Raw genomic sequence first — 57,671 nt, 5'->3', positions numbered from 1 at the left:
AAAAACTTTGGTGTTATTTCAATTATTATACCCTCTCCACTTTTAGAGCGTTCACTAATAGCCTTTGACATTGGATTATCGAGCGTACCCAAATATTTTATGATCATTTTATTAGATAATGATACAACTGTTTGAAGATTATCGTAAATAGTAACTATACCTTTACCTTTTACCCCTTTATATGGACTGTTACCATCTTCTATACAAAAATAGATGATCGGGCTTTCTCGGACATTTTGACTCTTTTTAGTATTTTTGCCTGTCATGATAAACAGTTTTTCCTTATTTTTATCGTAGTAGAACCATACAGGTTGAATATTAGGATCTCCTTTACTATCAATGGTAGCAAGCTGTAAATTCAATTTACTTTCAAGGAATCGCTCAGCCTCTTCCATAGTCATGCTAGGAATCTCCGGATTTGCTTTAAGGATCTTCATATTCTTTGAAATCTCTTGTCAAATAAAAATATAGATCATTTGAGCAATAATTGCATCCTGAATTTTACACTATAGACTAGTTGACCTATTTGGTGAGCAAGGTTGTATTATCAGGTCAGTTTCTTTTATGCTGATTTTTAATAGAAAACCGATCTAAAATTAGTCTTGGCGCATGAAATATGATTTAAGATAGATATAATCCAGTTTGAGAATATTGATAATTCAGGTGATAAAATGGTTATATAACAGTCACCTCATTGATTCTATTATTCAATCATGGTAATGTATTTTGTCCGCAAAAATGCGCATAGGTCCTATGTGATTACAAATAGAAATGTCAGTGTTAGAAAAACAAGAGATAATAGAGATATAAGTAATATCATAATTTTTTCATGGGATTATGCAAAATTAGTATGTGACTTTAAGTCAATTTTAAGTTATGACTATAATAGCGTGAGGTAATAGAAATGAATCGAAAAGTTGCGTCCAGTTTTACTATAGTTTTGATATTAGCCATGATGTTATCTGCTAATCCCGCCATGACAATGCCATCCAATAGCTTTGCTAGTACATCAGATGAGGGAGGTAGTTCCGATGAGGGAGGTAGTTCCGATGAGGGCAATGGTTTATCAGAAAATGAGCAGCCGGAGGTAGAGCCAGAATCAGATGCGCCAGTAGAAGAAACAGAGCCACAGGCAGAGTCAAAACTTGTGAATTGTCCTGACGGTACACAGGCAGCTACAACCGAAGAATGTACTCCAGGGACAGATACAACCACAACGCCATCACAATCAGAATTACAAAATTTTCTCTGGGGAGATTATTTTTATGTTAACCCATCTTGCCAGTCCAATCCCACCGATCCTGCTTGCAAATCATCAACAACAACTGATACAAATACAGGAACACCATCTGGTTCTCCTTCTACAAATATCGGATCGACCAAGAATGATATTTGTAAAGTGTCTCCCAACGCCCAATTTTGTAAATCACAAACAACTACAGGGACTACTACAACGCCAGATAAAACTACAAATCCAAGTACAACTACTGATGTACCACCTGCATCATTACTTTTACCATATTTTGAAACGGATGTAGGAAAAGGGGAAACAACACCACCCTCAGTGAATAATCCTGTTTGCCAGTCCAATCCCACCGATCCAGCTTGCAAGTCGACTTCGACGCCGGGTACAGGTACAACAGGAGTAACATCGGGTTCCCTTCCTGCAGATTCCGGGTCGGAGAAGAATCCCATTTGTACAACATCTCCCGAAGCTCCATTCTGTAAATCAAAATCAATCATCGGAACAATTAATGATGCCTCATCTGAAACTTTACTTTTACCATATTTTGAGGAAGATTTAGATAAAGGGGAAACAACACTTTTCCAAGCTAATAATCCTGTTTGCCAGTCCAATCCCACCGATCCAGCTTGCAAGTCGACTTCGACGCCGGGTACAGGTACAACAGAACCGACATCCACTAGTTCCGGTTGGCTTTATCTATGCGTAAATACTCCCGTCCCTCCTGAATGCAATAAAACACCTACAAAGCAGACGACTATACCAGAAACAACTGAGCCACCAGTAGATCAAAAACCAACGACACCAACAGACATGACATATTATTGCAAATACAATCCATCAAGTCCGGAATGCAATAAAACACCTACAAAGCAGACGACTATACCAGAAACAACTGAGCCACCAGTAGATCAAAAACCAACGACACCAACAGACATGACATATTATTGCAAATACAATCCATCAAGTCCGGAATGCAATAAAACACCTACTACAACGACGCCTTCAACAGAAAAAATGGGCGGAATTACATCTACAGAAGGAACACAAACTTTTCCTAAGGGACTTGACGGAAAATGCCCCGTTGGAACTGTTGAAACAAGTGCAGGTGCATGTGTTGGCCCCTCTACTAAGTCTACAACATTGCCAGCAGGGGAATCTACATTACCTTCTGATCCCGGTACGATTAATCTTTGTGAAGTTTTTTCCACCAATTCCGATTGTAACAAAACATCAACTACTACAAAACAAGTAGAAGTACCTAAAAATGCAGATGGAACATGTCCATCAGGATCTCATGTCGTAGCGTTTGGTGGAAAGAATGGGGCTCCAAGCGGATCCAAATGTGTATCAGATAATCCATCTAGCAAGACAACTACAACGCCAGCAGAAGGAGAAGTACCTAAAAATGCAGATGGAACATGTCCACCCTTTTACTCTAGATATGTAGGAGGAAGCAATGGTAACGCCGGTCAACTAGGTACTGGCTCTTCTACTTGTGTTTCAAATAATACACCTGATACTACAACTTCAACAACTACAACTACTGAAGGTGAAGTACCTAAAAATGCAGATGGAACATGTCCATCAGGATCTCATGTCGTAGCGTTTGGTGGAAAGAATGGGGCTCCAAGCGGATCCAAATGTGTATCAGATAATCCCCCAGCAAAAACCACTACAACACCATCAAACCTACCAGACATATTACCTAGAGGCGCAGATGGAACATGTCCGCCAGGATCATTTCAAGCCAATCCATTTGAAGATAATGATTGCTATGTAGGAACTGCACAAAAAGTAGGCGCAGATGGAACATGTCCGCCAGGATCGACACAATTCAATCCCTCCCTCTGTTTGGTAAAATCTACTCCTGATCAAACTACAACCCCAGCTCAAAGTACAATACCTTCCACATCTACAATACCTTCCACATCTACAATACCTTCCACATCTGCAACACCTTCCACATCTACAATACCTTCCACATCTACAACACCAGCTCAAACTACAAAGACAGTTATAGTTACTAAAACAAATATTAACAATGATCAAGTCACCGTGAAAAATGATGGAGGATTGACAGTCAAAACACTTGATGGAGCAGTAACACCAACTGCAGATTGTCCCCTACAGTCTGCAACTATTGTCTTGGGTCCATCGCCGATGGAAAATGGGAAAGCACGAATCCTTGCAGCATTTGATCCGTGTATTCTTACTGGTGGAAAAGTCTTGCTCAATTTACCGGATGAAAAAGGAATTCAACTTGTAGGAGCTAAAATGCAAGGCGGACAAACGACCCAATCCACTATAGTCCCAATGCAGAGAATAGCTTCTACTACTCCAGGTCAAGCACAATATTTTATAGATTTGACCGCGCAACCTACGGGTTTAGATCTTGCGAGCGGAAATCCGGTGAATTTAGCAGGCAACGTCAATTCATTACTTTTAATGAATCTAGGCGGGGAGAATGTTCAACTAGGCTCAGATAATACTGTAAAAGTAGAAGCCGCCCTTAGTCAAGGTGCTGGAACAGCAACACAAACGACGCTAGCATCACAACCATCTGCACCTGTAGGTGGAAGGTAGATATCTACTCTTGAAGTAGATGGCTAGATTTAATTTTTCAATCGTGATGGTAATAAACAAGATAAGCAATCTAATATCAATTATTTCTTAAATCAAATCCCATTATTTTAGGAAATCTCGAGGTAGACGCATACGCTTTGTTTGCACCATAATATTAGCAAATATAGTTATCAAATATAGTATCATTTAGTTCGGGACCGTGGGGATACAGTTCAAGGTTGAATCGAATCTTTTTCACAGATCTTTCTACAATGCAAGTATTAATTTTGTCATAGAAGTTGTATGACCAAAATTGAAAAAATAATGTAAGCAAGAAAAAGTAAGAGTTGTGAGTAAATTTGAATGGTTATTTTCTTTTCAATCAAAGAAATTGATGTTTGCTTCAACAAAATTATTGTCGGCAAATTCTATTGACTCGTCTTCGTCATCGTTCCACAATACTATTCCATTGACATTGTTTAGAGTTTTTGTTTCACCTGTGTCTAAGTCTTGACCTTGCTGATTATCAGTTATTGTGGCTTCATATAAAATATGGGAATCAGATCCTGATTGCGCTATTTGGTGCAGGTCCACCTCAACCGCATCAGATAATCCGTCGTCCAAGTTGGCTGCAACCAATTTCAGATCACTGTTTTGAACAAGATTTAACTGCAATGATGCAGTATCTAATTCACAATTACCAAAGTATGCAATAGTTCTTGTTTCTTGTGGATCTATTTGTTCAGACGATAAATCTATGGTATCAGAAATATCGCTACATGTATCTGAGGGCATAATAATGTATTTGTTACTATCGCTATCATCATTATCATTATCATTATCATTGCTGTTGTCGTCACCATGGTGGTCATCATTGTGATTACCATTATGACCATTTCCCCCTCTACCATTGTTTTCACATCCTATACCATCTTTATCTTTGTCTAATCCATTGGGATCAGCAGAAGTCACTCTAACGCTACCTTGTATATCCTCGCAATCAATATCTATAAAATCAAATCCTTTTTTTCCTTCATCTTTCTCACATCCAATGCCGTTTTTATCTTTGTCAAAGTGATGCGGATCAGACGAACCTACTGGAAAGTTTTTGTCTGCGATCTGGTCTTCCTGAATATTGCCATCCCAGTTACAATCTAAGTCAGTCTCGCTAGGTTTAATACAATGATTTGGATACGAAGGATCGCATTTCTCTGGTGTTTCAGGACAACCTTCAAGACCAGTGTTTCCTTGGCACAATTGTTCTTCATCACCACAAGTTTTTCCATCTGATCTAAAGATCATTCCATCGGGACATCCCTCTGAATCTGGAATACATCTACCAGTTTCATCATCATCTACGGTATGGTAACCGTCTGGACATCCACCTTCAGGAACACACTGATCGTCATCATTATTGAAGAATCCATCTGGACAGTCTCCATCAACAGAAGCACATTTTGGTAAGTCAGGATTCAACTTACAATCGTTGTCTGGACCTTCATTAGTAAGGCTAATTGGAGCAATGTCACTATTTTTATCGCTGCTATCATCGTCGCCATCTTCACATCCTATACCATCATTATCGCTATCGAATCCATTTGGATCACTTGAGGAGACTTTGAAGTTCCTATCTGATACATCTTCACAGTCTAGATCTTCATCTTCGGTCTCATAAGTCAGAGAAGGAGAAGCATTTTCTGTGCTAAAGATTAATCCTAAAGGACTTTGGTCTAAGGCTGGGTCAGTAGTAGTTGATGATGATGATGCTAAGGCTGGGTCAGTAGTAGTTGATGATGATGATGATGATGCTAAGGCTGGGTCAGTAGTAGTTGATGATGATGATGATGATGATGCTAAGGCTGGGTCAGTAGTAGTTGATGATGATGATGATGCTAAGGCTGGGTCAGTAGTAGTTGATGATGAAATAGATTGATCTCCGTTATTGGAATCTCCACCACCGCTGCTATCGGAATCTCCACCACCGCTGCTATCGGAATCTCCACCACCGCTGCTATCGGAATCTCCACCACCGCTGCTATCGGAATCTCCACCACCGCTGCTATCACCCTCGTCTTCTGCATAGGCAAGTTGATTTACTTGTATACTAGAAGGAGAAAAAAGAACATTAGATGAGACCGGAGCAGTGACCATTGGAATCGATATTGCCAGTATTAACACAAATACCGGAATTTGATAAAAAATCTTGTTTCTAAAACTGTTATTGCGCATTGAAAAGTTATAATTGATGGTGTGAATCCAAGTAATATTTATTTAATAATTTTCTTATAGATAAATCGTATATAACATTGAATTGTATCACATCTCCAAAGAGAAACAATTGCTTTAGTAATGTTGGAAATTGTGAAGGTAATTAAAATCTTTAATAAAATGGGATTTAAAGACAATGCAGTGGATAAAATAACGCTCAAGCAGTTAAAAGAGTCCAATTATTATTATCCAGTAATAACTGACGTTATTCAAGATTACAAGATTATGCTTGAAATTACTATGGATGGATTGAATTCTACCGAATTAGGCTATAACACAGTATGGGATGCAGAGATGTGTAAATGGGCATCCAAGTATTTTGTAGAAGGATTAGAACTTGTGAGACAAAGAGTAAAAGAAAAGAGCATAAAATGTAGATTAATTACTGATGTGAATTTTGAGAATAAAGGATTTCTTGACACGTTACCCTTCTTAGAAATCAGACATCTGGAAGGATTGAGAGGAAATTTTGGAATACGTGACGAGATGGGATATATGGCATTTATACTAAACAAACAGAATGATGAATCTGTGCAGACTTTAGCAATTCTAGAACTCTCGCAGACCAACAGATGAAAATATTTGAAGAATTGTGGAACATGGCCATACCATTTGCCATAAGAAAGAAGGAATTAGAATATGAAAACAAGAAAGACACTAAAAGAATTACAGGAGATTCTGAAAATATTCAAAGAGAAATAGAAGTCTTGACTCTCACCTGTAAAAAGGATTTGACAATGCTTTCATCGAACAATTTCCTATGTCTTCTTTTAAATAAATTTAGTTTTATAAAGTCCTTATCTTCCATTTTACAAAGAGGTATCTCAATTAAAATTCTTGCCATAAACGTAGACGAGTATTTGGTAAAGCAAATTGCTTCTATAAATGAATCATTACAATCGATCAGGCCGATTCAATTAGGATTTTCAAATAAGATAGGAGACCTAAATGAAATGATCATGATATTTAATGATAAAAATTTACTTCGTGTTAACTACAACCAGGATAATTTACTGATTGCAGTCTTTTCAAATCAAGAACACGCAGTCTTAGTTCAACAATTAATGTTTGAGAAATATTGGAATGAAGCAGAGTCTTGAAGTAATGAATAACAATTATCGCATCATTATATCATCTACCGCGTTTATGTTACTATATATGGTATCATTTAGTTTGGCCGCGTTGGGACACGGTTCAAGGTTGAATCTAATCCATTCTTCCGGCAATGTTCTATATAATCCAGTCTAGAACTATATTATTGGGGCACTTTATGAGATATGGTTATTCAATAACTTATTGATTATATCATTAATGCGTCAATTCAAATCTATACAACTGATATGTTTGAAACCATGTTAAATTTTCAAAGAATTAATAATTATCACCTTTTTAAGGATCTCTAAAGTTAAGAAGTATTTGAAAGGCGAATATCCGTAGATTGTTATAGACCATGTCAAACCCAATCCACTAAGATTAAATCTTTGAATTGCTAAATAAATGATATTGATTGAAAGTAATTCCAAAATACAAACTAGGAATAATAATTTTGACATTAATCATGAAAACTTTTTTCCAAAATTTGATTTAGATGGGATTACATTCAAGACTATAATATCGGGAGACAAAACCGGGAATGAATATTCAATAATAGAAATTCTATTCCCCGAAGGCGATAATGAGAAAGAAATCCCCCTCCATATACAGAGCCAGGAAATTGTAATAGTTTGTGTGGTTCACGGTGATTTCGAAATTCTTTATGGTAAACAAAACATTCGTGGAACTGAAGGAATAGTTTTAAAATTAGAATAAGATATTCCGAGGTCTTTTAAAAAGAAGGATAATTCACATGGAAAATTGCTGGTGACTTATTTACCCGCAGGATTCGAAAATTTCTTTAGAGAAATAGCATCATGTAATATTGAGGATCTCAAGAAGAACGGAATTGAGGATCCTATTTTGATTCAATTGCTAGAAAAAAATTACGGAGCCAAGGTTCTATTTGAATAACCCTAAGCAATTCGACTATAACTTTGATATCGATTATTTTGATTTAAAAAATTAGTTAAAAGTATATTATAGGATCCAACCGGGCTTGCAATAGCCATATTTCTCAGTAGATTATCTACGTTACGCAAATTTGGAAAGGTTAAAGATCTCACTCTTTCGACATTTTCAGGTGTGGTTTTAACTATTAGGTCTAATCGAATTTCCTTGTTCTCAATTTGTTTTTCAACTATTCTAAATCCATCTTGAAAGTATTTGTAAGCAGAATCAAATATTGCAGGGTTCCATACTGTCTGATGACCCTTTTTAATGTGTGGTAAACCTCTACGGACGATTTTATCCATTAGATAAGGATCAGTATTATATCAGTTATTACAGGATATCGCATTTTAGATGCAATCAATTGATTGGCCGTTGAGTCCTCCACAAAACTATAAACTAATTTCATTTGCTATAAACATCGTAATTGCAATGATAATTGCTGATTCAAGAAATTTGCATATATTCTATTTGTGATTGAACATACTCCAATGATTAGATTCAATAAATTGGAGATATATAATTTCGAAATCAAAATAAAACTTTGTTTACAGAGCACAAATCTTGGTCGATAAAATCGTACAAGAATATAAGCAAATGTATACAAAACAAAATCTGATAATTCGGAATAGACTATGAAACTTTTTAATAAAATGTATTGACAAAGCAATATAGTGGACGAATTAACCTTTCGTCAATTAAAAGAATCCAAATACCGCCATCCTCAAATCACGGATGTAATTGCTGATCCCAAAATGATGCTTGAAATGGTAGTTGATTCTATCAGCATAACAGAAAAAGGATATGACACAGTCATTGATCCCCTAGTGTATAGTTTCATATTGAAATATTTCAAGGAGGGGATTGATATGATCGACAGAAAAATTGAGGAAAATGGGATTAAAGCAAGAATGATAGTAGATGTAAATAAGGAAAATATCGACTTCATAAACACAATAAAATTCCATGAAATCAAACATATAGATGAAATAAAGGGCAACTTTGGAATTTTTGATGAGAGAGCATATATGGTTTTTATTTTTCACAAAGAGAGCGAACAACCAGATCAAACATTATGGAGCAATTCCAAAGCACTAGTAGATCGACAGCAAGATCTATTTAATAAGATGTGGGATATAGCAATACCCTTATCCACCCGGACTAAAGAGTTAGAATATCAAAGTATTCCTGACTATCAAAACTCATTAACAAACGCTAAGGAAATCAAGAAACAAATAGACTTACTAATACAACAAAGTAGAAATGAATTGTTACTGATTTCCTCCTCAAAACTACTAAATCTAATAATCTTGACCACTGATTTTCTAAGTCAAATTTCGGTTTTATTAAAACGAGGAGTAAGAATTAGAATCCTATCCAACAATGTTGATCGGGATATCAAAAGTAAATTCAATTTTATTAATGGCTTAGGTTTGGATCAGCAAATAGAGTATGAATTTTCGCATCTATTGAATAAGTATAGCGAATTCACTGTAATAAGCGATGGGAAATCGATGCTGCGATGTAGTATTAAACCATCTAATCAAATGATGGGGTATTTTACTACTGAGGAATCCATCATTTTCGTGCAAGAAATAGTTTTTGAAAAATATTGGAATGAAGTGATGAGTTTAAAGGTTGCTACCAGTGATTAAATTGAAGTTTCATGATCTATATGTATGCAAACTCTCCCGCATCATCGAAATTAAATTGAATCTTTTTATGGATTAATCTTTGATTACTCAATATCTTTGAAAACTTCTGACACCCTACCTGAAGAAAAAAGAAATTATTTAGGGTCCAGAGAATATCGCAAAAATCGATAATAAAATCAGGTCGGGACTAAAAGAATACGAGATATTTGTATCGATAAATTCTCATTACTATATTAGGTATCTTCAGGTTTGGTGCATGGGTATTAAGTTCCCAGTGGTAGAACTCTAGGGTAAAATATATGAAACAATGGGTAACTTGAATGTATTAGCAAATTTCATAGAATACAAAGATATCCGTCTGGCATTCCTCCCATACGATCCTGATATTTTTTTAACCCTAAAAGTGAAATTTATCTTATAATTCAATAATAATTATAGGTCTTCCATCTTGAAAGATCAAATAGTGAAATATCTCATAATATTTTTATAGTAGACTACTATATCAAAGGCAATGGATACTAAAATAAGGTTATTATTTATTGCTATAGCAGTCGCATCGATGGCATTAACTCCATTGATAATGATTCAAAATGCAGATGCTGCATCATTTTCTTGTTCCGCCCAGACAGGAAAATCTAGTGATTGGATTGAGGGTTGTAAAGGCGGTTGGTTTGATCATGATAAATGCTTACCAAAATCAAAGTATGCAGGCGACTTCGGTAAAGGATATGAAGTAGGCTGGACCCACGGCAGCTGCAAATAAGTGGTTGGTATAGATTTTTTTATTCATATTTCCCTTCTTTGTTAAGTTAATACGATAAATCTAGATCATTTACAATAGATTGAATCGATTCTTCCCCTACTTTCTTTTTAAAATCTTAAATTTATGAAATCTCTTTCAATCAATGTTGTTATGACTTCATCATCCTGGATTCTTCCGTTTTATGATGTATTATAATGACAACACCGAATACATTGACATCTGGCACAATATTTCATTTTTTATTCTAGTAGCTTTAGAATATGTATGAAAATTGATTCAGACCGAGTTTTATATCATTAAACAAATTTTGAGTAAAGAAATCGCTAAGATTACATCAAAATAGACTTCCATTACCATATTTAGTATCATTTAGTTTGGGCGCGTGGGGATTAAGTTCCTACTGATTATAAGGTTCTAATACATTTAGGGATTTTATTATATAAACTCAGAAAGATATACGGGGCTTTGATTGAATTTGAAATTTTTTTATCAAGCATAGTTAACATATGTATTCAACACTATTAACACCAAAAATCTACTTTTGAACACTATTATCTACATATAGCTCATAGGTATTTCCAGTAGCGTTATTTACATAATTCCAATCAATGTTTCTAATATTTAGTTTTTTAAACTTGCTTTTGGTTTGGATGTCAAGGTTTCCATAAACTTCCTCTCCTATGATTATTTGATTTGGCTTTGCAAAATTTGTCATTTTCGAAGCGATATTTATTGTATACCCTATAATGTCTAAGTGTGGTTTTTTATGAACTGTAATGTCGTTTTTCTTTCTAATATTATTATCTTGATTCACTTTATTGTCGCCTTTCTCTCTATTTTGAATTGTATTGATACCAGTAACGTTTTCAGTAATAGTTACTGTCTCCGGTCTCAAACCATATTGGACTATTGCGTTTTCTCCTATATCAATGCCTATTCTTACACCCAGTTCTGTATAACCATTTGATTCTAAAATAGTGTTCATCCCTTCTTGAATTATGGTTATCATTGAATAGGCACAAGCAACAGCATTTGTACAGGGAAGATATAGATCATCTTTTTCTGTAAAAAAGAAGCACATAATTGCATCTCCAACATACTTTAAAACATATCCACCGTAAGCCTCTATTACCAGAGACATTTCTTGAGTAAATGCCTGTATTATTGGAACAAGCCTCTTAAGAGGCAAATTCATTGAAAGGTCGGTAGAACCTACAAGATCTATATGCAATATCACTAATATAACATTTGTACCGATAAAGCTCTCCAATAGTTCTTGTGTCTTTTCCTGGGAAATATTGAATTCAGATTTCACCTTAATATTATACCATGTTCTTTTTTGAGCATCTTTGATCGCAGATTCGATATCAAAAACAGTATCTAGTAACAACATGCCTAATTTAGGTACTTTTGATGCCTGCAGAACTGATTCTTCCTTAGCTTTGTTTATATCTCGATATGTCACTATCGCGGCTTTAATCTCTTCTATACTCAAGTCTAGCTGCAATGCAATCGTTTCAACTGGAATATTAGACTCATATAATGAAATGATTGTTTTGTTTGGATGAATTTCGATATCCGGGCTATTTATCGAATTCACATATATTAGAAAACAATTCACTTTTATATGTATTCAATGAGAATTATGGTTCTGTTCATTTAACGACAAGTCTATAGCTTGAAGATGTTCTATCTCTTTTGTGTGAAGACTAGAAACACAACACCTTCAGAATATGTATGCTATGGTCTGTATTTGTATTTTTCAGGGCTATCATTATGGTGTGTTTTAAAAAGGCAGTCATGTTTTGTCAACCGGAATTACGCCTCAATCTGGAATTGAGTTCAAAAGTACCATCCAAAGAAGTATCTTCAAGGAAAAAGAAGATCGTAGAATCCATTGTATAGAAGAGACGCTAATCAAGGTGGGGTCAGAGTACATATTGGCTCTGGATCTATAGAACCAAAAAAAAAAACAGGGAAATTCTCGCACTTATTTTGCCAATATATCCAAGGAAAGATACATGTTTGTTGCCAAACGATATCTTTTGGATTTGGTCAAGATACACAGAAAACATCCAGTACCCACAGATGGCGGTACATGGTACCCGATGGCTTGCAAGTTTTTGAAACTGAAACACCATTTGCATTCTTTTTTTACAAAGAAGAGAAAAGCATTATCGAAAGAACTGTGCAGTACATCAAAGACAGAACCAAATGCATTGACGACTACTTTCCATGCAAAAGAAAGAACTGCAAACTAAAACATGCGAGGAACTGGCTGAATCTATTTGTCAACTATCACAATAAGGAGATGATAAACGCTAAGTTAACAGCACCTTAAAGGTAAATAAGATCATTTAATATCAACAAGACAATAAAATTGAATTTAAGAAATAAATTCATTATATTATCATCGATTTAATTATTGACTGTAGGCATCTTTTATTTTTTTTATATCAATTTTTTCCATTTGAAGCATTGCCTCCATCACTTTTTGAGATTTTTTAGGATTAGGATCACTTAGCATTTCCATCAAAACTACTGGCGTAATTTGCCACGATATACCATATTTATCCTTCAACCAGCCGCATTGTATCTTTTGACCTCCAGTCGATAGTTTGTCCCAATATTCACCTACTTCCTGTTGGGTATCACAACTTACCATAAAAGATATTGATTCTGTGAATTTTGATGGAGTCCCGCCATTTAGTGCTACAAATCTTTGACCATCAAGCTCAAAAGATATGGCCATAACACTGCCTTTTGGTCCAGGGCCTGCATCTCCATAATAACTAACTTTATCAACTTTGGAATTTTTAAAAATCGATATATAAAAATTGGCTGCTTCCTCAGCTTGATTTTCAAACCACAGAAACGGGCTTATTCTTTGTACGTTCTGCAATTAAATGGTTTCCTCCATTTTAATTTTATATAGATTAATCATAGAATGCTTATAAATTCCATAATATAAAAATCAGCAAGAGTGTAAATGTATACTGCAATAATTCATAAATATAGTAAATTTTCAAATTAAACACAAACTTTTCAGATACAAACCTGTTCCATAGAGCAAAGATCCAAAAATTTAGAACACATGTCTCATCCGTGAGGGTTTGTGCCGTACTAGCCTTGCCTGATAATTCAGGAGTTAGTTTGGGCATATTAGGATAAGATTCAAACCCGTAGGATAGTGAATATCATTACCACATATGGTATCATTTAGTTTGGGCGCGTGGGGATTAAGTTCCCTGTAGTAGTATGATTCTAATGTATTAATTAATTTTGTTAATCGAGACGTAATAAAATAATATATGAATTTACTGGGACAACCATCAAAGAAAAAACGAAAAAACTTGGATATTTTAATCCAAATAATCTGGAGGGTATAATTTCTGTCCATACATTTCTGCAATACTCTGAACCCGTTTTTGTTCTTCGGAAGTCATGTGTAAAGGGGGTAAGAATGTGTTTGCAGGAACTGGTTTTCCTATTTCTCTAAACATTTTTTCCATACCAGATGGCGTAATAAAGCATAACATATGGGTTATCTTTTTTGTTTTGTTAGTAAATTTATGCACTGGTCCATAAAACGGAATATTTACATATGAACCCTTTGAAGCAGTATATTTTCTATTCTTCGTAATTACCTCAATCTCTCCATCCATTACATAAAATGCCTCTTGGAATTTGGCATGAGAATGAGGTGGTGGACCACCATTTGGTGGAATCAACATATCTACAAGAGAATAAGCACCACCTGTTTGCTCACCTCCGATTATAATTCGATAAGTATCTCCTACTATTGATACGCTGTCCCCTTCCAGATCAGCTATGGCAATAATGGAATTGTTTGTGCTTTCCATATTTTAACCTGATAGCACATGAATTTAAAATTATAGGTATTTTCTAGAATCAAAGGTGTTTTAAGCAGTATTTCCTTATTACAAGTATTTCATAATCGCTATTAATAATATCATGTGGACATGTGGTCAAAGTTTGATACAAAATATCTGAGAAATTACAAACAGTTTTCAGCCGTTTGGAAGTGATTCAAGGTTGAAGAGAGTCTGCTTTCAACAAAGGTCACAAATGTGCAGGGAATCAACCAGTAGTTGATTATAAATCTCTGATAGCATTGAAAAACAATTATCTTCTATTAATAGTAACAAGGATCATTTTTCCTTTATTCCCATGACCGTTGATATTGGAAGATGATGATGAACATGGTCATCTACTGCCTGACTTTTTCTGCCTATGTTATTAATATCTAAATCCGGTTTAAGTGGGATATTTTTATTTAACCTTTCAGGTTTGATATTAGATGATGATAAACTCATTTTCAGGTTCCTTTTTGAATCAAATTGTTCTGATCGTATATTGATCGCCCATAAACTCTTCTTCTTTTCTCGTATGTCTTCAAGTGTTAACGCCTTAGTATATGAAAACACTTTCACTTTGTCGATACTATTGAAATCGTACTGTTTGTTCTCATCAACTGTAATATCTGTGACTAAGATTTTTCCACCTGGTTGGCATACCCGATACATTTCCTCAATAACTTTATTTGAATCAATTAAGTGATGCAAACTTCCTCTAGTAACAACTATTGAAAAAAAATTATCCTTAAAGGGCAACGTAGAGATATCTCTAATCTTCCAATCCATGTTGTCTAAGTGCCTTTCATTTTGGATAATCCTTGCACGTTCGATCATCGAAGGGGTTATATCTATTCCAGTTACATGCTTTGCAAGCTTCGCGTATTCAAATGCAACAGTTCCATTTCCACATGTAACATCTAAAACAGTATCGTAAGGAGTGGGTTCACTAAATCTAATCATAAGGTTTAAACTATAATCATTAGAATGTGAAAAAATATTATGAGAAGTAGATGCTTGTTTTGTAAACTCTGAAATCACATCTTCATTGTGCGAATCCATTTTATCTCTTCATTAAAGATGAGTTGTGCCTTTATTTAAGAAGACCAAATCAACATTTGGATGTTATTAGACAATAATAAGATATGATGACAGATGAAGTTCAAAAGTGAATAGAATTTTGATCCAATTTGACATGGAAGTTTGATGAAGGCTTCAATGACGATGAATCATATGTTTTTACCATAATATAGTATCATCTAGTTTGGCCGCGTGGGGATAAAGTTCCCTCTGGTAATAGGGTTCTAATACAAGTATCAATCATTCTCATGATAACATATTGACAGATCTAGTGTTAATTTGAGCTAGAAAACAACAAAGAATATTATGAGAGAAGCATTATATCTTACCATATAAGGAGGACATAAATATCTATTAGCCTATAGATGGGCTAGGCTTTATTAATATATTTACTTTAAGTACGGACATGTTAAATGCAAAGGATATTGTAAGGATACTTGATAACTGAATATTCATATTAAAAAAAGATCATGGTTTTGAACTTAGCTCTGTGCTGCTGCGTTACTACTAGATTTTTCTTGGTTTTGGACGTTGATGTTGTTACGGTCCGCCTACTAGGTGTAAGTGATTACTCAGCGATATGTGGAGATACGGTTCAAGGTCGAATCCGATTCTAACAAATAAAACTGTAAAATTAAATGGGATCTTATCTTCTTCTCAATTTTTCTTTACTTCATAGTGGAGCAAAACTAGACCGCAATCAAACACCTTTGATTCGATTAATGAAAGCTTTTGGATCTCTGCAGTATCTTTGAATATAGTTTTTCCACTTCCCAATACAATAGGATTAATAAATAAGTAAAACTCATCAATTAGTTTTTCTTTAATTAGAGAGGAATCAAAAGATATCCCACCGTATACTATGATATCTCCTCGAGTATCTTGATTCTTTAATTTTGCAATTTCATCTCTAAGGTCACCTGTTGCAATATCTGTATTTTGCCAATCGGATTTCTTTAATGTTTTAGTGAATACAACTTTAGGAATTTCAACCATCTTTTTAGCGATTTTATACATGGGGTTATCTGGTTTGCTTGCTACTTCCGTCCAAAATGGAATAAACCCATCAACCATTTTTCGTCCCATGATTATGGTATCAACTGATTCGGTTATATTGTCGATGTATTTTAAATAGCCATTATCCCAAATTAACCAATCCATCTCGTTGTTTGGTCCTGCGATACAACCATCAATAGACATGTGTACCTGCAGCCGCAATTTTCTCACTGGTGTTTTGTTATCGTTCATCTATATTCTCGTCCCTTTACTTCTCAATTTGAAGAAACTGCTTTCTCATTCTTACTTAATACCATTGATTCAAAAAAATATACTTGTAAGAAAAGATAAGGATTAGTCATAAGGAATAGAACATATGAATGCCTAATAAGTATACACCGGATCAAAAGTATATTAGAATTAAGTTTTAGATTACACGATATCTTTTGTATGTTTTGAAACAATTCACAAAAAAAATTTCCCTCTTTATGCATTCTATAAACTAAAAATGTAAGTTACAAGACTAAATAAATATCTCATTTATTCTCAACTATTTCTTTTCATACAAGTTTACCAGAAGTTCATTTAAAGGGGGCGGAGGTCCTCTAGTGCCAAGTCAATTCCAAAGGCTTTGTTAGCAAATTTGCGAAATTTTATTGCCAATGAATGTTCAAAAGTGCTAGTTTTTTTTAAGGTCTGGGACGGATCTTCGATTGCTAAACACAATTTCAAGATCAGAAGCACCATTATCTGCCGGGACTGCGGTGAATCCAAACCTGTTTACAAGTATTCCAGCAATTGTAAAATTCGTCCTATTCTATGTTATTGCCCCACCATTTTCTTCTTCAATCTTCTTTACTGGTTCTATATTACATATGACCAAGAATGCAATCAATCAAAATTTAACATTTTATCTGACATAGAAGGTTCTTATCTAAATATATTCAATAGTGTCAAAGAATTTAACATGTGCATTCGAATTCAAATAGCACGATTTATACTTGATTCCATACACGATTAATTCATTCAAATTCGTTTTGCAGGTGCTCTTTGATATTATTAATTTATAATATTGATACTTCTTCTCATTTGAATTGAGTGTTTGGAGGGAAGGTTAAAGCGATACTAAGTATATTATCTTTATGATATTAGATATCATTTACTTTGTGCATGTGGGGACACAATCCAAGGTTCAATAGAAATTTGGACCCTAGTTTCTCTGCAGGTAGATTAATTCCGTAATAAAAATAGGTTTACGAAATTTGGATTGATAGTTCTAATAAAAAGAAAAGAAGGGTTGTGGGTAGATTTAAAGGGCGATTTTCTTTTCTATTATAGAATTGATATTGCTTAAACAAATTTATTGTCTACAAACACTATTGATTCGTCTTCGTCTTCGTTTCATAAATCTATTCCATTGACATTGTTCAAAGTTTTAGTTTATCCAGTAGCCTTAAACTTCTTTATTATCTGAAATAGTGATTTCATATCAAATAGATAAACAATAGTTTTGTAAATTATCCTATCTATTCATGTATGTTTGATGAATACTATCAAAACAGAAAAAAACATGAGTGTATATTAGATCCTGTTAGAGATGTGGTAATAAAATGAGTTACGAGAATGAAATGTGTCAATATATGGAATGTAAAAACCAGGCAACAGGCTCAACGACAATAAGATTGTATGGATTTAAAATTACAATATATAATTGTGATAAACATAAACAAAATTTACTTAAACTGTCTGACAAGTGGTTAAAAGGAAGGATTTAAAATGACAAATTTGTGTAAAACAAAATGATGCCTATTGACTCAGATAACCGACATAAATGATCTGCTCGTGCTATAATATTATGACATAGGTAGGTCATAAATGCTAAATCAAAAGCTTAAAACATCAAAACAGTATGAACCAAACATCAATTATATAAGGCATTGACAATTTTAAATCTCTCCAAATAATAATATTGTTACTATGGGTAATAGGATTTGGTTTTTGTATTTGGGGATAAGTTCCAAGTGGAGATGGGATTCTAATACAAATGAGTTTTCTCAAAAGTAGTTCAACTAAGCATATATTTCTGCTTAACATAATCAAGTTTGTATTTATCTGTTTGGCGTGGCCCAATATTGTTCATAAACTGTAATAATATTTCATTTCAAATTGGAGCCAGTAAAGAACTCCTTTCTTTTATATGTAATAGTTTTGGTTGTATAAATTCATTGAATGAAAACAGCAGACATGATATTAAGATAGGCTCCATAGTAAGAGTAGTGCAAAAGAACGACCAAAAGACCGGCAAGTTGACAGAAGGCACAGTAAAGGAGATACTGACAAAATCTATGACCCATTCCCATGGAATTAAGGTCGTTTTAGAAAATGGGATTGTTGGTAGAGTGAAAGAGTTGCTCCGCTAATAAGTTGGTAAAGTTAAGGCATGGGAGATATCTTACTCTAGCGCTTTAAGAATAATTATAGTGAATGAAAGCAACCGCGCAAAAACACTGTGGTGTTCATACGTGGCGATTAGTGCTGATATTGGTATAAGTGGGATTCTACTAAAGAAAAAGAATTGCAAATCTTAAACTTAAATTTGCTATTCATCATCAAGATTTAGATCACTTCGCAACGGAAGCACATCAATTAAACGGGCCCGGTGTACTTTAGCACGATACCAGACCATTAATATGGATTTTACTGACAGACGACCCTCAAATAAATTCCCATCGACTTAACTAATTTAGTTATCCAAAGTCCTTTCACCGCTATTAGGCAAGTTCATTACACTTCCTTTGTTTGGATTATCTGGCTGTTCCAGTACTCCCTCATCTTGTATCGGTACTGATGGACCTTTAGGTGAGGCTGGTGGATTATTTGGAGGTATATCTAGCATTTGAATTTCTGGTTCATTACAATCTTGATAACTACCATTCCCTTCTGAATTTGAATATACGAACACACATGTTTGACAATAATTAGTTTGAGTTTTATCATCATGCCAACAACAAGTAACTGGGAACATACCGCCCTTTGTTCCTCCGAGTTTACAATCCTGACTTCATAAAAATCCTTCTTTTGGCGGCACTCTGAAAACATATAGCGTACTTGAAACTAGTCCACTCATCAATACTATGGTTATGGCTGTCATAACAACATAATTTTTGATCAACATATCTTAAGCATCTCCTGTTCATTTTTATTTTTGATAATGTTTGGCCAAAAAATAGTTATTTCGTATTTTTGGATATAATTGGTATTATTCATCAACCTCATAATCTAAAAAAAAGTATTTGAGATTGACTAACAAATTCTGAGTCTTGGAAGTTTAGTATTATGTCAGGTACTTCATTTCGCCCGATGGGTTCAGTGATAAGTGTTTTCAAATCCAATGCTGCTAGTGAATTTACTATTCAAATGCTTGAGGTAAATGGGATCTTACATAATAAAATAAATTCACTGGGCTTTGAATCTGTGAAGTGCATGGGAACTATTAAACAATTAACCTTTTTTCAATAGAAAACTAAATTGGGTGTCTATAGGACAAGGTAATATGGTTATACTGGCCTTGAGGAACAACAAGAATATCAATTGTTTTGGATACAGGATGCTTCTCGTGGATTTTTACTAAACCTGAAGGATATCTTTCGAATACAAATATGTTTCTCTCTTTAGATAAAGATAGCGAGAGTATTTGCTTAGTTTCTGGTTCAATAGCCGCCCAGAGCCATACATATTCTGAACCAACCCTAAGCAAAGTCTCGTCGACGATAAATTCTAATCCTTTTTCTCTTCGACGAGATTCTTATAACTTGATACTTTTGAATTTAATTTCAGATGGAAACATGATTTCGTTTAAACAATTTAGATAATCTTTCAGAGGCTTTTCTAAGAGAAAGACCTGAAAACTATGGATGTAGTCCATAGCAGACATATTTTGAAGGTGTTTTATTTCTGGTAATCATAAAGGAGATAAGCATCTTCAAGCTATAAGATTTCGTTAATGAACAGGGCCGCCTCCGTAAATTGAAGATAATATTATAGATATTGATAATTCTTGGTAAGTATTGGCAATAACTAAAAGTTTATTACTATGTATTATAATATATTAAGTAGGTGCGAAACGATGACCCGGTTTTCTGTTCCGTTCACCGAAGGTCATTATTATGGTGGAGTGAGGGAGCCAAACACGGAACTGGCTTATAATAGTCACTCTATCAGCACATGATCGTGTTATAAATAACCGATGAAATGTTTGTAGTTTTTCTAATATGTGGAGAGGTATGACGATTGATTTAATCGTGAATATCTATCCAGAATGTCTGATGGTGATTATTTAATCCAGAAGTACAGTATGTAAGGCCGTAACAAAACAACCCCTCCATATTCATTTTCCTTGAAATTGTTATATCTTGTATATCTCTTTAATTATTCTTTGTTGTTCTTGAACCAACCTCTGGACTTTTTGGTCTATCACCTGTTCTTTCTCCATCGATTTGTAAATTTCCCGTATCAACTTGTTAGCCTCTTAGATTACATATTCATGCAGTTATTCTATTTTAGCATGTACATGCCTATCAGCATGTCGATGTAAAATTAATGCCAAAATTCCTAAAGAAAATCCCATTGTAATATCAACTGCCTTTTCAATGAGAGAGTCACTTACTTCAATCATCAAAATTGTAATTTTATTTTTAAATAAAAAGGTTGTTCAAAAAGGATCTAATCACCCGAATAATTACCTTGATAGTGTACTACTTTGAGTCAATGATTTTTAGATCATGATTGTAAATAATGGCATTAAAATACCTGTCAATACCCTGTCTGGTGAGTTTGGTATAGATATATTATGAGTCCAAATTTCCATATTGAATTTGCATTTAATGTGGATTCTAAAAATAACAAAACTTCTGTTAAAGATTGATCGATACTCATGATCAAGAATCAAATGGGAAAGTACTGTAGATGATTAATTCTGTGACCTTCGAATCTATGAGGTGCATGGGAACTGTCAAAATTTAAGGCTTTAATTTATTGCGAAAATTCGTTTTGCAAAGGGGATTATTCTATTTGTATTTACAAATTTTTTAAATGACAGAAGAATGATTTGCTTATTAATAAAGAATGAATTCATTGAAATCAAGATTGTTTTTTGTACCTCTGTTACAATATATTACATCTTTTTAATAATCTGTGAAAAGCATTGGCATATATTTATACCAACATATTTAATAATAAAATCCTAGTTTAGAAGTATCAAAGGTATCAATATCTTACGGCGCCGTCACCCTTCAGATATAGGGTTTCCAAGTCCCATGCTTTTGTGCCTAAAGCCTTTGGAACAGGTAGTTGCGAATCTACTGTTTTTTTGACGATAGATACTTATCACATGAATGTAGCCTTTAATACTATTTCTCTAGGATACTATTCAAAATATCTTAACTAAAGTTAATAAACAATATGCCAGATTCTCTATGAAATAATAAAATAATCACAGAATTAGTTCTCTAAGATTATATCATCTTTTTTAATAATTATGATAACATGACTCCCACGATGTTTAATAATATGATAACCTATTTTTCTTGGAACAATACTACTAAACTATATTTAGGATTTTACTATCGCGAATTAAAATCTCTGTACTTGTATTTGTACTTGTACTTCTATTTGTATTTATATAAACTACATTCTTATCTATAAATAAAAATGAATTACTAATCATTTATTAACACGTCAATTCAGCAATGATGTCATAGTAATATGATCTTAACCCTGTAAATAATTTGTCTATAAAAAAATAAATATGGTCACCAGAAAAATAACTTGAATAATATAATTGTTATAGCAATATAGTAAAACAACGAATTAAGGGACAATACAAAATATAATATACAAAAAAAGAAAAGGAATTCAGTTAATTAATAGGCTTGAACACTACTATACGTGTGTTTCCAGTGTCAGCAACATACACAGTACCAGACTCTTTATCTACGCCAACACCCTCAGGGTCTAAGAGACTACCTTCGCCAAAAGTGGAGTTGCCAAATTGTGTAATATACTGACCGTTGTTTGTAAATACCTGAACTCGATTGTTGTTTTTGTCAGTTACATAGATGTTGTCATCCTTGTCAATTGACAAGCCCGATGGTCCTTGAAATTCGCCATTAGCAGTGCCTTTTGTGCCCCATTGAGATAGATATGTACCATTGTTACTAAATTTTTGTACTCGATTATTTCCATAATCGGCAATATAGACATCACCTTGTGAATCCACTATTGAACTTTCAGGATTTGAAAGTTGACCATTGCCTTCTCCTTCAGATCCCCACCTATGCAAAAACTCACCGTCTGGAGAAAATACTTGTACACTTGGTTGATCCCGATCAGTAACAAATAGCTTGCCTTCGGCATCATTTGCAGGAACATGTGGATGTAAGAATTGTCCGTCACCAGTACCTTCAGATCCCCACTTGGTAATAAAATTGCCATTTACATCAAATTTTTGAATCCTGTAATTGAATTGATCTGCCACATAGATATTACCTTCAGAATCCATGGATAAAGCAGATGCCTTGTGGAATTGCCCATCACCTTCACCTCCTTCACCAAATTTGGCCAAAAAATTTCCTTCAGGGTCAAAAATCTGAATCCTATGATTGGCATAATCAGGTACATAGACCTTGCCGTTGAAGTAATCAACATCATTTTGTCCATCAAATTGCCCATCCTCTTCACCTGCAGATCCCCAGTTTGTATAGTAAGCAAAAGTTAAATTCTGGTTGGTAGGGGGTGATGAGGTTGTTTGTGCCACTATTTTTGTAGTAAAGAAATCAGACGTCATTAATAATGAATACCCTAATACAAAACTTATGGCTAAGAATTTATGAATCATATTCATTTAGTAATTCTGTAGTAACCATTGCTATAAAATAGCTCCTATCAATGTACCGCAAGTATTGAGAGGTAGGAAAAAATTTCAATTTACTTTAGAAAAAAATATGAATCACATGATTTCAAAATAAATTCCAGAAAGGATAAATTAAGATGAAAAATTTTACCATGAAAAAATTAAGGGTAGTTTGGACTTTTTGCAGTATGAATATCCTTGTGCAATGACAATGCCAATGGGCAGACCCTAACCAAATAATTCTCAATGGATTTTTCAAAAATCAAAAAAATAAATTATTTGACCAATTATAAGATACATGAAGAAGAATGATACCACCATTTTTGATAACGTTGTAACACTTGGACCATACATAGAGGGTTACACAGAATTAAGTTGCCTCATTAGAATAAAAAGTACAAGCTTGTCTTTTTAATTTTTTTAATCAAACTAGTTAAACCAACCTAAGTTAAAGATGATGAACTTTTAGAGTACATTGCAGTATTATGATTCATAAAACACAATTAACTAGAATAAAGAACAGAAATAAAAGACGAAAAATGGTGCTACGCAGACAAAAACAGATTTTACAAATGCTACTCAGGAACTAGTACTCATGACTTGCAATGAATAGTCAAGGATAATTCGTGCACATATATTCAAATCTATTCCTAAATAAAATAATAATAAAGCTTACTATTTGATCATTAATAAGTTACAATACATCACATCATTTTTTTAGGATCGTAATATATCCTCAAAATAGACCGAGTTATGATTGATGATCTTTTTTTGAACTTTTTCTCAATGAAACCAAACAATGGGCTTATGCATTACAAATAAGGATTTATTAAGAAAACAAGTCTTCCATATAGTAATATATATAATGAAATGTAATGTTATTTTAAATAACGCTTCGCGCTTTGCACTACAGATATACTCTAATGCACCTCTTTGACATACAAACCAATTAGTATATCTCGATAGTTAGTTTGACTTTTTCGTATATTTTTGGATTACATTCCATTTTCATAAATTAATTTTAAATTATTATAGTCTCAGTTCAAAATAATTTAATAAAATTAAGAGATTATGGCTCATTTTATTGTTCCATTGATATGTTTAATACAAGGTATTCTTTTATACAGACATGGATTACGATCAGGTTTGTAAGAGCATATTAGCAATTGATTCGAAGGTCCGCTTTGCAGGAATTTGCGATGAGAATGGTGAGACTAAACATGGTGGTATGAGAGAAGGATTGACTAGTCTGCTTTCGCCTCAAGAATCACAAAAATCCAATTTGCAAGCTGTAGGAAGATGGGGTTTAAGGAAATCACTAATAAGCAAGACTGGTAGAGGCATTTATGCAATGACTGAATATGAAAAACTTAAACGTATAACGATTCCAATAGATGATGATCATCTATTAGTGGTTACAACTGAAGTAGATGCCGATCATGGCAACATAATCAGTAGTGCCCTGAAACTAGTCCAAGAGTAGACTAAAGATAAGTCCAGATAAAAAAGATGAGTAGATCCCAATTATAAAGTAAGATCGGACTATTTGTCGGGGTTTTAACTGATTTGAACCTTTTTTAATTAACATTGTTTTTGTTACTCTGTATAGTAATACAGAGATTAGTTAGTATGATCTAATGCTATAATATAATCATATTGGGACGAAGTGTGAAAGATTTTGATGTGCTGATTTATAAAAAACAGATTTGAACTATTTTGAGTTTATTTCTATCCAATCAGCCTTCCAGTTTTTTGGTTTGTGAGGCATCTCATTTTGCTTACTCATTAGGTTCAACATTGAGTAGACACTGACTCTCATTTTGATGTAAGGAATTGATTCAACAGTAGGAGATCCAAATGGAAGCCGTATAAATCTTTTTAAACGATAATTTTAAGAAATAATCTGTGAATGAGAAAAGTAACGATAATGACACAAAGAATAAAAATGAAGTTGATGATGAAGATAGACGAGTCCTTGAAGATATAATATACAAAAAAAGCAACACTTTTTCTAGTGACAACGAAGTATTCGACCTAAAAACCTTGTTTCATTTGAGGCAGGACAGGTTATGGGGAGCTATTAAAGAGAGATACAAATACAATACCTCTATCAAAAGAGGCCAAGATTATTTAATTAAACATGTTGACACTAAAGTCTCTTTTGTAATCATGTATGCAGATTTAGTTGGTTCCACCAAGATGAGTATGACGTTACCTGTAGAAAAACTGGTAACTATTGTGAGAGCATTTTCTCACGAATTATCATCAGTGATAGAGAGTTCAAATGGCTATGTATTAAAATATGCTGGCGATGCAGTCATCGCTTTCTTTCCTTCAGGATTCAATAAATATTTGACCTGTGATAATGCATTTCGATGTGCCAAGTCTATGATTAACATAATTAGAGATGGTATCAATCCTATATTAAGCAAGCATGACTTTCCGAGTCTGGCGGTAAAAATAGGAATAGATGAAGGTGAAAACATTGTCTTTCAATATGGATACGATAAGAGTTCACAAATAGATATCCTAGGATATACTATGAATGTTACTTCAAAAATTACCTCTATCACATCACCAAATGGAATATCAGTGGGAGAAAATGTTTTCAAGCTTTTGCATCCTCAAATTCAATCTAAATTTAAACAAGTTTTATTTGATAATAATGATTGGAAATATATTGATATTAAAACTGGAGAGCCGTACAAGGTTTATGGTTTAAAATAATCAGAAGAGAGATTAGTATTAGATAGATACAAAAAATTTGGTGTTAATTGAATTGATTTGTTCTTGGAACTTGATATAATGGATTCTTTTTTTGGATATGCAGAATAATACAATATAAAAATGACAAATCTTGTTTTCAAATAAAATAAAGTTTACAAATAAAGTTATCTTGAATTGTTTCTAAATTAATTGTCAAAACTAAGGACAAGTCAAAGGTAAAACTATAAGGGTCAGCTTCTATAAATATGTGTTTTAAAAGTAAAAAGAAAGTGATGTATTATCTCGCTTCTACTCTTGTCGGTTCGTGTGGTTTAAATCTGTGCCATAAAAGCCCAAATATTCCCCCCATAACTAAATAGAACATTACCATAGTACTGAATGTAGCTGTTCTAAAGGCATTTACCAAATCCATTGGAGCAGTTATAGAATCGGGATTTGAGGGAAATACCGCATAAATAAAAGCAATTAGCCCTAGGTAAATTATAGGTATCAAATATTTGAGATTGTTTATCGATCTCATCTTTATTAGTAAAACTGATAGTCCAACTGTAATTAATCCCGAGGTTAACTGATAACTAGTATACAATGTATCTCTTAATCCAATGGTTTCTGGATCGCCAACTGCGGGAGGATTAGCAGGATACTTGATGAACGGAATAACATATAACGTCAGACACATAACGGCAGCAAGTATCAACGCCTTCTTTCTGTCATCATATGATGGAATATATTTTCGAGAGATAACATATGCTATTCCCAATATTGCCCCATATGACAATCCAAGAAATGCACCTGCGGCAAAAGTTCCATCCTTTTGCCAAATTCTATAAGTATTTAATTCTTCGTAATTGACAGGCTCGCCTGCAGCAATACTATTGTCAACCTCAATCCCTATTGCCTGATCTATATAAGGTTCAACTACAAAATAGTTTACACCAGCTAGAATGAGCCCTGCAAGAACACCAGCCAAAAGAGCGATAAAAATAAAATTATAAGAATTCATGATTTATAACCAAACAGATTTCGAGGAAAGTAATATCTGCGTCAATGACAAGGAAATCCGGCTGCATGTCTAATATCATGTGTAAATTCATGAAGCCACATTGATTGATATGCATCGTTACCTTGAGCCAAACTGAAAAGCTGTCCCTGATCGTAACCAACTATATAAATACTCAGAATTGCTACTATCGCTAACACCACAATAGCTAATTTGGGAGTTTGATCTTTTTGAATTAACCTCAGACCATGTTGAGAACTCATAACAACCTAGATGACTACAGAACTATATAAATTATTGTATTGTTTATCCAACAAATAAACTTTGAATATCAAATTTATAGATTCTTGATCTTTAGGTAAAAGTTTTGCAAGATATAGAATTTGGTGCGAAAATTTAAACGTAAATCTAAACAATTTGATCTGTTTAATGGTAATAATATGAAACAATGGTTAATTATTGGATAAACCATCCAGCATTTCTAATTTAAACTATAGAATAATGAGAACGCATTCAACTTATAGCATAGGCTGTTTGCTAATTAAAGGCGTTGTCTTTGAAATTAGTTATTGATTGCTTTGAGAACAAAATGGTGTTGATAAATCCATTAAAACACCTGTCATATTCTTTTGTCAATTTCATTTAATTTGTTATAAGGTTTAACGTAAGATTTAATGAAGCAATTATTTTAAAAGACTTGCTTACAGTCTATTTATTTCTATCACGAATTGGATTGCAGGGAAGAGTAGGTTGAGGCTTTGTTCAAAATAACAGATTTTTGTGTGTCCAATCTTCAATTACAATCGGAATAGGTATGTAAAAGATAACATTAATCTTGCGGTATTACTTGTTATACAGATGTGCATCTGGTGATAAATACTCTTAATTCCATTTCGAGTAGATATGCACCTAGTAGAGCATTATCTTTTGGTTCGGCTCATGTGTTTAAAGCCTTGCAACTAATAAATCGAGAAGGTTTTGTAAGCAGACATTTGTTAATTGAAGAATTAGAACTTGGCGAGGGTTCAATAAAGACCTTGATTAAGCACCTAAAAATGGAGAAAATGATTATTACTACAAACAAGGGGACAACCATGTCGGATCGAGGTAGAAAGATTTTTGAAGAAATGTCTAAATATATTTGCTCTGAATCAAAGATACCTAAAAGTAATATTTCTGTATCTGAGTTTAATTACGCAATATTATTAAGACATTTAAAATTCGCAATTAAGCAAGGCGTTGAACAAAGAGATGCAGCCATCAAAATGGGGGCTCAAGGAGCCACAACATTAATTTTTAAGGATGGAAAATTTTTGATTCCAGGTTCGAGTTATAACGCTCTAAAGTATGAGAAAAATGTCGAAAGGATTCTAAAAGACAAGTTAAATCCAATTAATGATGATGTCATAATAATCGCAAGCGATAATTCAAGTTATATAATAGCTGAGCTGGCCTCAAAAGCAGCAGCGTTATATACACTACAAAATCACGTGGACCATAAAGAAATAGATTCGAAAATTGCATTAAATAATTCATACTAAATAATACCTCCAAACATACCAATACGCAAGTTTGAGTAGTTAGGATGATTTGCTAATATTTCTAGTTCCTTTAATTAAGTTAAAGATGCAAATAGTATGAAAGTTGTCTTTACGGACACAAGGTAAACAAATCAACCACTTCGATATATCACTAAAAACACTTGACTGAATCTTTCTGATGCATGAAATAATGGGATTCAGAGATTCGATACAATTTTTTATCACGATTTGAATGTTATTTTTTTTTGATCTAATCATCTTTTATGCCTAATTCATGGCCTTCTTTGATTTGTCTTGAATTAAAATTACGGCTTACTAATTCGGCGCACATGATGATTATGTACGTTATACTTTATCCATGAAATAATAGACCAATTTCGATAGATCCATTTTTAGGTCTAGTAATTTATGATACATTGTGATTGATACCTACCTTAAGCAGCTATTACAAAATGCCTCCACAGACAGGCGATCGAGTTGGGCGATAGTTAGAAATGGTGCTGTTGCCGAGTTTTCTGTTATACCAGGTGAACTTACTCAACGCGTGTTTGATCACGACACCAAGACTTTGATCGCAATCACAGAAAGAGGAATTTTAGAAGTTAAAATGAGTGACTCATTAATTGCAGTAGTAACAGAAAATGCAAGCTACAAATGTTCGCCTTGGTCTCAGAACATTTATCTTTGCGTGCCTAAAAAAGAATCAGAACTACCGGTGAGAAACACATTGACGCAGATAGGAGAGTATAAAAAAAACAACATCAGTGGCATCATTTGGGATCTCGGAATTGGATATCGTGATTTTCAAGCTAAAATTATCGTAAATAACGATGATCTCCAATACCATTTGAAACAAAAGGAAGGACAGAGTATCATTGACGACCCTAAATTTTTGGAAGTAATTGTAGAGTATTCACCATATCGTTTATTTGATTCAAAATTTGCTTCAATACTAGTTAAACAAAAAATTGCCCCAAATAAAGATGAAGTTGATGGTCCCCATACCCATCTACTACCTGACATAATTTTAGGAAAAATTATCTTTCCTAATCCGATTAACGAAGAACTTAGTTCTCAAATACAAGTGGATCCAATTGGAGGAGCAATCGATGGTAATGGAAATTACAAAGAATGGCTTGGATTCGAGAAAGATGATTTTCAACAACTCTTAAAAAAATATGGAGATAAGATTGGTTTTGAGGAGAAAATTACTTTTAAGAACATGCTTACTGACTTACTTAGAAAAGATGATATCGCTTCAATAGTAAATATGTATGATAAACTCTCCAAACAAGACATTATCAGAATTATCTTGGCTCAAATAGTTTGTGATAATGGTTATGAAAGTATGTATCGTAAGAGAGGACTAGAGGTATTGGAAAAATTGAACGCTATTAATTTTCCAATTTTAAAGAGTTGGGCAATGAAATTTGCTCCTGAGATCATCAAGTGATGACCCTTGAAGCAATCAAAAAAAAACTAATAATAATTAACTTACTTGGGGAGGGGTTAGTGTTAACAATTCTTTTCCACCATATTTTGCAAATAAACGATTGTATTGAATTAAACTCTCCTGAATTGGAACGTTGTCAGAAGTATACATTTTCATAAAATTTACCCGAAGTACTAGAGAATTATTTGAGTTAAAGAATCTTAGACTATAACTTTTGTTCCCATTCTCCTTCTCTTCAATAACAAACTTTGCTTCCCGAACTTGAGTTGTATTGATGTGTACATGCCACGATCCTTTTTCATCACCTATGGTTGCGTATTGACCATTAACTCTGAAGGGGGTATTTCTATCAATTCTTAATTCTGCTACTCCACCATCGTTTCGTATCGAGATCATAATGTTCTCAAGAAATAGTACATCTTTGAAAATATCCTCAAATGATATTGATCCGATATTGACCACATCTTTTTTTAGATAGCATCACTAAATAAAATTATCTAAATTAGACAATCTGAACTGAAAGAGCCTTGTGCCATTATTGTATTTGAAATTAAAAATATATTATTCGATATCTTTTATTCCTGCATATTAGAACCTACACTATCATTATTTTATAAATATTAATTGTGCTTATGTTTTGTATAATTTCTTTGATGTATTTCTGTATTTGTTTAAACATATTGATACAATTGGGTCTTTAACTTACACAAAATGAGATGGGAATATCATTTGGATTAACCCGCAAAACAACAAAAAAAATTATTATATTTGTACATTTCACTAAAAATAATAATACACTTTATATTTCGAGTACTTTATCGCATTGCAATAAAACGGTGCGGCAACGACCATTTTGTTCTGCAAATAGTCTTTGCATTATCTATTTGGTGCGCGTATTGAATTTAAGCAAGCTAATTTAAACAACCAAGTTTAGACATCACTTTTAACATCTAATCCAACTTACCGATTTATTCATCCTTGTCTAATGTATCATATAAATTTGAGAAGGAACAAAATTGAATACAACTGTAACAAGATAATAATCGAACCAGGGAAGACTATATTGCTTCTGATACTCAGCAATACAAAATTTAAAAGAACTGTTGACAATACTTTAGGATTTACTATATTTGGGATGATATACCAATGTCTACTTTAAAATTTATCTTCATACAATCAGCAATATTTTCTGGCTTACATGCTAACACCAATATATTATGTAAAAAACGCAAAATTATACATCACGTGGGAGATGGCTGTAAATCTGAATTTGTACATATTATCGTTTCGCTCTCAATTTTGCTCTTTAGTGCCAAAATTTTTAGATCTTTTTCATAGAATTAATCTAACGGTAGTTTTGGGCAAGTAATAGGCAGGCATTATATTTTGCCCTTTCGCACTTGAGACATCCACTTTATGATGGCGAACCACTATTGATGTTGGCTCAAATTATCAAACATGTAGGATAGATACCTGCTGCTGTAATAATATTATTTATTATGGATTTAGATTTTCAATCAATAAAGACTTTCTTTAAGACGGCGTAGCCTCTTTTACGATTAGTGCATTTGGTGTAATATTGTGATTTTTTGTGAACTTTTATTCTCACACTATATGGCATGAACTTGAAATACTGCTAGTAGTAATCTTGTTAACTGCCTCTAACATAGCAATTTCTATTCAATTTTAACAGAATTAGGAAAAATAAATTCAAAGGAAGAGAGGCTTATTCTGAGAGAGGTGATAGTAGACAACATCTTGGCAGTGGTCATATTATCGGGGGAGGTTGCTATGATTCTATCCCATGATGTATCTCCAACACAGTCAACCTAGCATTTCTATTGTTAAAAATTCTAGGATTATTTATAGTGCTACTTTTGATTGCGGTCCATAATTCCATGAATATTTCTTCACGCAGAGAAGCTTTGGCGTTCGTAGGAAGATATCGAGGGAATTACAATAGCCAATTTCATTGATATTGACGGAATAGCGTCATACATAAGTTATTTTCCATTGTTGGTGAATTTGCAGCAGGGATGGCAGTAGCATCTGCCGATTAATCAAACAGGTATGTGAATATGCTCAAAGGTTACAATTTATTTTTGCTCCTTTATATTTCGCAGTTATTGGTGCCCAAGTAGATTTGTGAAGGATCAATTTTGAGGCCCTAGTTATCTCAGCAATAATAATAGCAATAGTGATATTGACAAAGATAGCCGGATATAGGATACCCTCCCTCAAAATTTTAAGAATAAAACACAATCAATGAGTAGTATTGGAAAGATTTGAAAAGGAAAGGTTGGTTTGATGGTTCCAAAGTGAGTTATCACGGATTATGTTATTGTCGAATATTTATACATCCATAATTATCATGGTTGCCATTAACACCGTCATCACGCCAATATGGTTAAAAAGTGCTTACAAGAAGAATGTATCAAGTAATGTCTAATACTTTGTATCTAGACTATGAAGTAATTTTGAGCTCATTAAAATATTAGGAAATAAAAGATAATGAATTAACCTTTAGGTTTGAATTTGAATTTGAATTTGAATTTGAATATATGTAGAGGTTACTTCCAATTCTTGACTTAGATCAGCACAATCGGCAAAATAAGTATTAATTTGGTGGAAATTCGGTCAAAAGTAGGTCTGATTTTTTATCATTGCTTGTATGAAAAGTAATTAGGAAATTTTATAGAAATAGTGATCAAATAGAATACCTATTGAGCATTATATCCCGTTTGTATGTGAAGCTTGATAAAATTACACTATATAAAAAGGTCAACCAGCGACGCTAAAATTAGCTAAAATACTCTGCTCTATAAAATAAAATATATTTAAACCTTTACTAGAATTTTGTAGTTTTTCATCGCTTTTGAGCCAATTCTTACTGATAAACAAAAGCTCGTCCTATGCCAGGGACCACAAGTAGCCAGAAGGTCTTAGATACTAATCAACCAACCAATTAAATTCAGCGAAAAGGATATTTTGTATTAATAGATTATCTCCAAGTTATTATTTGTATTAGTATTTAAGCAGGCCATATCCATCTCTGAAAGAGACTGGTTTTATATTATTACTACATGGTTTTTTCTCACCGAGTATAATACAATGGTGTATCACTATGCCTCCAAACAATAATTTACCTGTAGGACGACTTTGTGAATATCATAACTGGACGACATTTGACAAGGATACAGTACAACCAAATAAGGAAAGGAGTATCCCTACAATAAATCTCAATTATTTTGCATATCAAAAATGTATAATATTTGTTGTACATTATTCAAAATTAATAACAAAATGAGAATCAAAGATACGATATTAAGAGGATTTAAACAAGTATTCTAAAAAAATTATAAAAAAGAAAAATTGAATTATTCATAAAAAAAATTCAATTTGATTTAGCCTATCAGTTACCCGTCTTGTTTAACTCTTGACTCATTTGATAATTTGATATATAAGGTTCTGGAAATCCAACTCTGTCTTCAGGGCATCCAAATCCACCCAATAATGCTTTTCTTACCACGTTATCAGAAATCTGAACTGTAGAGTTGTCAGATGGGCCTTCTTCGCCAGAGGGCAAGCATGAGAATGTCACATCAAAGTTAGTTCCATTAATGTTTCCATAAATTCTATAATCATATGTAGTTGCAACAGTTGGGTAGAATGGCTCGGATTCATAGCTTCCCAATTCTCCAAATGCGGGTTCAAGGTTGGATGTCATGTTCTTGTCACCGGCTAGAATTTCTACTTTCAACATGTCTTCAAGACCGGTAATTGGTTGAGTGCCATTGGCTCTAGAGTTAGTAGGGTCGGTAGCATTAGGCCAAATAGCTCTAAATTCAACACCTGTTTTATCGTCAACTTGTGCAGGCTCATTCAGTGACCCAACCACAAACAAATAATCTTTACCATTTATCTCAAATAATGCTCTTTGATGAGCAAAAGACATTTGTACTACTGGAGTCATTAGCATAGAGACTGCCAAGATAACTCCTAGGACTACGTAAGGAATACTATTCATCGCAGATTTTATCATATATAACATTATAATGTTTTTTGTACAAAAATCGAATAGAAATTTAATATCTTTATTTCATCTTGGGTTTAGAGGTTTGGCGACAAAATCTAGTGCCATAGGTATTAATAAAACCTTCGAAGGTTGTACAACAAGGATTATAAAATTTGTTGCCTAATCATATATACAGATGAAATTTCTCTTTGTAGTCTTTTTTGCAATTCTGTATATAGTTGGGATGAGTATTTCGTATATTCCAGTTTATGGCCATGCAAGTCCTACAACTTATAGTCCTACACCAAATCAAGTCCTCAAATCTTCTGATTCATCGCCAGATAAGGTTACCATCACTTTCACAGAAAGACCAGAAATAAGGGCAAGTAGCATTAAAGTAATTGATCAAAACAACGAGAGAGTAGATAAAAATGATTTGAAGAATGGCGATTCAGATAAAACATTAATAGTATCTCTCGACAGTTCAAAGGTCGTTCCTGGCATATATACAGTAAATTGGGCTGTCCTGTCCAAAGACGATGGTCATATTACAAAAGGATCTTATGTATTTACAATTGAGGATAACAAGGCAGAACAGAATTCAAGTCAAGGGATTCAAACAAATACAACTCAAGCTTCCGGATTTTCCAAAAATATAACCACACAGGATAACGTTGTCCTTGACTTTAATGTAAATCCAGCTAAGCCAGGTCTAAATACATTTAGTTTAGGCGTACATTACACAAACGGTACAGATGTTGAAAACATTAGAAACATTTTCTTGCAGTTTACTAATGCCGAAAAGAATCTTGGCCCAATAGGCGACACCATGAATAAAACACACAGTGGAAATTATTCTCTTCAAGGGAGTTATTTGAGTCAGGAAGGAGAATGGCAAGTGAAAACTACAGTTCAAAGGATAGGTCAGTATGACATTAATGAGAATTTTGAGGTACCTATAATGAAATAATTTTTTAGTCATAGTATCAAATCGATCTTTATTTTTTTACAATTTGTGAAAGAGAATTTATTATCAGGCATTCAAACAGTAAGTAAATTGGTTGCTTCTGTTACGTGAGTTTGCGTGTTTGCGTCAGTAAGAACTAGCAAATCTTATTTAAGTGATTTAGACATGTCAAATTGCTATAATCTCTTGTAAAAAAAAATTATTGTCGTTTTTCATTTAGAGATTTGGCCAAGTCAAATTGAGATATGTATGGTTCTGGAAATCCAACTCTGTCTGCAGGGCAATCCAATCCACCAGTTAATGCTTTTCTTTCTACTTCATTTGAAATCTTGATCGTTGAATTGTCTGGGGGAGCATCCTCTCCCATGATTGGGTTGCATCCAAAAGTATCATTAAATTGGGTACCATTTATTTCGCCATACACTCTAAAACTATAGGATGTGGGAATGGTTGGATAAAATGTCTGAGACTCATATACGCCCAATTTCCCAAAGGCAGGTTCTAGGTCAGATGTGAGAGTTTTATTCCCAGCTTGAATATCCATCTTAAGTGAATTCTCTAACCCAGTTATAGGGACAATACCATTAGCCTCTGGATCCATGGGAATAGTCATATTTGGTGAACCAACTGAAAGTTCGATGTTAGTCTTGTCATCCACAGCAACTGGTTCGTTGGTCATCTCGACTTCCATAAGATAGTTCTTACCATTTATCGAGTACAATGCTCTTTGATGGGCAAATGAATTTTGAAAAACTGATGTTCCCATTAAAACTACTATAATCACTAAACCAAGGACCAGATTGCGAGGAATTCGATTGGTCAATGTTAATTTGTTGTGAACATTTAAGTATAAAACCTACTTTGTTCATTCATCGAATGTACCAATTAACATACCTTTGTTATGGAGGGTCTATAAGAGAATATTTTTACAGAATTATTCAGTCATTGTTTCTAGTTTCCTTTTAAAAACTCTAAACATACCAAATAATATACATGTTAGCGGTATATACGAAATGTCTATTTCAATCCAAGGGACATAAAAAATCCTTGAAATATTACTTAAATATAACAAGTCGAGAATTTCATTGCAACAAGAAACACAAAGCTAAAAATTGCGAATCGTAATCAGGTACTTCTCAGTTTTCTACGCGAAGGTATCGAAATAAAAGTCATATATATTGAAATATTAAAACTAACAATATCTGTCAAAACATGGTAAACATACAATAGATATATTGTATTTGAAGAATCAGAAAAATATACAAAAATTGAAGCTAATAAAATACAAGTACCAAGAGTCAGTCACCTTCGTTGTATATGGACTTTGTAATGTGCCCACCTACTCTAGATAGGTCATTCTCTAAACAGTATAACAGTAACAAAAAATTCAATAATTAGAAACTATACAATGATGAAATTAGTTATTTCGTATCATTATCAAAACATAGATGTATCCTGATCAAGAATCTTTATTATTACATTCGTTGAATGTACAACAATTGTTATAAATCACAACATGAAAAGACTGTTTAATAAATGACTTGACGCTAACACCGAAACAAATGCAAATAAAGTCAAATACTCTTCATGGTAGTGGATAGTGATATCGTTAGATCTATCTAATCGTTGTCATTATTTACTACCTGTGGCAATAAACATTATTTTTTATCGCAATAGGAATTTAGGTGTTGGATCTAATGACACTAATAGTAAATCTCTATTGATTTAAAATAATGAATCCCTGCTTATGACTGTCGTGTATAAAATAGTATTATACAATATTTCTAGTTATAGATTTCTCGAATAGTTAATGTAACTAAAGTATGCAATTGCATCTAAATTAAATAACAAAGAAAAAGATTGAGTTTCCTAAAAGTATTTATTGCACTTGATTGCTAAGGGTGAAGTTTACAAAGAACGTATCGTTTGAGGGTCGGTGAGCTAAAATACCATTACTATCAAAATTAACAGAACCATTTGAAACATTCTTTAATAGAGTTTCTGGTTCGAACTGATTAGTTTCAGTATACCAAATCTTTTTTGGGGTACTTGCAGTAGTAGTGCTGTTATTGTTTGCAGCAGTAGTAGTGCTGTTATTGTTTGCAGCAGTAGTAGTGCTGTTATTGTTTGCAGCAGTAGTAGTGCTGTTATTGTTTGCAGCAGTAGTAGTGCTGTTATTGTTTGCAGCAGTAGTAGTGCTGTTATNATTGTTTGCAGCAGTAGTAGTGCTGTTATTGTTTGCAGCAGTAGTAGTGCTGTTATTGTTTGCAGCAGTAGTAGTGCTGTTATTGTTTGCAGCAGTAGTAGTGCTGTTATTGTTTGCAGCAGTAGTAGTGCTGTTATTGTTTGCAATTTCTGAATAGGCTATAATATCCACAGGCTTTGATGAGTTGAATGAAACTACTCCTACATGGTTATTTGCCTCTAGACCATCTCCCAAGAACTTTACGACTTGATGACCCTCGTGTCCTTTTACATCATGAGGTACTGATGATATGTTATTATTGATAATTTCCATGTTCTCTGAAAGTTGAGCCGCAGCAATATTGGGATTTAGATAAGGATTATTTCCTATACCAAATGTTAACAAAACCGTGAGAGAAAATATCGCAGATAAAACAATAATTGGCGTTGAGACTTTTGATTTTCTCTTAAAAAAAATATTAATAGGTGTCATATTTATCAAGTGTGAATTTTACAAATAAAAAAACCTTACTGTATGTCAAAATAAAAAGGCTTGTTTTACTAAGTGAAATATAACGGCGTCACTCTGGGAGAATGGATATATAGTATACAGATGGTGCTAACAATTTGTTGTTTTACCTAAGACAGAAATGGCAAAACTATACTATATTGTTTTTGAATAGTTGACCTTGTTAATGCGACTACTAAATTATTAGACATATTATTACGATCAGAATTCACTGATAAGATGACTATATGATAAAATATTCAGAATACAAAAAAATAGAGATAGATTAAGTACTAACTTCACTAGGTTTGGGTTTTGAAAAGAGTTTTGTTTTTATCCTGTAAAGCAACAGCTTGAGATTAGATGTGATTTTATACGTTTGCATACGTATATGTATATACGAAGATGTACCACTTATTCTTTTACTATGTGATGAAACTTTACGATATTCAATCTAAATTACGGACTTACATACAAAACTAATAATCAGATGATGAAAGTTGATAATCAGCTATGACATTAGTTTAATACCAGAAGTTGACGAGCATTTTTCCTTCCGGTAGGGCACTATCAAGTAATTCATACTTATTTGACCACAATTCCAGTAATATTATTTCTTGAGAATATCGCGTGATTTTTCCAATTCAAAATAATTGATTCTCCAACAGATTGCCATCAACGGTCTTTACATACTCAGGCACATGCATATGGTATTATTAAGACCATCAATTATATTCGCCATTCAGATGTCTTGACTTATAAAAATATACTAGTGCTATAATAGCACCTAAACCGCTTAATCTTATTTCCAATTATCCATATCCACTCAAACAAGTTAAGGTGAAGATAGTTACTTGCCTGTCATTCACTACTACTCTTTGATTGTGTATGTGTTGGTCAAATATACAATTTTTATCCTCACAATAGTAACTAGTTCCGTTCGTTAGTAGAATCTTAAAGCACATAGTTCAGGTTGTCAACAATTTAATTTGTAATTCTTGAAAATTAAAATCACTCTATATTCTAGGGTTTAAGTATCCGTAGTTTAATGAATGACTTGTACTTTATACATTCTGTGGTTATTTGGTTTCAGCTTCATTCGTAGGATAAAGAAAATTTGTCTCAGTTCATACAAATTACTAGAATATCTTGGTAGAATGAATTAACTATGCTAAAAGAAAAGATAAATCTAGAGAATCTATAAAAATATTTGTGAAAGGAATCGAGTTTATTTTTTTGGCAGTTGGAGCTGTTTTAGGCGCTTACATTAGATATAAGATCACCTCTTTTCCTTTGATTTGGGGAGTAGTCGGCTCCAACGTACTGTTTGTGAATATAATTGGTAGTTTTATCTTGGGAATCTTTTCCATTCTCTTGATCAATTGGAATCTTGACCAAAAATACTCTTTGCTTGTAGCAATTGGTTTCTGCGGATCTTTAACTACTATGTCATCCTTTGCCCTAGAAAACATAACATTCATAGAAAATAAACAGATCATAAACATGGCAGTCAATACATTAGCCAATGTAGGATTATCCTTTCTTGCCTTGTATGGAGGAAGAATATTAATCCTTCAATTGCAACATTAAAAAATCTTTAATTTGACTCAAAGAAATGATCTGTCTAAATGTTATAATCAAAAAAATGATGAGTTGATGCGAAGATATTATAAAAGGTAATCTCAGATTATTTGATAGAATCAAACATACCTGCAAGTAAAGTATGACTAGAAGTTGATTGTTTTGGAAGTCAAGAAAGATCACCCGTCACTTGGAAGGTTTGAAGATAAATCCGCCGATAGAGATTAAAACCCTTGATGAAGAAAAAGAAATTGAATCTAACTTTTACCATTAAAATATAGAAGATAGTGTAATCTAGCCCTTCAAAATACTTTTAGCTAGTTAGTATATTGGGCTTAGAATAAACTACCATGTCTTTATTATTTACTGATACTATAATTTGGTTTTTTATTAAATTAATCTTGTGAAATCAATAATCACTTGATTGTAAAGATGTTAAAAAACTCACATTCTCTGATGTATTTTAAATCAAGAAATAAAAATATCCGTCTATTGAACCTAATATAACATATTATACTAAAGATTGTATGTCAGGTCTACCAAAATCGAAAGTGAAATTAAGTATTCAGGCAGCACATGAACAAATCAACCCTGCTGAATTATTGGATGATGCAGTATATTTAGACAACAAGGGAATACAAAGATGCTGGACTAGCGATCATTATATGCCATGGTGGAATACAGGTGCTTCCGGAGGTGCTGCTTGGCCCTGGATGGGGGCTGCTTTGGCAAAAACAAAAGATCTAGTTATCGGAACTGGCGTAACGGCTCCAATTCTAAGATATCATCCTGCAATTGTTGCTCAAGTATTTGCCACGTTAGCCTTTATGTTCCCAAATAGGGTTTTTCTTGGCATAGGAAGAGGAGAAGCCCTCAACGAGGTACCATCTGGAAACTCCTGGCCAACGAATAAAGAAAAATTTGCTCGTTTAAGAGAAGCCATCAAACTCATAAAAAAGCTCTGGACAGGTGAGTGGGTCAATTTTAGCGGAGAGTATTATTCTATTAGAGATTCAAAACTATACACCATTCCACGTGATCCAATTCCTATATATGTTGCAGCACTAGGTAAACTGTCGGCTCAATTGGCAGGAGAAGAAGGAGATGGATTTGTTACCAATGAATTGAATGTAACCAAGATAAAAAATATATTATTTCCTGGATTAAAAAAAGGAACATCCATATCGGGGAAAAACTTTGATCAATTTGAAAAGGTTCTATTTTTTCCTGCTTCTTATGATGAAGATAAACAAAAGGCAATTGAATCAATTAGATTTTGGAGAGGATCCATGATCAAAGCATTCTTTGACGTTGATGTACACGATCCAAGGATAATCGAAGAAAACGGTCAAATCATCGATGATGATTCACTTGAAAAGAATCTTTTTGTCATATCTAATGAAGAGGAAGGTCTTAAGAAATTACAACCATATTTAGATGTTGGATTTACTGAAATTGTATTTACCAATTCAAGTCCTGATAGAAGAAAGTTTGTCGACTTAGTAACGAAATTATCAAAGACCATAAACAATAATAGGTGAACCAACAGTTTGTTAACACATCTCTACTCATTTCTTCCATTCTGATACCATAAATAATATCATATTTTAAAAATTATTGATAGGAGATTGATCTCTTTTTTTACCTCTGCAAACAATTCCGAGACAAGAATAATGTGTCCGAACTCAAAGATGTGCAGAAATACTTAGCACAAGATGACTAGTTTCTATGTTATGCTGTTTTCACGTTTTTTTGTTTTTTTGTTTTCACCACTTGGCTTTCTTAGTTTCTTTTAGCATTGAAGGTTCACAAGTTATCACCATGTTTGTGAATACTTTTATACACATTCGCCATCAAGTTTAAAACCAATGTAAATAGAAATTGAATCTAATATACGCACAAGCAGATTTTTTTATAGCAAATGTCCAAACAATGAAAATATTTATTTCATAAATCAAGATAAGTGTATAAAAAAACATTAATAGATTATAATAAATAAATGTCAATATAACTTTGCAGATGAAGACATTCTTTATTTTTGCAACTATCTTGGTGGGAATGTCTATGGTTCCTTATACAAACTCATTAGTCTTTGCTGTTGTTGATACGAAAACTTCTGACAACCATATAAATACGTCACCATGGGATCAACCTATATTAACACCAAAGGAAAAACTCAAAATAGCGTTCCTTACCGATGGGTTGTTTAGTGATGCAGGTTGGGGTGCCTTTGGATACAATGCCGCCCAAGATATACAAGAAGAATATTCTTATGCTGTAGATGTTAAAGAAAATATTCCAATCTCAAAGATAGAAGAAACTTTGAGAGATTATGCCAAAGCAGGCTGTGATCTCATAATATCACAAGGGTTTGAATGGGGGAACCCGGCAATTAAGGTTGGTAAGGACTATCCCAATACAAAATTTGTAATTTTTACAGGCCTGGTTAATTCCAGTAACGTAGCCTCGATCTATCCAATGCAACAAGAAGGAACGTATTTGTTAGGAGCCCTTGCTGCGTCGATGTCAAAGACTGGTGTAATTGGCTTTATAGGGGGAGAACCATATCCGAACCTTATTAATATTTACGAAGGTTATAAGCAAGGAGCTCATGATATCAATCCGAAAGTAAAAGTGCTAATGACCTTTGTATATGATTGGGACAATGTCACCAAAGGAAAAAAAGCAGCCATGTCTCAAATACAGCAAGGGGCAGACTTTTTGTTGCAGGTTGCAGATACAGCCGGACAAGGTGTGATTGAGGCAGCTAAAGAAAAAGGGATTTATGCCTTTGGTGCGATATCGGACCAGAACAAGTTAGCTCCAAACACAGTTTTAACGTCTTTTGTATTAGACACTGAAAAAGTATATGATCAAGTAATAAAATCAGTTCAAAATGGTAATTTTAGTGGAGAAATTTACAAACCAGGATTGGAGTCTGAGAGAGATGGTCCCGGAGATGGCATTGTATATTTGGCCCCTTACTATAATCTCGAGGACAAAGTCCCTGAAAAAGTAAAAGAAAAATTGCACCGACTAAATCAAGATATTATAAATGGTAAAATTACTATCCCTGAAAAGTATTCTTCTTACAGTATATACGATCACCCCGAGAAAAATAATGACACTGACAATAAGAAAACAGATGGACTTTTTTGAGGTTTTCTTTCATTAATTATTTCAGTGGTGCATCCAAGGTAAAGGAAACATATTGAGTAACAGCGTCCTATTTGGGAGAAGAAAAAGAATAGTCATTATTTTAATAATTCTAGCAATTGCCGGATGCTATTCATTGTTATTCTTTCAACAATATGTTGCTGAGCAGAACATAAGAAATAATATTTTTCAAGATTATCGAAATAATCAAATAGAAACCGTAAAAGCACTTTCAGAACACATGAGTTCAGATCTTAGATTGATTTCATCTATACTTCAAGGCCTGTCAGATTCTAGCTATTTACAGCAAGGAGAACTTTATGGAGACAGAGTTGAAAATCTTATAGGTGAACGATTTGATCAAATCAATACTATTACTAAGATTGGTGGATTGTTCATAGCAGATAAGAACAATATAATAACTTATAACAAAGTAGCAGAGGGTCAAAGAAGCTTTGTTAATATAGACATTTCACTTAGAGAATACGTTAATGAAACCAGAAATACTATGAATCCTGTATTTTCAAATGGTTTCAAAGGAATTGACGGTACCTATAATATCGCGTTAACTTACCCAATTATTAATCGCGACACTGGCGTATATCTTGGTATGATAGGTGTTGAGATCCCTTCAGTCGAGTTCTTTTCACGGTATGGCAATGTGTATGAGGTGGACTCGCAATTTTTGGTGACCTATGATCGAAATTCAAATTATGTATCAACACCTAGGTCCAATTTTTTGGGCAAAAATTTATTTGGAAATGAAGTCCAAAACTTTTTTCAACACAATACTATTCAAAACAAATATTATCAAAATATTTTCAATGGTCTTGAGCGTGGCGGATATTCTTTGTATGATTTTGGAACAGGCGAAAGACTAAACACAGGTTATCCGGTTGTTGTCGATAAAGTACCTAGATACTATGTTTTTATTATTACTCCTACTGCAACAGTTTATAATGATATAAATAAAACCTTGGAAGGTGAGAGAACAAAGTTTTTTTCCTTAATAGCAGGTATATCTACAGCGATTTTAATTTTAATTCTATTTTTAGTAAAGTTAAATAGAATTTTGAATGATCAAATTAATAAAAGAACTAAAGACCTAGAGGAATCAAACAGACAACTTCAAATAGCCAATAATCAGCTGAGCAATCACGATAAATTACAAAAAGAATTTATTAACACCGCAGCGCATGAGCTCAGAACTCCTACTCAAGCTATAATGGGGTATGCCGAACTGGATTCAGACTTGTTTGACGATATTCTTAAGCACCAAAATGTAATGGAGAATGAAAAATTAAAGGGCGAACTTACTCAGATTCGTGAATTTTTTAAAGCAATCTCAAGAAATGCTTCGAGACTAAATGATCTCATAAGCAATTTACTAGATGTAGCAAGAATAGAATCAGACAGAATCAATAGTCTAAGACTTCAAAAGCAAAGAATAGATCTAGTTAGGGAAATTAATGAAGCTTTAAAATCACAACTAGAGCAAAAAATAAGGAACAAACATATCAAAATTAGTTTTGCTACCCAAAAAATAGAAAAACAATACTGGGTTGATGCCGACAAATCTAGGTTGAATCAAATTTTAGTTAATTTGATTGACAATGCGATCAAGTTTTCAGAGGATGGAAGTACAATAGATATCGAAATAAGAGAAAGAAATTATGATAATCTGAGCAAAGATTTACACAGTTCACATGATTTCAAAAACGATTTGAGCAATCAGATTTTCGTAAGTATTTCAGATAAAGGCAAAGGGATATCAGATCATATTATGCCAAAACTCTTTGAGAAGTTTAGTACTGATTCAGATATAGGGACTGGTTTGGGACTATATATCTCTAAGAGTATTGTAGAAGCACATGGAGGTAGAGTATGGGCTTTTAACAATAAAGACGGAGTGGGCTCGACATTTGTATTTAGCTTGCCTAGAGCAAACAATCCTGACGGTTCAGTCTCTAGCTAGTTACGACATACTATATGGATATTCTTTTCTTTTTCATAATTAAATTGCATTTAGATTTAAGACCAAGCGAAGAGATAATGATTTGAATGTTTGTATTTTTAGAAATTTGCCGTCTTTGCAGACTAGTAGAATATCATGAGAAACATATGTGACGATATGATAATCAAATTTCCAATCCTGTCCTGCTGTATCTTACGCTGTTAGAAATAGCATTTGTTTGATAAACAGTGTGAATAATTAATTTATAGGATCCTATATGCATATAACAGCACTGATGTATAGCTTACAAGTTCTGTCCTCAGTATAGAGATATATTTTTTTCTATATTGTTCCTTATATTATACTGTGCACTTTTTTATCAATCATGACCTAGCTATTATTGCCGTACGAATGAAAGGTGGGGAAAATATCATGACAAAAAAAGTGTCTACATATGCAAGCCTATTCAGAATTTAAATACTTTAATGAATCCTACATAATCACAGATTAATTGTAGAATTATAGGGTGGTGACCAATGCAAGGATCTTGGCAATATCCAATTTATACTAAAAAATCAACTGAATTAGCGTTAACGTCAAAGCAGCAATAGCGGCGCTAGCGGGAATGGTTATGATCCAAGCATAAACAATCTTTCTACCAATACCCCACCTCACTGCTGATAAACGCTTGGACGCACCGACTCCCATTATAGCTCCAGAAATTGCATGAGTAGTACTGACCGGTATCCCAAACCATGCCATCATAGCCAGTATGACTCCACCGCCGGTTTCGGCACAAAAGCCCTGATATGGTTTTAGGTCTGTCAATTTAAATGCCATAGTTTTGACAATTCGCCATCCACCAAAAAATGTCCCTAATCCCAATGCTAGTGCGGCTCCCATGATTACCCATAAAGGTACTGTAAATTCATCTGATTGTAAAAAACCTCCTGATATCAGTAAAGCTGTAATAACTCCCATAGTTTTTTGTCCATCATTTGCTCCATGAGTTAGAGAGAAAAATATCGAAGAACATATCTGCAACTTGCCAAATATCTTGCTAACTAACTGAGCTTTCTTTTTCTTAAAAATATATATTAAAACTATTACCAAAAGAAATGCGGCAACAAAACCCATTGCGGGAGAAACGACCATAAATATCACAGTTTTAACGATTCCTCCTAGAACTACTGTTTGTAACCCGCCTGCAATTAACGCAGAACCAATTAATCCTCCAATCAACGCATGACTACTAGAAGAAGGCAATCCTATATACCAAGTAATCAGGTTCCATACTGTTGCACCTATAAGTCCAGCAAATATTACCTCAGTAGTGGCGAACTCGGGTTCAATTATACCTTTTCCTATAGTTGCAGCGACAGCAGTTCCAAAAATAAATGGTCCTATAAAATTTGTAATAGCACTGATAGTGACTGCGTGTAATGGTTTTAAGACTCTGCTGCCTACTACTGTTGCAATTGCATTGGCCGCATCATGAAAGCCATTAACAAAATCAAATAAAAGGGCTGAAAGAATTGCTGCGATTGTTACATATAGCAATTCTTCGCCCATGATATAGCATATCTGAATTAATTCGATAAATTATATTTTTTTATTTCAAGTAAGAGAAAATTCGTATCGTATTATTTACTAGAATTATTATTATCCGTATTTTAATACGATGTTTTCACCAATGTCTGCCACATCCTGACATTTATCCAACGATGATTCAAAGATTTCGTATATCTCTTTGAATTTTATAACTTCTATGGCATTATCATTTGTTTTAAATAAATCGGCAATCGCTCTTCTATATATGCTATCGGCTTGTTGCTCATATTTCTTAAGGCTATTACAATGAGGAAGCAAATCAGAGACCTTTTTGGGGTGATTTAAAATGTTAGTTATTGAATGTATTTCTTTTGATGCAGAATTTAGAATTTGCGAAAGATTTACCATGTAAGCAGTTGGATTTCGCATATCAAAAAGCAAGAATCTGTCTGCAATTCCTTCTGTGTAATCTAATACTTGATCTATCGCACTAGCAAGTCCAGCGATATCTTCTCTATCCAAAGTTGTCACAAAGGTCTGAAATAGCGTAGTAAAGAGAGAATGAGTAATATTGTCTGAGTCATGCTCTAATTCTTTGATTAATGAAACTTTTTCTTTACTAATTTCCTTCTCTTGACTTTCAAGAACGAGTTCAACCAAATAATTCGTAGCCTTAGACAAGTTTGACGACTGTTTTTCTAATAATTGGACAATTTCTTTGTCATTTCCTTTTATCCACGAGAGCCAATTCTTTGAACTCACTTGACAATATGGAATGAGATTAAATCATTTATCTTTATCTATATCTCTATTTGAATTTGCAAAGGCGACATACCTTTTGAGATAAAAATCTAAAGCAGTCAAGTATCTTTACATAGCAAGACTTTTGATGAATTTACTTGTCACGGACCATTATCTTATACGCTGGCAATCGAGATATCTGACAAGTCTAGATTAAAAAACATGGGACAAAAAACAATAGAAACCAAATTAATAATTCTTAATAGTCATCTTCAGAAAATAAGACTTGATCAGATAATATTTTAATCTCTAAAATCTATTTATCAACAACCAACAACTAGCAACAATAATCAAGCAAGCCCGACATACAACACATTTCGTTAAATTCTATTATTAATTAATTATTTACAAAAATATATTACAAAGACCACCAGGCCTAAATATAATATACTGAGTTTACAAAAACTGTAATTATTATCAACAACTAATTTCTTTATTGCTTGGGTGCATTATGTCATACATATTAAAGCTTGAACATGTACGTAATCCGACAAAGAAATAATTGATCCTATTAATAATTTAAAGGAAATCGATAAATCGTTTTGATAAATAAAAAGAAACTATTTATCATTTTATATTACTAATTTTTTTGGCATTGAAGGTTAAGACACATAACTTGGAATTTACAATGGTCTGATCTATGGTCCAAATATCTTTTCCAAAGCATTAGTTATACCAACCAAAAAATCATATCTAATGATTTACCAAAATTGAGAAACAAAAATTTAGCGTTTGATTTTATATATTCGTAAATATGATTTAAATTGCCAATTTTTTTAGTAACATATTCACAACTTGCTATCCAAAGTTTTTCATGTAGATTATTTGATAGAAAAACACAATTCATCCAATTCGATGAGTAGAATATGAAACACCATAAATCATTTGAGAGAATAAATAGTGCAACTCTTTAATCCATCGAGAGTTTTTATTGTAGATTGAATTAAATATTTGATTTATCAAAATATCAAAAATATCTAATTATTACTTTACAGTCCATACTGCGGTCTTTAAAGTTAAACTAATAAGAGTGGTTACCATTGTCCTCATATTTTCTAATTGTGCAATTTAATGAATATTGGATCGGTTACTTTCAAGGCTAACTCAAACTTTTCGAAACTGTCGTAATAATACGCTTCAAACTAAAAGATGGCATTATTTATTCAAACAAAATCATTTTTTTCTCTGATGTTTGTTAGCAATTAAAATTTGTTTGGTACATATATATTTTATTTATAATATCATGTATAAAACTCACTATATGGAAGCCGAAATAAATTGGGAAGATGTTAAGAAAAAGGAGGCCAGGGGATCAGGTGATTTAGATCTAGGCGAAGTACACGAAATTGAATGTAGTGATATAATTGTAGAGAAAGGCATTATTGATAAGATCTTTTATCGCATACCAAAGAGCCTTGCCATAAATTTTGACGGACATGTACTTCATCTAAACATATCTAAAGAAAACCTAAAAAAATATGAGATAGAATCACTAGCTCCATCAATTACTGAACAGTTAGAATCCACAACAGAAATCAATGCTGGGGGTGGAAGTAGTGGTGGAATCCAAATGGAGGATAAAGGGCCGTAACAAGTAGAAATCAAAGGGTTTTCAAAAGAATATCTAAAATTAAAACATGTAAAAAAATCTTGAAAATTGATTCAAAAGTATAATTACATATCCAATAGGTAGAGCAGTTTCATTGCATGAATTTTTGGTTATATTATTTTAAAAATATATAAGAATAATATAGTAACGATCATCCTCATTATAAAATTTAATGAATGGATATTGGTTATAGTATCAATCTTTTTTTATTAGAAAGTCCTACCTTTCAAATAATAACTTTAAGCGTAACCTAAAAAAGCTCGATTATTTTCCAAAATGTAATAAGGACTTTGTCTGTATTACTAAATAGTCGTTTATATCCTTATTATCTATTTAATGTGAAGATAGCGTCATTCTGAAAGAATGAGCATGATCAGATTTGGGGTATTGCTTATTAAATGTGATGGTATCATACAGACAAGCAAGTTAATGAAAAGTAGAGAAGAATCTCTCTAGTTTGAGTTTTTTTGAGTTCGTTAGGTTGTTAATACTTCTACACGATTAACTGCATAGAATCATTTATTTGGTTGTAATAATTTGTCTGAAGAGATAATTGTGGAATTGTATTAACAAACTATAACATGAGGCATGTGCTGGAATGCTTTAGTATTGACATCGGACTAAAAATTGTTAAAATATTTATTTCAAACATCGATATTTTTATCTAAACTTTGGTAACATGAGAAAATCGGTATTTTTACAAAGTCTTAAGTCTGATAATAAATTTTGCCCCTATTCTCGTATAACAAAAAATTATGAATAGGTGAGTTTATTATAACAGATCTTAAATCATCAAAAAAATAGTCATAACTATCATATTAATAAATCTTTGAGTTTTTACAAAGTCAAAATCGCTCAACATAATGAAGTTTCTCCATTATACGGATATGTCATCCTTAAAAACTAGATTGACCATATTGAATCATGGCAAATTATGAAAACATAAAGAAATGTCTAGATGAAAGTGGTGAAGTGATGATAAGGCTAGACAACAACGAGAGCATTGAATTACACAAGCACAACGTAAAGTTTGATGATGCTTCACAGGAGATTATCATTGATGCAGGAACTGAAACCTATTGGATAGGTGCGGATAAAGTATCTTATTATTGGATTCATAAAGAAGGATTTAGTAAGGAGTAAATCATTTTACTTTTTTAACTCAAATACAATATTGGCTTTTAATTATGTATAGTAAATAATTAAGTAAATATTGAATTTGGTCATCCCATTTTTTTGATACTATCTATATAGTTTTAGAGTATTATCAATCGTTAATTTGAAAATGATCGTTTGGTATTGTAAAGTCCATCTTATCATATTGGGGAAGTTGAGTAAAATTGAATCAATAAAGAGTTGGGTTAGAATCTAAGAAAATCCAAAGTTAATTATAATTAAATAGGCTCATTTGAAATTATCTGCATACCTGATAATTTGCTTGGTAATGACGCTTATTTAGTTGATTATATAGGAAATTATCATAAAATCTGCTTGAATAATTTGATTGTTCATTGATTAAATTGGATAGAATTGCATCTTGACATTCTAAAAAATTATTATGGTGTCTAGTTATTTATTTAATGTTAATTCAACTAATCTTGATGCATTTTAACAAGATAAAGTCAAATCATCGTGAATTTTATTTAGTGGGCAGCATATTAGTCTTGTTGCTCATTGCCGCATCATCCCCAAACAATATTTCTGCACAACAAAATTCCTCAGCTAGTGTTACCAGTGCTATTGACATAAAACCAAACATTAACGCCGAAAATATCTTTAATACAAAAACAATGACATTGGGCAACAATATAAAGGGACTGGTCATCCTAATTCCAGATGAAGTTCATCATGGCGAAGGTGAAGATGACGAAGCAAGATTCTTGAACCAACATTTTGTACCTGACAACGTGGTAGTTAACACAGGAACTACAGTAGTATGGTTTAATGGCGATGTGGGTCATGAACATACCATAGACGTTAAAGATCAAAGAGGCAATTCGGTCTTTAATACGGGTGAAATTACAGATCTCCAGTCATCAAAGCCATTTATCACAGCTAGCCCTGGGATATATAATTATGAGGCACAAGGCGACCCAGGTGTGACTATGACTGGCTCTATTGCAGTAGGAAACATACAATATCCAGTAATATCTTCTTCAAGCCCGGATAATGCGAATTCAAACACAAGTAAAAGTGATACAGTGGGACTGATAATGGTTCCAACTCAAGATATAACCAATTATATCCAACAGATAAATTCTGCAGGAATTACCGTAGACAATACATATGACTTTAAAGACTTGAGAGGCGGACAAAAAGGAACTGGAGACACCCAAACCTTGATTGTGTGGACAACTGCAAACAAAGACTTGAATGAAACCCTTTCATCACTAAGCGAAATATCGGCAGATTTGCCTTATAGCTAGACTAGTTTTTTTATTTCATTTGACAAGATTTGATAATTATTTTTTTTTGATTGTATCTTGCTAAAGGATTAGATACAAAATTTAATAGTTCGGGATACACAGAAGATCGCTGTTGATGTGATATTTCATCCTTAATCAATTTTCGTTTGCTACACATTTCTAATCCAGAAGGAAATGACTAGGCCTTTGTATAATATGCAGAGTTTAACAAGACATTAACAGATTGTTTGCAGATTGTAAGAGTCTTGTAAAAGGTGTTGGTAAATAGAGTCTGTAGAGCTCATTAGATAAAATAAGAGGTACCGGCTAGTGATAAAGGGGAATTGCATTTATGATCAATGATATTACCCAATTTACAGAATTACTAGATAAAATCCTAAGACCTTATGTTGAAGTACTTACATTTGGAATTGACATAGCGGCCGGTTTAGTAATAGTAATATCAGCAATAATTGCCTTCGTTTCGTTCTTGAAAATATTGACAAAGTCACGTACGGTTCAAACACATGAGAAAGAAACTATAAGATTGAGCTTAGCACGAGGAATGATTCTAGCGTTGGATTTTGAAGTGGGAAGTGATATTCTCAAGACAATACTCTTACCAGGTGTAAATGAGCTGGCAATACTTGGAGTGATTGTGGCAATCAGAATTGGCTTGAGCTGGTCGCTATCAAAAGAAATAAACAGGCATCATGACATAAAGACCAAAATAGACACAGACCTTGACAAATCAAACGACACTGAGGCAAAATAACGCATTTTTTTGTTACCCGATCGGTAAAAATTGCTGTCTGTTATTGCTCCAATCATTATAGAGATTCTTACAATCATAACACAGATTCTAGATTTCATTGCAGTAACAAATATTGCAATATCTATATTCCAGTTTGTGGTATCCAGATTCTTTGCTAGACATGATTTTGTTTTTCCTCACTACAAAAAAAGACTTGGTGGCAGTAGTAGTAGTAGTAATAGGAAATACAATTTCTTTAAAATGAAACTATTTGGAGGAAATATCTGTATAGGAGATCTAGTCAAAGGACTCTTACTTTCTTTAGAATTCGAATCCGCCAGTGCAATCTTAAAATTGGGAATTTTTACAACAAGTATTACTTTGTTATCTGAACCTCTATCAAGTAACTTGGACAAATTTGCTTTCTTTGTTGGAATTCTTACTCTAAGGATAGTGCTGAATCAATCATTAAGAAAATATGAAATCAATTAATTAGTACGATGGAGTCACGATTATCCAAATTACATAAGGATGACATTTTGATTATGGCATACAATACTCTTTTTAAATTAAACCTGCTATTTTATTGAAAAAGATTTTGGAAATGTAAATTGAATCGGAACATGTTGGCAATATCATTGATTTCATTTGGTTTTAACTACAAAATAATGAAAATATATGCAGGTCATTTGATAGTCAAAAGTAACTATCTGCCTTTGCCACGACTTGAATAGGCATTTTTATGTGATGAAGAGCAATAACCACAATAATCTGAAATTCCTCTCTTGCCATGGCACATACATTCGCATTTATTACCTGAAGAAAATTTTTGTCTCACATATTTTCATAATTGGTAAGGCTTATAACGATTTAGAATAAATATAAATTATTTAGAATAGTATTATTTCATATAAATATGCGCTAAATCAGCGTTTATTTGTGAATACTATTAGATTTTCGTGAAAATTGATAAAAATAGTTATAGTTGTACAAAATAGCACAAAATCAATCGAGCCTTGTTGGAGATTTTTTGTCTTGCATATCTTTCCTTTTTAGCAATCATTGGTATGCTACTTCCCAAATACTGTCCTCATAGAAATCACTGCTTCGATGGCGAGGGTGAGTGAGTGAGTGAGTGAGTGAGTGGATTAGTATATCAATTAGATGCAATTGTAGCATATTATAATTTGCATATTCGACTAAACTGGTAAGATTATGGTAATATTTCTGTAAATTAGATCAATTTAGTATGTAAATTATATACCATGACTCTATCACATTCTGATATCAATAATGCCGTGCAAGGGAATTTGTCATAGACATAAAGGTAAGAAGGAAAAGATAACTAATATACATTATAAACCAGGTCAAAAGCGTTGCACTGAATGTGCTATATTTATCATGTGGGATTCAATCTATTGTCCTTGTTGTGGCTACAAATTAAGAACCCGGTCATTTAGGGGCCTAGGAAATAGAAGATATCAAAAAGAGGATGAATTAAAGCGATATTAATAATAAACATCTTTTATATATCACCAGGATTATCGGTGATCATTTTATAATGCCGTGCAAGGGAATTTGTCATAGACATAAAGCAATTAAAAGAGGTAATACTAGTTCCAGGTATTCAGAGGGACAAAAACGTTGTCAACGCTGCGAGATATATATTACTTGGAATATTTCAGTTTTTTGTCCTTGTTGTGGTACTAGATTAAGATATAAACCCAGAAATGGCAAATTAAAACTAAAATATAACAAGATTAAGGATGAAGAGAAAAAGCAGGTTCTAATACGGTGATATCTTTATCCTGGATACCTGAAATACATATTTTTATTCTTTCTAGGATTAAAAATACTGCACTAATAAGGTGAGCGTCAAAAGAATGCCTATTTCTAAATGATTCAAACATTAGAAATTGCTTGACAAAACCTAGATTTCCTATCCTGAACTAGATGAAAACATGGTTTGAATTATCAAAGATAGAACCATCTCCAAAATATCTTTTCTTAAACAATCCCATAATTAGATGTTAGTAAGGTGAAGTTGCTGACTTCTAAATAAGTTGGACTAAAATTGCCCTATGGTAAGGATGGTAATTCAAATCGCATGGTAAAAGTTATTCTTTAGGTGAAGTTTGTCCTTCACTAAACCGCCTGGCGAATTCTTTATTGATCTCTTCATCTTTGATAATTTCCCCTCTTCGTCCTGGCGTTCTCATCATTTGCTGTCTTACGCGTCTTCTTTCATCGTCCAATTCATTATAACCCCTATCGTTATCATAAATCTGTTGTTTTTTGTTTTTTAATTCTTGAGAGTACCTTATTCTAAATGCTTCCTCTTCATCCACAGGAGTGCGCACATCGACCGTGTTAGCCCCATTTTTATTATGGTTTATGACCTCAACATTCTCATCAGACTGTTCCGAAACCTTGCGGGAAACTTTTTCATTGATATAACTTTTTTCTATAGCCATATCCTTATATAACGCTCGACACTTTTAAACGTGCGATTATTGTGAGTGATTTTCAAGATTGCTACAGCCGTGTCTATTTAATACTGATTTATAAAATCTGACTAATTTACATTGGTTCGTACAATCAACTTAGTAAGATTTCCACTTCATAGAGAAACACGGAAACCATAAAGGAATTTTACATTTAATTGGATTAGATGTGGCTTGACGCGAGAGTAATAATAATAATAATAATAATAATAATAATAATAGCCATTCGCCTCGCTATTATCATCCGACCATCAAGAAAAAATTATCAAGCAGATTACCCCAAGGATTCATGAATTCTTGAATCCTTGTATCAGAATTATCTTTTGTGGTTTAGAGTCAACTATTTATTGAATGTTTTAATCTTTTGACCTAAACCACTAAAAATTGCGTGTAAATCGCCAACTGCCATTTTGAAAGGTTTCAATATATCGATTTCCTTCTTCATTAAATTTAATCCGAGTATAACCATTCTTTGGATTTTGAGATTGATTTCTCTTATTTATGACTTCTATTAACTTTCTTCCCACATTATATACTATATTTCTTTGTATAAGAACATTTCTATTTCTTAGCAATAGCAATATTTATACACTAAAAATTAGGCTTCAATTAGATTTATACTTTAATACAAATATTTATAATCGAAAAAATTATCTAAAATATTTCTTAATGTCGTAGAAAAATAGTGTAAATTCTCACATCTACTCATCCATCATTATCATCCTCATCAGCAAGAAGACTATTGTATAATCAAGTTACTACATTTCTTACATCATGAAGGTCATCAATTTTGAAATAATTTCTCTTACTAGATTTCAAGACAAATGTCTAAGTAATACATTGGTGTGATAAATTTACAAATAGAGAATGTATTTAAGAAAACAAAGATAATAAATATATCTTTTGTAAGATGCAGTGAAAATGCCTCACAAAAATACGATTCTATAAAACTGATAATTCTCTACTCCAACTAATCGCCAGGACGCTAGGTTAGTGCAGAAGAAAACGTACAGTCATATCACGATTGTGCAACATTATTAATGGTCATATAAAGGCTGAAATCAGATTTCTGTGACTACTTACCATTTATAATACAATAACGATTGGAAGATATGTGGATACAGGATTTAATTCTATATCCAAACAATATGATATTGGGTCAATTCCGTTGCTAAAAATGTAAACGCTTGATCTATCCTTGTTTAGTTGATTTTTTGTTTTGATTCCATATTTTCTTATCATATGAAAATATCCATTTTTTCTTCCAAAATACAAACAAGGATAAGACTGTTATGGCAACCATCACCACTATTAAAAAGCCTAGGTATCTAGGTATTTCATTCAAGGTATTTAGATCAAACCCTTGTAATCCTAATACACTTACCAAAAGTGACAGGGGCAATACAATGGCAGAAAAAACGGTCAGAACTCGCATTACTTCATTCATTTGCAGGGAAATACTGCTAGAAAACAAGTCTCTTGTAGAATTTATAGTATCTTGATAAGATTGAATCATTTCAATGAGCTGGTTAATATTGTTGTATACAATATGGAGATATTTGATATCATCTTTGTCTTTTTCCATATTTACGTGATAGTTTATTACATTTCTTGCATCCCAAAAATACCGTCTTAATGTAATTACCTGTCTTGACAAAGTATCCAAATAGATTAATACTTTCTGAGATGGTCGATATTGAGCATCCTTTTCAATATCAAATACTTTTAGTTCTATAGCCGTTAAAAGTTGTTCATAGTCCTCTATAATACTTGAGATTATGCTATAGTAAAGTGCATCGATTGAGGATTCTAAGATCGTTTTCCTGTTTGAAATAATCGTTTTCACTTTTGTTACCAAGTCTATATCACCTGCATGAAAAGTCCATAGCATGGTATCTGACACATAAAAGTACAATGGATGTGATTCCAGATGCTGTAAATCATTAAATTTTAATACAAGCAAAATAGCAAACTTACTTTTATTATCTATTTCAATAACGCCGGGTTTTTTAGATTTTTGTCTGATCCTGTCCATTGCTTTTGTATTCAATGAAAACTCATTTTCAAAGTTTGTAATATCCTCTTTTGTAGGATCTGCTACGTCAATCCATACATTATGGTTTTTGTAACTATCTTTGATCATGACGCCTTTGTCTTCTATCATTTCATCTTGATTATAATAGAAGATCGTTTTTTGCATTATATCTGATAGTATTCGAAGTATTTAATTTCATTTAACTTGATAAGGGCAACTGATGTGGTTACTATCAGGATCAATTTATCTAAAGACCACATCTGCTTCCTAAATAAAATAGGATATTCTGTTAAAGATCCCAATTGACGCTATCTGCTAATTATGATAAATATTTGCACAACAAGCATTTGATTTTAAACTACTAAAACTAATGGAAGATAAATATAAAATACTTTTTTTAAGTAAGTAATAAAATTCCCTCTATATGATGTAACAGTATCGTACTTTATCGTATAAGGTAAAAAAAATAAACAAATGATGCAAATGCTGAAAAAGAGAAAAAGTAGACAGATCCGAACAAGAAAAAATACAAGCAACCAAAATAACTTTGATTAATATAAAATTATAGTAATCGCACCTATTTGGTCTTTTGACATTATAAGTTTGGGTTGGTCGGATGTGGGAATCAAATTTACTGGTTTCAATTGAAGGTTCGTAGAAAATTTATATGATTTATAGTGTATGCAAAATTAGTAATGTTACTTACAATTAATTCTAATTCTGTTGCCTAACTATATTTAATTGGTTTGATTGATTCTATTCTTATAAACAGATATTTTATTATCTGTCACTACCTTTCCTTAACTGTGTTGATGTCCCTTCTTAAAGTAACCCATGTTCTTCATATACTTATATTTTGTTTATAAAAAAAATAAATATTTAATTGGGTGTTAATTTAGTAGATGGTATTGATGCAAAATCTGTTTTTATCCTTGTTATTCTTTAATTACCCATTCATTAGGTATGCAACATTTATCAAGGATATACAACACACATTCTTGGTATTTATGCTCAAGTGTGATTCTTGCTGTGATGATCTCTTTAATATAAAATAATCAATAAGAGTGTGTCATCTACATTTTTTGATGCTGTATAGTATCGCTCTGTAAAGTTAATTTTGTTAGTCTAATTTTGCGGGATGGTCAATATATTATCGCGAGAAGAATGAAAATAATGGATGTGATGATTTATAGCTATAATAATCTTATCTAAAATACATTTAGATGCAACTAATGTAACAAGATATATCAGATATTTTTTTCCTCATTCAACAATACAGTATTTTGAAACTACATTAGAATATACTATAAAAACTATTATTCCTAAACAATCATGTTATGTCCATGTCTATTAGCAATGAAGATTCTTCTTTAGAATCCGATCAAATCACTAATAATAAAAATAACAAAGTTGTAGTAATTGGCCTTGGTCAGCTTGGGCTTCCAGTTGCGAAATATGTCAAAGAACATGGCTTTGATACTTATGGTTATGATATCAATCAAAAGGCCATGCAATCAGCTGAAACCAA

At 33.0% G+C, this 57,671-nt stretch carries 48 protein-coding genes (1 of these 48 running past the window's edge); 27 read left to right on the top strand and 21 right to left on the bottom strand.

Features of this window, described 5'->3' with window-relative positions:
• Positions 1-437 carry the 5' portion of a pyridoxamine 5'-phosphate oxidase family protein gene (locus F1Z66_RS10800; RefSeq protein ID WP_149863630.1) on the bottom strand. The gene continues 37 nt to the left of window position 1, outside the view, so 437 of the gene's 474 nt are visible here — the first part of the coding sequence; its start codon is at positions 435-437; the stop codon falls past the left edge of the window.
• 467 nt (positions 438-904) lie between these two features.
• On the opposite strand from F1Z66_RS10800, the gene F1Z66_RS10795 reads away from it, so the two are divergent.
• Positions 905-3,829, top strand: coding sequence for a hypothetical protein (locus tag F1Z66_RS10795; protein ID WP_149863629.1), 2,925 nt, complete (start codon positions 905-907; stop codon positions 3,827-3,829).
• Positions 3,830-4,186: 357 nt separating this feature from the next.
• Here the strand turns inward: F1Z66_RS10795 and F1Z66_RS10790 are convergent, their stop codons facing one another.
• On the bottom strand, positions 4,187-6,037 hold the full coding sequence (locus tag F1Z66_RS10790) for a hypothetical protein (RefSeq protein ID WP_149863628.1): 1,851 nt from the start codon (positions 6,035-6,037) through the stop codon (positions 4,187-4,189).
• Positions 6,038-6,169: 132 nt separating this feature from the next.
• On the opposite strand from F1Z66_RS10790, the gene F1Z66_RS10785 reads away from it, so the two are divergent.
• From F1Z66_RS10785 to F1Z66_RS15590, 4 genes are all read left to right on the top strand, one after another.
• Positions 6,170-6,652: a hypothetical protein gene (locus F1Z66_RS10785; RefSeq protein ID WP_149863627.1), complete on the top strand. Its 483-nt coding sequence runs from the start codon at positions 6,170-6,172 to the stop codon at positions 6,650-6,652.
• Positions 6,649-7,176, top strand: a complete 528-nt coding sequence (locus tag F1Z66_RS10780) for a hypothetical protein (RefSeq protein ID WP_149863626.1) — start codon at positions 6,649-6,651, stop codon at positions 7,174-7,176. Before F1Z66_RS10785 ends, F1Z66_RS10780 begins: the two co-directional genes overlap by 4 nt.
• 403 nt (positions 7,177-7,579) lie before the next feature.
• Positions 7,580-7,885: a hypothetical protein gene (locus F1Z66_RS10775; protein WP_149863625.1), complete on the top strand. Its 306-nt coding sequence runs from the start codon at positions 7,580-7,582 to the stop codon at positions 7,883-7,885.
• A gap of 51 nt (positions 7,886-7,936) precedes the next feature.
• Positions 7,937-8,083 carry a hypothetical protein gene (locus F1Z66_RS15590; protein ID WP_154670552.1) on the top strand — a complete coding sequence of 49 codons (147 nt, stop codon included), beginning with the start codon at positions 7,937-7,939 and terminating at the stop codon, positions 8,081-8,083.
• A 2-nt stretch (positions 8,084-8,085) separates the two neighbouring features.
• Here F1Z66_RS15590 and F1Z66_RS10770 read toward each other — a convergent pair whose 3' ends face one another.
• Positions 8,086-8,424, bottom strand: coding sequence for a hypothetical protein (locus F1Z66_RS10770; protein WP_149863624.1), 339 nt, complete (start codon positions 8,422-8,424; stop codon positions 8,086-8,088).
• 369 nt (positions 8,425-8,793) lie between these two features.
• Between F1Z66_RS10770 and F1Z66_RS10765 the strand changes: the two genes are divergently transcribed.
• Both F1Z66_RS10765 and F1Z66_RS10760 read left to right on the top strand, forming a co-directional pair.
• Positions 8,794-9,774 carry a hypothetical protein gene (locus F1Z66_RS10765; RefSeq protein ID WP_149863623.1) on the top strand — a complete coding sequence of 327 codons (981 nt, stop codon included), beginning with the start codon at positions 8,794-8,796 and terminating at the stop codon, positions 9,772-9,774.
• Between the two features lie 511 nt (positions 9,775-10,285).
• Entirely contained in the window at positions 10,286-10,537 is a 252-nt protein-coding gene (locus tag F1Z66_RS10760; RefSeq protein ID WP_149863622.1) for a hypothetical protein, read from the top strand.
• A gap of 535 nt (positions 10,538-11,072) precedes the next feature.
• On the opposite strand, the gene F1Z66_RS10755 is transcribed toward F1Z66_RS10760, so the two are convergent.
• Positions 11,073-12,137, bottom strand: a complete 1,065-nt coding sequence (locus F1Z66_RS10755; protein ID WP_149863621.1) for an adenylate/guanylate cyclase domain-containing protein — start codon at positions 12,135-12,137, stop codon at positions 11,073-11,075.
• 205 nt (positions 12,138-12,342) lie between these two features.
• Between F1Z66_RS10755 and F1Z66_RS15585 the strand changes: the two genes are divergently transcribed.
• The gene (locus F1Z66_RS15585) at positions 12,343-12,495 is read left to right on the top strand and encodes a hypothetical protein (RefSeq protein ID WP_154670551.1); all 153 of its coding nucleotides are present in this window, start codon (positions 12,343-12,345) and stop codon (positions 12,493-12,495) included.
• A gap of 140 nt (positions 12,496-12,635) precedes the next feature.
• A complete protein-coding gene (locus F1Z66_RS10750; protein ID WP_149863620.1) occupies positions 12,636-12,878 on the top strand; it encodes a hypothetical protein in 243 nt (80 codons plus the stop codon).
• 81 nt (positions 12,879-12,959) lie between these two features.
• On the opposite strand, the gene F1Z66_RS10745 is transcribed toward F1Z66_RS10750, so the two are convergent.
• From F1Z66_RS10745 to F1Z66_RS15580, 5 genes are all read right to left on the bottom strand, one after another.
• Entirely contained in the window at positions 12,960-13,439 is a 480-nt protein-coding gene (locus F1Z66_RS10745; RefSeq protein ID WP_149863619.1) for a VOC family protein, read from the bottom strand.
• Positions 13,440-13,899: 460 nt separating this feature from the next.
• Positions 13,900-14,400 (bottom strand): cupin domain-containing protein, encoded by a 501-nt coding sequence (locus F1Z66_RS10740; RefSeq protein ID WP_149863618.1) that lies wholly within the window; start codon positions 14,398-14,400, stop codon positions 13,900-13,902.
• Positions 14,401-14,709: 309 nt separating this feature from the next.
• Positions 14,710-15,474: a class I SAM-dependent methyltransferase gene (locus F1Z66_RS10735; protein WP_149863617.1), complete on the bottom strand. Its 765-nt coding sequence runs from the start codon at positions 15,472-15,474 to the stop codon at positions 14,710-14,712.
• 675 nt (positions 15,475-16,149) lie between these two features.
• Positions 16,150-16,740: a dihydrofolate reductase family protein gene (locus F1Z66_RS10730; protein WP_201448569.1), complete on the bottom strand. Its 591-nt coding sequence runs from the start codon at positions 16,738-16,740 to the stop codon at positions 16,150-16,152.
• 333 nt (positions 16,741-17,073) lie between these two features.
• A complete protein-coding gene (locus F1Z66_RS15580; RefSeq protein WP_154670550.1) occupies positions 17,074-17,220 on the bottom strand; it encodes a hypothetical protein in 147 nt (48 codons plus the stop codon).
• A 1,493-nt stretch (positions 17,221-18,713) separates the two neighbouring features.
• On the opposite strand from F1Z66_RS15580, the gene F1Z66_RS10725 reads away from it, so the two are divergent.
• The gene (locus tag F1Z66_RS10725; RefSeq protein WP_149863616.1) at positions 18,714-18,908 is read left to right on the top strand and encodes a YwbE family protein; all 195 of its coding nucleotides are present in this window, start codon (positions 18,714-18,716) and stop codon (positions 18,906-18,908) included.
• A 323-nt stretch (positions 18,909-19,231) separates the two neighbouring features.
• Here the strand turns inward: F1Z66_RS10725 and F1Z66_RS10720 are convergent, their stop codons facing one another.
• The gene (locus F1Z66_RS10720; protein ID WP_149863615.1) at positions 19,232-19,513 is read right to left on the bottom strand and encodes a hypothetical protein; all 282 of its coding nucleotides are present in this window, start codon (positions 19,511-19,513) and stop codon (positions 19,232-19,234) included.
• Positions 19,514-19,824: 311 nt separating this feature from the next.
• Here F1Z66_RS10720 and F1Z66_RS10715 point away from each other — a divergent pair, with 311 nt between their 5' ends.
• Complete coding sequence (locus F1Z66_RS10715) at positions 19,825-20,007, top strand: hypothetical protein (RefSeq protein WP_149863614.1); 183 nt, start codon at positions 19,825-19,827, stop codon at positions 20,005-20,007.
• Positions 20,008-20,011: 4 nt separating this feature from the next.
• On the opposite strand, the gene F1Z66_RS10710 is transcribed toward F1Z66_RS10715, so the two are convergent.
• Both F1Z66_RS10710 and F1Z66_RS10705 read right to left on the bottom strand, forming a co-directional pair.
• Positions 20,012-20,245, bottom strand: a complete 234-nt coding sequence (locus F1Z66_RS10710; protein WP_149863613.1) for a hypothetical protein — start codon at positions 20,243-20,245, stop codon at positions 20,012-20,014.
• A gap of 2,160 nt (positions 20,246-22,405) precedes the next feature.
• Positions 22,406-23,332, bottom strand: coding sequence for a 6-bladed beta-propeller (locus F1Z66_RS10705; RefSeq protein WP_159357449.1), 927 nt, complete (start codon positions 23,330-23,332; stop codon positions 22,406-22,408).
• A gap of 1,195 nt (positions 23,333-24,527) precedes the next feature.
• Here F1Z66_RS10705 and F1Z66_RS10700 point away from each other — a divergent pair.
• The gene (locus tag F1Z66_RS10700) at positions 24,528-24,881 is read left to right on the top strand and encodes a hypothetical protein (RefSeq protein WP_149863611.1); all 354 of its coding nucleotides are present in this window, start codon (positions 24,528-24,530) and stop codon (positions 24,879-24,881) included.
• 422 nt (positions 24,882-25,303) lie between these two features.
• Positions 25,304-26,125 (top strand): adenylate/guanylate cyclase domain-containing protein, encoded by an 822-nt coding sequence (locus F1Z66_RS10695; protein ID WP_230207526.1) that lies wholly within the window; start codon positions 25,304-25,306, stop codon positions 26,123-26,125.
• A 277-nt stretch (positions 26,126-26,402) separates the two neighbouring features.
• On the opposite strand, the gene F1Z66_RS10690 is transcribed toward F1Z66_RS10695, so the two are convergent.
• Together F1Z66_RS10690 and F1Z66_RS10685 are read right to left on the bottom strand one after the other, a co-directional pair.
• A complete protein-coding gene (locus tag F1Z66_RS10690; RefSeq protein WP_149863610.1) occupies positions 26,403-27,128 on the bottom strand; it encodes a CbtA family protein in 726 nt (241 codons plus the stop codon).
• 41 nt (positions 27,129-27,169) lie between these two features.
• Complete coding sequence (locus tag F1Z66_RS10685; RefSeq protein WP_149863609.1) at positions 27,170-27,388, bottom strand: CbtB domain-containing protein; 219 nt, start codon at positions 27,386-27,388, stop codon at positions 27,170-27,172.
• A gap of 606 nt (positions 27,389-27,994) precedes the next feature.
• Here F1Z66_RS10685 and F1Z66_RS10680 point away from each other — a divergent pair.
• Together F1Z66_RS10680 and F1Z66_RS10675 are read left to right on the top strand one after the other, a co-directional pair.
• Positions 27,995-28,666, top strand: coding sequence for a DUF4443 domain-containing protein (locus F1Z66_RS10680; protein WP_230207525.1), 672 nt, complete (start codon positions 27,995-27,997; stop codon positions 28,664-28,666).
• Positions 28,667-29,084: 418 nt separating this feature from the next.
• On the top strand, positions 29,085-30,119 hold the full coding sequence (locus F1Z66_RS10675) for a DUF6925 family protein (protein WP_149863608.1): 1,035 nt from the start codon (positions 29,085-29,087) through the stop codon (positions 30,117-30,119).
• 36 nt (positions 30,120-30,155) lie between these two features.
• On the opposite strand, the gene F1Z66_RS10670 is transcribed toward F1Z66_RS10675, so the two are convergent.
• A complete protein-coding gene (locus tag F1Z66_RS10670; protein ID WP_149863607.1) occupies positions 30,156-30,581 on the bottom strand; it encodes a hemin-degrading factor in 426 nt (141 codons plus the stop codon).
• 2,662 nt (positions 30,582-33,243) lie between these two features.
• On the opposite strand from F1Z66_RS10670, the gene F1Z66_RS10665 reads away from it, so the two are divergent.
• Entirely contained in the window at positions 33,244-33,426 is a 183-nt protein-coding gene (locus tag F1Z66_RS10665; RefSeq protein WP_149863606.1) for a hypothetical protein, read from the top strand.
• A gap of 105 nt (positions 33,427-33,531) precedes the next feature.
• On the opposite strand, the gene F1Z66_RS10660 is transcribed toward F1Z66_RS10665, so the two are convergent.
• Positions 33,532-34,146 (bottom strand): hypothetical protein, encoded by a 615-nt coding sequence (locus F1Z66_RS10660; protein WP_149863605.1) that lies wholly within the window; start codon positions 34,144-34,146, stop codon positions 33,532-33,534.
• 232 nt (positions 34,147-34,378) lie between these two features.
• Between F1Z66_RS10660 and F1Z66_RS10655 the strand changes: the two genes are divergently transcribed.
• Positions 34,379-35,104: a copper resistance CopC family protein gene (locus tag F1Z66_RS10655; protein ID WP_159357448.1), complete on the top strand. Its 726-nt coding sequence runs from the start codon at positions 34,379-34,381 to the stop codon at positions 35,102-35,104.
• Positions 35,105-35,300: 196 nt separating this feature from the next.
• On the opposite strand, the gene F1Z66_RS10650 is transcribed toward F1Z66_RS10655, so the two are convergent.
• Positions 35,301-35,867 carry a hypothetical protein gene (locus F1Z66_RS10650; protein WP_149863603.1) on the bottom strand — a complete coding sequence of 189 codons (567 nt, stop codon included), beginning with the start codon at positions 35,865-35,867 and terminating at the stop codon, positions 35,301-35,303.
• 3,138 nt (positions 35,868-39,005) lie between these two features.
• Between F1Z66_RS10650 and F1Z66_RS10640 the strand changes: the two genes are divergently transcribed.
• From F1Z66_RS10640 to F1Z66_RS10625, 4 genes are all read left to right on the top strand, one after another.
• Entirely contained in the window at positions 39,006-39,383 is a 378-nt protein-coding gene (locus F1Z66_RS10640; protein ID WP_149863601.1) for a fluoride efflux transporter FluC, read from the top strand.
• A gap of 542 nt (positions 39,384-39,925) precedes the next feature.
• Entirely contained in the window at positions 39,926-40,915 is a 990-nt protein-coding gene (locus F1Z66_RS10635; RefSeq protein ID WP_159357446.1) for a TIGR03557 family F420-dependent LLM class oxidoreductase, read from the top strand.
• A gap of 523 nt (positions 40,916-41,438) precedes the next feature.
• Positions 41,439-42,533: a BMP family lipoprotein gene (locus tag F1Z66_RS10630; RefSeq protein ID WP_159357445.1), complete on the top strand. Its 1,095-nt coding sequence runs from the start codon at positions 41,439-41,441 to the stop codon at positions 42,531-42,533.
• A gap of 52 nt (positions 42,534-42,585) precedes the next feature.
• On the top strand, positions 42,586-44,505 hold the full coding sequence (locus tag F1Z66_RS10625) for a sensor histidine kinase (protein WP_149863598.1): 1,920 nt from the start codon (positions 42,586-42,588) through the stop codon (positions 44,503-44,505).
• Between the two features lie 546 nt (positions 44,506-45,051).
• Here F1Z66_RS10625 and F1Z66_RS10620 read toward each other — a convergent pair.
• Positions 45,052-46,056 (bottom strand): inorganic phosphate transporter, encoded by a 1,005-nt coding sequence (locus tag F1Z66_RS10620; protein WP_149863597.1) that lies wholly within the window; start codon positions 46,054-46,056, stop codon positions 45,052-45,054.
• Between the two features lie 90 nt (positions 46,057-46,146).
• A complete protein-coding gene (locus F1Z66_RS10615) occupies positions 46,147-46,797 on the bottom strand; it encodes a DUF47 domain-containing protein (protein WP_159357444.1) in 651 nt (216 codons plus the stop codon).
• Positions 46,798-48,097: 1,300 nt separating this feature from the next.
• Between F1Z66_RS10615 and F1Z66_RS10610 the strand changes: the two genes are divergently transcribed.
• The 5 genes from F1Z66_RS10610 to F1Z66_RS10590 all read left to right on the top strand — a co-directional run bounded on the left by F1Z66_RS10610 (position 48,098) and on the right by F1Z66_RS10590 (position 52,096).
• On the top strand, positions 48,098-48,427 hold the full coding sequence (locus F1Z66_RS10610; RefSeq protein ID WP_149863595.1) for a hypothetical protein: 330 nt from the start codon (positions 48,098-48,100) through the stop codon (positions 48,425-48,427).
• 942 nt (positions 48,428-49,369) lie between these two features.
• Complete coding sequence (locus F1Z66_RS10605) at positions 49,370-49,588, top strand: hypothetical protein (protein WP_149863594.1); 219 nt, start codon at positions 49,370-49,372, stop codon at positions 49,586-49,588.
• 503 nt (positions 49,589-50,091) lie between these two features.
• Entirely contained in the window at positions 50,092-50,871 is a 780-nt protein-coding gene (locus tag F1Z66_RS10600) for a hypothetical protein (RefSeq protein WP_149863593.1), read from the top strand.
• A gap of 331 nt (positions 50,872-51,202) precedes the next feature.
• Positions 51,203-51,625, top strand: a complete 423-nt coding sequence (locus F1Z66_RS10595; RefSeq protein WP_149863592.1) for a DUF1622 domain-containing protein — start codon at positions 51,203-51,205, stop codon at positions 51,623-51,625.
• A 30-nt stretch (positions 51,626-51,655) separates the two neighbouring features.
• Positions 51,656-52,096 carry a hypothetical protein gene (locus F1Z66_RS10590; RefSeq protein ID WP_149863591.1) on the top strand — a complete coding sequence of 147 codons (441 nt, stop codon included), beginning with the start codon at positions 51,656-51,658 and terminating at the stop codon, positions 52,094-52,096.
• 1,625 nt (positions 52,097-53,721) lie between these two features.
• On the opposite strand, the gene F1Z66_RS10580 is transcribed toward F1Z66_RS10590, so the two are convergent.
• Both F1Z66_RS10580 and F1Z66_RS10575 read right to left on the bottom strand, forming a co-directional pair.
• Positions 53,722-54,078, bottom strand: a complete 357-nt coding sequence (locus tag F1Z66_RS10580; RefSeq protein ID WP_230207524.1) for a hypothetical protein — start codon at positions 54,076-54,078, stop codon at positions 53,722-53,724.
• A 1,222-nt stretch (positions 54,079-55,300) separates the two neighbouring features.
• Positions 55,301-56,308: a magnesium transporter CorA family protein gene (locus tag F1Z66_RS10575; RefSeq protein ID WP_149863589.1), complete on the bottom strand. Its 1,008-nt coding sequence runs from the start codon at positions 56,306-56,308 to the stop codon at positions 55,301-55,303.
• 1,178 nt (positions 56,309-57,486) lie between these two features.
• On the opposite strand from F1Z66_RS10575, the gene F1Z66_RS10570 reads away from it, so the two are divergent.
• A partial coding sequence (locus F1Z66_RS10570; protein WP_230207523.1) for an NAD(P)-binding domain-containing protein occupies positions 57,487-57,671 on the top strand: 185 nt, incomplete at its 3' end.

This window comes from Candidatus Nitrosocosmicus agrestis (assembly GCF_008389435.1).
Lineage (GTDB): Archaea > Thermoproteota > Nitrososphaeria > Nitrososphaerales > Nitrososphaeraceae > Nitrosocosmicus > Nitrosocosmicus agrestis.
Note: the sequence above shows the minus strand (reverse complement) of the source record. Positions and strands in the feature narration are given on the sequence as shown.

What these genes read in the sequence shown, in the direction of transcription:
- F1Z66_RS10795 (WP_149863629.1), top strand. Translation starts at nt 905, where the DNA reads ATGAATCGAAAAGTTGCGTCCAGTTTTACTATAGTTTTGATATTAGCC.
- F1Z66_RS10790 (WP_149863628.1), bottom strand. Translation starts at nt 6,037, where the DNA reads ATGCGCAATAACAGTTTTAGAAACAAGATTTTTTATCAAATTCCGGTA.
- F1Z66_RS10780 (WP_149863626.1), top strand. Translation starts at nt 6,649, where the DNA reads ATGAAAATATTTGAAGAATTGTGGAACATGGCCATACCATTTGCCATA.
- F1Z66_RS10770 (WP_149863624.1), bottom strand. Translation starts at nt 8,424, where the DNA reads ATGGATAAAATCGTCCGTAGAGGTTTACCACACATTAAAAAGGGTCAT.
- F1Z66_RS10760 (WP_149863622.1), top strand. Translation starts at nt 10,286, where the DNA reads ATGGATACTAAAATAAGGTTATTATTTATTGCTATAGCAGTCGCATCG.
- F1Z66_RS10750 (WP_149863620.1), top strand. Translation starts at nt 12,636, where the DNA reads ATGGTACCCGATGGCTTGCAAGTTTTTGAAACTGAAACACCATTTGCA.
- F1Z66_RS10740 (WP_149863618.1), bottom strand. Translation starts at nt 14,400, where the DNA reads ATGGAAAGCACAAACAATTCCATTATTGCCATAGCTGATCTGGAAGGG.
- F1Z66_RS10735 (WP_149863617.1), bottom strand. Translation starts at nt 15,474, where the DNA reads ATGGATTCGCACAATGAAGATGTGATTTCAGAGTTTACAAAACAAGCA.
- F1Z66_RS10730 (WP_201448569.1), bottom strand. Translation starts at nt 16,740, where the DNA reads ATGAACGATAACAAAACACCAGTGAGAAAATTGCGGCTGCAGGTACAC.
- F1Z66_RS10720 (WP_149863615.1), bottom strand. Translation starts at nt 19,513, where the DNA reads ATGTTCCCAGTTACTTGTTGTTGGCATGATGATAAAACTCAAACTAAT.
- F1Z66_RS10715 (WP_149863614.1), top strand. Translation starts at nt 19,825, where the DNA reads ATGTCAGGTACTTCATTTCGCCCGATGGGTTCAGTGATAAGTGTTTTC.
- F1Z66_RS10705 (WP_159357449.1), bottom strand. Translation starts at nt 23,332, where the DNA reads ATGACGTCTGATTTCTTTACTACAAAAATAGTGGCACAAACAACCTCA.
- F1Z66_RS10700 (WP_149863611.1), top strand. Translation starts at nt 24,528, where the DNA reads ATGGATTACGATCAGGTTTGTAAGAGCATATTAGCAATTGATTCGAAG.
- F1Z66_RS10690 (WP_149863610.1), bottom strand. Translation starts at nt 27,128, where the DNA reads ATGAATTCTTATAATTTTATTTTTATCGCTCTTTTGGCTGGTGTTCTT.
- F1Z66_RS10685 (WP_149863609.1), bottom strand. Translation starts at nt 27,388, where the DNA reads ATGAGTTCTCAACATGGTCTGAGGTTAATTCAAAAAGATCAAACTCCC.
- F1Z66_RS10665 (WP_149863606.1), top strand. Translation starts at nt 33,244, where the DNA reads ATGCCTCCAAACAATAATTTACCTGTAGGACGACTTTGTGAATATCAT.
- F1Z66_RS10660 (WP_149863605.1), bottom strand. Translation starts at nt 34,146, where the DNA reads ATGAATAGTATTCCTTACGTAGTCCTAGGAGTTATCTTGGCAGTCTCT.
- F1Z66_RS10655 (WP_159357448.1), top strand. Translation starts at nt 34,379, where the DNA reads ATGAGTATTTCGTATATTCCAGTTTATGGCCATGCAAGTCCTACAACT.
- F1Z66_RS10650 (WP_149863603.1), bottom strand. Translation starts at nt 35,867, where the DNA reads ATGGGAACATCAGTTTTTCAAAATTCATTTGCCCATCAAAGAGCATTG.
- F1Z66_RS10630 (WP_159357445.1), top strand. Translation starts at nt 41,439, where the DNA reads ATGGTTCCTTATACAAACTCATTAGTCTTTGCTGTTGTTGATACGAAA.
- F1Z66_RS10620 (WP_149863597.1), bottom strand. Translation starts at nt 46,056, where the DNA reads ATGGGCGAAGAATTGCTATATGTAACAATCGCAGCAATTCTTTCAGCC.
- F1Z66_RS10610 (WP_149863595.1), top strand. Translation starts at nt 48,098, where the DNA reads ATGGAAGCCGAAATAAATTGGGAAGATGTTAAGAAAAAGGAGGCCAGG.
- F1Z66_RS10605 (WP_149863594.1), top strand. Translation starts at nt 49,370, where the DNA reads ATGGCAAATTATGAAAACATAAAGAAATGTCTAGATGAAAGTGGTGAA.
- F1Z66_RS10595 (WP_149863592.1), top strand. Translation starts at nt 51,203, where the DNA reads ATGATCAATGATATTACCCAATTTACAGAATTACTAGATAAAATCCTA.
- F1Z66_RS10580 (WP_230207524.1), bottom strand. Translation starts at nt 54,078, where the DNA reads ATGGCTATAGAAAAAAGTTATATCAATGAAAAAGTTTCCCGCAAGGTT.
- F1Z66_RS10575 (WP_149863589.1), bottom strand. Translation starts at nt 56,308, where the DNA reads ATGCAAAAAACGATCTTCTATTATAATCAAGATGAAATGATAGAAGAC.